This is a genomic window from Georgenia satyanarayanai (assembly GCF_900116375.1).
GTDB lineage: Bacteria > Actinomycetota > Actinomycetes > Actinomycetales > Actinomycetaceae > Oceanitalea > Oceanitalea nanhaiensis.
Genome location: NZ_UETB01000007.1, coordinates 1 through 57,671, shown reverse-complemented (window position 1 = coordinate 57,671; position 57,671 = coordinate 1). Strand labels below are relative to the sequence as shown.

The 57,671-nt window shown below is 71.7% G+C and carries 45 protein-coding genes and 1 other RNA gene (1 of these 46 running past the window's edge); 28 read left to right on the top strand and 18 right to left on the bottom strand.

Annotated elements, in window-relative coordinates; genetic code table 11:
• Together aroA and DSZ44_RS10765 are read right to left on the bottom strand one after the other, a co-directional pair.
• Nucleotides 1-1,080, bottom strand: the 5' portion of a protein-coding gene (gene aroA / locus DSZ44_RS10770) for a 3-phosphoshikimate 1-carboxyvinyltransferase (RefSeq protein WP_110852638.1). Its footprint begins 258 nt before the window's first position; only the first 1,080 of its 1,338 coding nucleotides appear in the window; it begins with the start codon at nucleotides 1,078-1,080; its stop codon lies beyond the left edge, outside the window.
• A gap of 68 nt (nucleotides 1,081-1,148) precedes the next feature.
• The gene (locus tag DSZ44_RS10765) at nucleotides 1,149-1,664 is read right to left on the bottom strand and encodes a DoxX family protein (protein ID WP_110852637.1); all 516 of its coding nucleotides are present in this window, start codon (nucleotides 1,662-1,664) and stop codon (nucleotides 1,149-1,151) included.
• 188 nt (nucleotides 1,665-1,852) lie between these two features.
• Between DSZ44_RS10765 and DSZ44_RS10760 the strand changes: the two genes are divergently transcribed.
• Nucleotides 1,853-2,467: a sigma-70 family RNA polymerase sigma factor gene (locus DSZ44_RS10760; RefSeq protein ID WP_181424608.1), complete on the top strand. Its 615-nt coding sequence runs from the start codon at nucleotides 1,853-1,855 to the stop codon at nucleotides 2,465-2,467.
• Nucleotides 2,464-2,745 (top strand): mycothiol system anti-sigma-R factor, encoded by a 282-nt coding sequence (rsrA, locus tag DSZ44_RS10755; protein ID WP_110852635.1) that lies wholly within the window; start codon nucleotides 2,464-2,466, stop codon nucleotides 2,743-2,745. Before DSZ44_RS10760 ends, rsrA begins: the two co-directional genes overlap by 4 nt.
• A gap of 67 nt (nucleotides 2,746-2,812) precedes the next feature.
• Here rsrA and DSZ44_RS19035 read toward each other — a convergent pair whose 3' ends face one another.
• Entirely contained in the window at nucleotides 2,813-2,887 is a 75-nt protein-coding gene (locus tag DSZ44_RS19035; RefSeq protein ID WP_372435141.1) for a 50S ribosomal protein bL37, read from the bottom strand.
• Nucleotides 2,888-3,002: 115 nt separating this feature from the next.
• On the opposite strand from DSZ44_RS19035, the gene DSZ44_RS10750 reads away from it, so the two are divergent.
• The gene (locus DSZ44_RS10750; protein WP_110852634.1) at nucleotides 3,003-3,974 is read left to right on the top strand and encodes a zinc-binding dehydrogenase; all 972 of its coding nucleotides are present in this window, start codon (nucleotides 3,003-3,005) and stop codon (nucleotides 3,972-3,974) included.
• A gap of 3 nt (nucleotides 3,975-3,977) precedes the next feature.
• On the opposite strand, the gene DSZ44_RS10745 is transcribed toward DSZ44_RS10750, so the two are convergent.
• Together DSZ44_RS10745 and DSZ44_RS10740 are read right to left on the bottom strand one after the other, a co-directional pair.
• Nucleotides 3,978-4,511, bottom strand: coding sequence for a hypothetical protein (locus DSZ44_RS10745; RefSeq protein WP_110852633.1), 534 nt, complete (start codon nucleotides 4,509-4,511; stop codon nucleotides 3,978-3,980).
• A gap of 75 nt (nucleotides 4,512-4,586) precedes the next feature.
• On the bottom strand, nucleotides 4,587-4,964 hold the full coding sequence (locus DSZ44_RS10740) for a hypothetical protein (protein WP_110852632.1): 378 nt from the start codon (nucleotides 4,962-4,964) through the stop codon (nucleotides 4,587-4,589).
• Nucleotides 4,965-5,068: 104 nt separating this feature from the next.
• Between DSZ44_RS10740 and smpB the strand changes: the two genes are divergently transcribed.
• The 4 genes from smpB to ssrA all read left to right on the top strand — a co-directional run bounded on the left by smpB (nucleotide 5,069) and on the right by ssrA (nucleotide 8,397).
• Nucleotides 5,069-5,590, top strand: coding sequence for an SsrA-binding protein SmpB (gene smpB, locus DSZ44_RS10735; protein WP_110852631.1), 522 nt, complete (start codon nucleotides 5,069-5,071; stop codon nucleotides 5,588-5,590).
• Nucleotides 5,587-7,452 carry a DUF2207 domain-containing protein gene (locus DSZ44_RS10730; protein ID WP_110852630.1) on the top strand — a complete coding sequence of 622 codons (1,866 nt, stop codon included), beginning with the start codon at nucleotides 5,587-5,589 and terminating at the stop codon, nucleotides 7,450-7,452. The genes smpB and DSZ44_RS10730 overlap by 4 nt, the downstream gene beginning before the upstream one ends.
• Nucleotides 7,453-7,520: 68 nt before the next feature.
• Nucleotides 7,521-7,940, top strand: coding sequence for a hypothetical protein (locus DSZ44_RS10725; RefSeq protein ID WP_110852629.1), 420 nt, complete (start codon nucleotides 7,521-7,523; stop codon nucleotides 7,938-7,940).
• An 89-nt stretch (nucleotides 7,941-8,029) separates the two neighbouring features.
• Nucleotides 8,030-8,397, top strand: a transfer-messenger RNA (tmRNA) gene (gene ssrA, locus DSZ44_RS10720).
• A 157-nt stretch (nucleotides 8,398-8,554) separates the two neighbouring features.
• On the opposite strand, the gene DSZ44_RS10715 is transcribed toward ssrA, so the two are convergent.
• On the bottom strand, nucleotides 8,555-9,430 hold the full coding sequence (locus DSZ44_RS10715; RefSeq protein ID WP_110852628.1) for an alpha/beta hydrolase: 876 nt from the start codon (nucleotides 9,428-9,430) through the stop codon (nucleotides 8,555-8,557).
• 102 nt (nucleotides 9,431-9,532) lie between these two features.
• Entirely contained in the window at nucleotides 9,533-11,629 is a 2,097-nt protein-coding gene (locus DSZ44_RS10710) for an HNH endonuclease signature motif containing protein (protein WP_146237523.1), read from the bottom strand.
• Nucleotides 11,630-11,903: 274 nt separating this feature from the next.
• Between DSZ44_RS10710 and DSZ44_RS10705 the strand changes: the two genes are divergently transcribed.
• The gene (locus DSZ44_RS10705; RefSeq protein ID WP_110852626.1) at nucleotides 11,904-12,482 is read left to right on the top strand and encodes an HhH-GPD-type base excision DNA repair protein; all 579 of its coding nucleotides are present in this window, start codon (nucleotides 11,904-11,906) and stop codon (nucleotides 12,480-12,482) included.
• Between the two features lie 37 nt (nucleotides 12,483-12,519).
• Complete coding sequence (locus DSZ44_RS10700) at nucleotides 12,520-13,314, top strand: sulfite exporter TauE/SafE family protein (RefSeq protein ID WP_110852625.1); 795 nt, start codon at nucleotides 12,520-12,522, stop codon at nucleotides 13,312-13,314.
• A 154-nt stretch (nucleotides 13,315-13,468) separates the two neighbouring features.
• On the opposite strand, the gene mmsB is transcribed toward DSZ44_RS10700, so the two are convergent.
• From mmsB to DSZ44_RS10655, 9 genes are all read right to left on the bottom strand, one after another.
• The gene (mmsB, locus tag DSZ44_RS10695; RefSeq protein ID WP_110852624.1) at nucleotides 13,469-14,638 is read right to left on the bottom strand and encodes a multiple monosaccharide ABC transporter permease; all 1,170 of its coding nucleotides are present in this window, start codon (nucleotides 14,636-14,638) and stop codon (nucleotides 13,469-13,471) included.
• Nucleotides 14,635-16,185 (bottom strand): multiple monosaccharide ABC transporter ATP-binding protein, encoded by a 1,551-nt coding sequence (gene mmsA, locus DSZ44_RS10690; protein WP_110852623.1) that lies wholly within the window; start codon nucleotides 16,183-16,185, stop codon nucleotides 14,635-14,637. Before mmsA ends, mmsB begins: the two co-directional genes overlap by 4 nt.
• Nucleotides 16,186-16,301: 116 nt before the next feature.
• On the bottom strand, nucleotides 16,302-17,450 hold the full coding sequence (gene chvE, locus DSZ44_RS10685; protein WP_110852622.1) for a multiple monosaccharide ABC transporter substrate-binding protein: 1,149 nt from the start codon (nucleotides 17,448-17,450) through the stop codon (nucleotides 16,302-16,304).
• 286 nt (nucleotides 17,451-17,736) lie between these two features.
• A complete protein-coding gene (locus DSZ44_RS10680; RefSeq protein ID WP_110852621.1) occupies nucleotides 17,737-17,994 on the bottom strand; it encodes a helix-turn-helix domain-containing protein in 258 nt (85 codons plus the stop codon).
• Nucleotides 17,994-18,668 carry a hypothetical protein gene (locus DSZ44_RS10675; protein WP_146237522.1) on the bottom strand — a complete coding sequence of 225 codons (675 nt, stop codon included), beginning with the start codon at nucleotides 18,666-18,668 and terminating at the stop codon, nucleotides 17,994-17,996. Before DSZ44_RS10675 ends, DSZ44_RS10680 begins: the two co-directional genes overlap by 1 nt.
• 35 nt (nucleotides 18,669-18,703) lie before the next feature.
• Nucleotides 18,704-19,357, bottom strand: a complete 654-nt coding sequence (locus DSZ44_RS10670) for a hypothetical protein (RefSeq protein WP_110852619.1) — start codon at nucleotides 19,355-19,357, stop codon at nucleotides 18,704-18,706.
• A 92-nt stretch (nucleotides 19,358-19,449) separates the two neighbouring features.
• The gene (locus DSZ44_RS10665) at nucleotides 19,450-19,746 is read right to left on the bottom strand and encodes an antibiotic biosynthesis monooxygenase family protein (RefSeq protein WP_110852618.1); all 297 of its coding nucleotides are present in this window, start codon (nucleotides 19,744-19,746) and stop codon (nucleotides 19,450-19,452) included.
• A gap of 123 nt (nucleotides 19,747-19,869) precedes the next feature.
• Nucleotides 19,870-20,877 carry a LacI family DNA-binding transcriptional regulator gene (locus DSZ44_RS10660; RefSeq protein ID WP_258369418.1) on the bottom strand — a complete coding sequence of 336 codons (1,008 nt, stop codon included), beginning with the start codon at nucleotides 20,875-20,877 and terminating at the stop codon, nucleotides 19,870-19,872.
• A gap of 109 nt (nucleotides 20,878-20,986) precedes the next feature.
• Nucleotides 20,987-22,012, bottom strand: a complete 1,026-nt coding sequence (locus DSZ44_RS10655) for a LacI family DNA-binding transcriptional regulator (protein WP_110852617.1) — start codon at nucleotides 22,010-22,012, stop codon at nucleotides 20,987-20,989.
• Between the two features lie 148 nt (nucleotides 22,013-22,160).
• Between DSZ44_RS10655 and DSZ44_RS10650 the strand changes: the two genes are divergently transcribed.
• From DSZ44_RS10650 to araA, 6 genes are all read left to right on the top strand, one after another.
• Nucleotides 22,161-23,417 (top strand): sugar ABC transporter substrate-binding protein, encoded by a 1,257-nt coding sequence (locus DSZ44_RS10650; RefSeq protein WP_110852616.1) that lies wholly within the window; start codon nucleotides 22,161-22,163, stop codon nucleotides 23,415-23,417.
• A 52-nt stretch (nucleotides 23,418-23,469) separates the two neighbouring features.
• Nucleotides 23,470-24,405, top strand: a complete 936-nt coding sequence (locus DSZ44_RS10645) for a carbohydrate ABC transporter permease (protein WP_110852615.1) — start codon at nucleotides 23,470-23,472, stop codon at nucleotides 24,403-24,405.
• A complete protein-coding gene (locus DSZ44_RS10640; protein ID WP_110852614.1) occupies nucleotides 24,402-25,217 on the top strand; it encodes a carbohydrate ABC transporter permease in 816 nt (271 codons plus the stop codon). The genes DSZ44_RS10645 and DSZ44_RS10640 overlap by 4 nt, the downstream gene beginning before the upstream one ends.
• A gap of 41 nt (nucleotides 25,218-25,258) precedes the next feature.
• Nucleotides 25,259-27,169 (top strand): glycoside hydrolase family 127 protein, encoded by a 1,911-nt coding sequence (locus DSZ44_RS10635; RefSeq protein ID WP_110852613.1) that lies wholly within the window; start codon nucleotides 25,259-25,261, stop codon nucleotides 27,167-27,169.
• Nucleotides 27,170-27,388: 219 nt separating this feature from the next.
• Complete coding sequence (locus DSZ44_RS10630; RefSeq protein WP_110852612.1) at nucleotides 27,389-28,114, top strand: L-ribulose-5-phosphate 4-epimerase; 726 nt, start codon at nucleotides 27,389-27,391, stop codon at nucleotides 28,112-28,114.
• 2 nt (nucleotides 28,115-28,116) lie between these two features.
• On the top strand, nucleotides 28,117-29,625 hold the full coding sequence (araA, locus tag DSZ44_RS10625) for an L-arabinose isomerase (protein WP_110852611.1): 1,509 nt from the start codon (nucleotides 28,117-28,119) through the stop codon (nucleotides 29,623-29,625).
• A gap of 64 nt (nucleotides 29,626-29,689) precedes the next feature.
• Here the strand turns inward: araA and DSZ44_RS10620 are convergent, their stop codons facing one another.
• Nucleotides 29,690-30,715: a LacI family DNA-binding transcriptional regulator gene (locus DSZ44_RS10620; protein WP_258369417.1), complete on the bottom strand. Its 1,026-nt coding sequence runs from the start codon at nucleotides 30,713-30,715 to the stop codon at nucleotides 29,690-29,692.
• 202 nt (nucleotides 30,716-30,917) lie between these two features.
• Between DSZ44_RS10620 and DSZ44_RS10615 the strand changes: the two genes are divergently transcribed.
• The 6 genes from DSZ44_RS10615 to DSZ44_RS10585 all read left to right on the top strand — a co-directional run bounded on the left by DSZ44_RS10615 (nucleotide 30,918) and on the right by DSZ44_RS10585 (nucleotide 43,445).
• A complete protein-coding gene (locus tag DSZ44_RS10615) occupies nucleotides 30,918-31,913 on the top strand; it encodes an ABC transporter substrate-binding protein (protein WP_110852609.1) in 996 nt (331 codons plus the stop codon).
• Nucleotides 31,914-32,008: 95 nt separating this feature from the next.
• Nucleotides 32,009-33,544, top strand: a complete 1,536-nt coding sequence (locus tag DSZ44_RS10610; protein WP_110852608.1) for a sugar ABC transporter ATP-binding protein — start codon at nucleotides 32,009-32,011, stop codon at nucleotides 33,542-33,544.
• On the top strand, nucleotides 33,541-34,608 hold the full coding sequence (locus DSZ44_RS10605) for an ABC transporter permease (RefSeq protein ID WP_110852607.1): 1,068 nt from the start codon (nucleotides 33,541-33,543) through the stop codon (nucleotides 34,606-34,608). Before DSZ44_RS10610 ends, DSZ44_RS10605 begins: the two co-directional genes overlap by 4 nt.
• Nucleotides 34,605-35,675, top strand: coding sequence for an ABC transporter permease subunit (locus DSZ44_RS10600; protein ID WP_258369416.1), 1,071 nt, complete (start codon nucleotides 34,605-34,607; stop codon nucleotides 35,673-35,675). Before DSZ44_RS10605 ends, DSZ44_RS10600 begins: the two co-directional genes overlap by 4 nt.
• Before the next feature lie 126 nt (nucleotides 35,676-35,801).
• On the top strand, nucleotides 35,802-39,290 hold the full coding sequence (locus tag DSZ44_RS10590) for an alpha-L-arabinofuranosidase family protein (RefSeq protein WP_181424607.1): 3,489 nt from the start codon (nucleotides 35,802-35,804) through the stop codon (nucleotides 39,288-39,290).
• Between the two features lie 93 nt (nucleotides 39,291-39,383).
• Nucleotides 39,384-43,445, top strand: a complete 4,062-nt coding sequence (locus DSZ44_RS10585; protein ID WP_110852606.1) for an immunoglobulin-like domain-containing protein — start codon at nucleotides 39,384-39,386, stop codon at nucleotides 43,443-43,445.
• Nucleotides 43,446-43,498: 53 nt separating this feature from the next.
• Here the strand turns inward: DSZ44_RS10585 and DSZ44_RS10580 are convergent, their stop codons facing one another.
• Complete coding sequence (locus DSZ44_RS10580) at nucleotides 43,499-45,136, bottom strand: xylulokinase (protein WP_258369415.1); 1,638 nt, start codon at nucleotides 45,134-45,136, stop codon at nucleotides 43,499-43,501.
• 202 nt (nucleotides 45,137-45,338) lie between these two features.
• Between DSZ44_RS10580 and DSZ44_RS10575 the strand changes: the two genes are divergently transcribed.
• From DSZ44_RS10575 to DSZ44_RS10545, 7 genes are all read left to right on the top strand, one after another.
• A complete protein-coding gene (locus DSZ44_RS10575; protein WP_110852604.1) occupies nucleotides 45,339-46,358 on the top strand; it encodes a LacI family DNA-binding transcriptional regulator in 1,020 nt (339 codons plus the stop codon).
• Between the two features lie 80 nt (nucleotides 46,359-46,438).
• Nucleotides 46,439-47,698 carry a sugar ABC transporter substrate-binding protein gene (locus tag DSZ44_RS10570; protein WP_110852603.1) on the top strand — a complete coding sequence of 420 codons (1,260 nt, stop codon included), beginning with the start codon at nucleotides 46,439-46,441 and terminating at the stop codon, nucleotides 47,696-47,698.
• A 91-nt stretch (nucleotides 47,699-47,789) separates the two neighbouring features.
• Nucleotides 47,790-48,764, top strand: a complete 975-nt coding sequence (locus DSZ44_RS10565) for a carbohydrate ABC transporter permease (RefSeq protein WP_110852602.1) — start codon at nucleotides 47,790-47,792, stop codon at nucleotides 48,762-48,764.
• Complete coding sequence (locus DSZ44_RS10560) at nucleotides 48,761-49,579, top strand: carbohydrate ABC transporter permease (RefSeq protein WP_110852601.1); 819 nt, start codon at nucleotides 48,761-48,763, stop codon at nucleotides 49,577-49,579. The genes DSZ44_RS10565 and DSZ44_RS10560 overlap by 4 nt, the downstream gene beginning before the upstream one ends.
• Nucleotides 49,579-51,540, top strand: a complete 1,962-nt coding sequence (locus tag DSZ44_RS10555) for a glycoside hydrolase family 127 protein (RefSeq protein ID WP_110852600.1) — start codon at nucleotides 49,579-49,581, stop codon at nucleotides 51,538-51,540. Before DSZ44_RS10560 ends, DSZ44_RS10555 begins: the two co-directional genes overlap by 1 nt.
• A 2-nt stretch (nucleotides 51,541-51,542) precedes the next feature.
• A complete protein-coding gene (locus DSZ44_RS10550) occupies nucleotides 51,543-53,576 on the top strand; it encodes a glycoside hydrolase family 31 protein (protein ID WP_110852599.1) in 2,034 nt (677 codons plus the stop codon).
• 148 nt (nucleotides 53,577-53,724) lie between these two features.
• Nucleotides 53,725-57,671, top strand: a 3,947-nt coding sequence (locus DSZ44_RS10545) for a LamG-like jellyroll fold domain-containing protein (RefSeq protein ID WP_110852598.1), incomplete at its 3' end; no start/stop codon positions are given.

Sequence of the window (57,671 nt, the reverse complement as noted above, 5' to 3'; positions counted from 1 at the left end):
CCGGTCGGTCTCGTGGCCGCGCAGGTGGGCGACCCCGCGCAGGCGGCTGGGGCCGTCGGCGAGCGTGCACAGCGCGGCGATCGTCGGGGTCAGCTCGCCGGCGTCGTGGAGGTCGACGTCGAGGGGGTCGATGGCACCGGTGCCGGCGACGGTGAGGCCGGCGGGGCCGAGCTCGACCGAGGCGCCCATCCGCACGAGCAGCTCGCGCAGCCGGTCACCGGCCTGGGAGGTGCGGGTGGGCCAGCCGGGCACGCGTACCCGGCCGCCGGCGACGAGCGCGGCGGCGAGGAACGGCCCGGCGTTGGACAGGTCCGGCTCCACGGCGACCAGGCCGCCCGCGACGGGGCCGGGGTGGACCTGCCAGCGTGCCGGCTCGCCGTCGTCGCCCACCTCGACGTCGACGACGACGCCGCGCTCGCGCAGCACCTCGACGGTCATCGCGGCGTGCGGCTGGCTCGGCATCGGCCCGACCCGGCGCAGGTCCAGGCCCTGCTCGAGGTGCGGGGCGATGAGGAGGAGACCGGAGACGAACTGGCTCGAGGCGCTCGCGTCGACCTCGACGACCCCACCCGGCAGGCCGCCGGTGCCGTGGACCGTGAAGGGCAGGGCGCCGCGGCCGTCGTCGTCCACCTGCGCACCGAGGTCGCGCAGCGCCTCGATGAGCGAGCCCATCGGGCGCTGGCGGGCGCGCGGGTCGCCGTCGAAGGTGACGGTGCCGTCGGCGAGGGCGGCGAGGGGCGGCACGAAGCGCATGACGGTGCCCGCCAGCCCGCAGTCCACCTCGGCGGGCCCGCGCAGGGGGGCCGGGTCGATGAGGAGGTCGGCGCCGTCGGCGTCGGGACGCCCGTCGGCGTCGACGTGCTCCACCCGCACCCCCAGCGCGCGCAGCGCCTCCACCATGAGCGCGGAGTCACGCGAGTGCAGCGGACGGCGCAGCTGGGTGGGCTCGGCGGCGAGTGCCGCGAGGAGGAGGTAGCGGTTGGTCAGCGACTTCGAGCCGGGGACCGGGACGACGGCGTCGAGCGGGCCGGCGGCCACGGGGGCCGGCCAGGCGAGCTCGGACGTGGTCTGGGTTGACATGCCTTCGAGGGTAGCGGGCACGTCCGACGGCGCGGGCAGCACGCCGGGGGCAGGGGGCTGGCGGGGCGTCAGCCCAGCTTGGCCTTGAGGTCCGCCTTGGACTCCTTGGCCGCGGCGCGGACCTCCCGCATCTTGGCCTTGTGGCCGCGAGTGTTGGTGGCACGCCAGGCGAGGGAGGGCTTGCCGTCACGGTCGAGGCCCGCGATGAGGAGGCCGCCCACGAGGCTGGCGCCGGTGAGCAGGCCGCGACGCATCTCCTTGCGACGCTCGCGGCTGGTGGCCGTCCAGATCGGGTTGTTGACGAGCGACACCGGCACGGTGACCGCGGCCAGGGTGAGGGCGGCGGTGCGGGGCCGACGGTTGGTGGCGAGCATGAGCCCGGCCACCGCCGTGACGCCGCCGGTCACCCGCACGAGCAGCCGGGTGTCGGAGGCGATCGAGGGCGGGATGCCGGCCTTCTCCAGGGCCGGTTCGACCTTGCGGAAGCGCTCGACGTGGGAGTCGGGGTGCATCAGCGCGTCGACACCGGTGGCGACGAAGGACGAGGCGAGCAGCGGGCGGGCGAGGCGGCGGGAGATGCTCATGGACCTATTGCTACCGCAATCTCCGCGTCGCGGCGAGTGGTGCGGCTCACCGCGCGGGACCGCTCGTGGAATGCTCGGCGCCGCTCGCCGGTTGCACCGGCATGACCTGCTCTGCCCCTACCCTCGACCGGCCTCAGGACCCCCTCCTGGACCGCGCCTCCGGGCCCGGCGGACTAGGCTCGTGGGTGATGACCGAGGACCGAGACCTGGACCGCGCACCCGAGAGCGAGAGTGACGCGGAACGAGCCGCGCGCTTCGAGGCGGAGGCGCTGCCCTACCTCGACCAGCTCTACGGCGCGGCCATGCGGATGACGCGCAACCCGGCGGACGCGGAGGACCTCGTCCAGGAGGCCTTCACCAAGGCGTACGCCGCGTTCCACCAGTACCGGCCGGGCACCAACCTCAAGGCCTGGCTGTACCGCATCCTCACGAACACCTTCATCAACACCTACCGCAAGAAGCAGCGCCAGCCGCTGCAGTCCGACGCCGACAGCGTCGAGGACTGGCAGATCGCCCGCGCTGCCTCGCACACCTCCCAGGGCCTGCGCTCGGCGGAGATGGAGGCGATGGACCGGCTCCCGGACTCCGAGATCCGGGACGCGCTCATGGAGCTGCCGGAGGACTTCCGCATCGCCGTCTACCTCGCCGACGTCGAGGGCTTCGCCTACAAGGAGATCGCCGAGATCATGTCGACCCCGATCGGGACCGTCATGTCGCGGCTGCACCGCGGGCGCCGCCAGCTGCGCGAGCGGCTCGCCGACCACGCCCGGGAGCTGGGCATGAGGACCGAGGCGACATCATGACCGACCACACCGACCCGCTCCAGGACATCGAGGCCTGCCGCTGCGAGGAGCTCCTCGAGCACCTCTTCGAGTTCGTCGACTCCGAGATGGACGACCACGACCGCGAGCGGCTGCGCCGGCACCTCGACGAGTGCCCCACCTGCCGCGAGGCCACCGACGCGGAGGCCCGGGTGCGGCTGCTCCTGCGCCGCTCCTGCCAGGAGGTCGCGCCGTCGACCCTGCGGCTGCGCGTCATCACGCAGATCAGCGTGCTGCGCTCGGGCGGCTCGCCCGGCTGAGGGCACCGCGCGGTCCGGGCATGCGAAAGGGCCGGCCGCTCGGGCCGACCCTTTCCCCTACCAGCGTTCAGCTGTTGGGGCGCTTGCCGTGGTTCGCACCGCTCTTGGCGCGTGCCTTGCGCTTGCGTCCGCGCTTGCTCATGTTGACTCCCTGACGTTCGGCCACCCGCTCCGGGTGGGGACAGCGGTCCATCGTCCCACATCCTGCCCGCCCGCGTGAGACGCGGCGGGCGGCGACGCCGTGGCAGGGTAGGGCCATGCTCGCCGCCTACGCCGCCGGCCAGGACGCCGAGGACCCGCTGAGCGGGCTCGTCGTCGGGGAGATCGCCGACCCTGGAGCGCCGCACCCCGACTGGGTGCCCGTCCGGGTCCGTGCTGCCGCCCTCAACCACCACGACCTGTGGTCGCTGCGCGGGGTCGGGCTGCCGGCCGACCGGCTGCCGATGGTGCTGGGCTGCGACGCCGCCGGCACCGACCCCGACGGCCGCGAGGTCATCGTGCACGCCGTCGTCGGCGACCCGCTGTGGCGCGGCGACGAGACGCTGGACCCCGCGCGCACCCTCCTGTCCGAGAAGTACCCCGGGACGCTCGCGCAGACCGTGTGGGTGCCGCCGGGCAACCTCGTGCCCAAGCCGCCCGAGCTGAGCTGGACCGAGGCCGCGAGCCTGCCGACGGCCTACCTCACCGCCTACCGGCTGCTCTTCACCGCTGCGGACCTGCGCCCCGGTCAGCGCGTGCTGGTCCAGGGGGCCGGGGGAGGGGTGGCGACCGCCGCCGTCGTGCTCGGCCGCGCCGCGGGCCTGGAGGTGTGGGTGTGCGCCCGTGACGAGGGGCGCCGCGAGCGGGCCCGTCAGCTGGGCGCGCACGCCGTCTTCGCGAGCGGGGAGCGCCTGCCCGAGCAGGTCGACGCCGTCGTCGAGACGGTGGGGGAGGCGACGTGGGCGCACTCGCTGCGGGCGCTGCGGCCGGGAGGCACGATCGCCGTCGCGGGGGCGACGACGGGCGCGGCGCCGCCGGCCGACCTGGGCCGGGTCTTCTTCCGCAGCCTGCGCGTCGTCGGTTCGACGATGGGGACGGCGCAGGAGCTGCGGCGCCTCGTGGCGCTGCTCGTCGTGACCGGTGCGCGCCCGTACATCGACGCCGTCGTGCCCCTCGCGCAGGCCGGCGACGCCCTCGCCCGGCTCGCTGCCGGTGACGTCTTCGGCAAGATCGTCCTCGAGCTGCCCTGAGGCCTACCCGGCCGCGGCGTACCGCAGCAGACCCAGGCCGAGCGTCGCCACGCCCTGGTAGCAGAAGCTCTGCGCGCCCAGCTGCGCCCTGCTCAGGCAGCGGGTGCCCCAGGTGAGCAGGTGGTCGTGGACCAGCTCGTGCCGTGCGGCCCCGTGCTCGTGCGGGGCCTCGAGGAGGACGGCGTAGGCGTGGAGGGCGGCGGCGAGGTCCGGCGGACCGGCGATCCCGACGCGGCCCAGCAGCCCGGCAAGCGCGTGTCCGGAGGTGGCGGGCGGTGCCGGCGGCGCGACCGGCGGGCGGTGAGCGTCACCGACGAAGAGGCGGTGGTGGTCGACGAGCAGCCGCTCGGGGCGCTCGGCCGAGAGCCGTGACTCCGCCAGCAGGGCGGCGCCGCGCAGGGACTCCGCGTCGTGCACGGGCCAGGACACCGTGTGCAGGTCCGCGAAGGACCGCGGCCCCGGCGTGCCGACGGCGCGGGCGACGGCCGCCACGGCCTCACCGACCGCACGGGACCTGCCGAGCACCTGCTGGGTCATCGCCGCTCTCCCCTCCGGAGACGATCCTCCCGTGCCCGGCTCCGTCCGGGCTGGGCCGAACGGCCCGGAGCCGGGTCACGCCACCGGTGGGCGCTCCACCCAGGTGACCCTGTCCGGGGCGGGCAGCGGGAGACCGTCGTCCCCGTAGGAGAAGATCTCCAGGCTGCTCAGCCGGCCCTCCTCCACGAAGAGGAGCAGGCCGGCCACGGGCGTGCCGTCGTCGTCGTGGACCTCGCCCTCGACCGGGAAGGTGCCGTGGAGGGGTGCGAGCGGGGCGCCGTCGTCGGTGACGACGAGCTCCAGGGTGCCGCACCCGCAGGTGCACCCCGGACGCGTGCGGACGCTGACCGCCTGCGCGCGCAGCGCGGGAGCCGCCGGCAGGTCGTGCGCGAGCAGCGCCTCGAGCAGGGCGCGCGCGACGTCGGGCAGGGGGCCCAGGGGCTCGTTCTCCACGGGTGGAACCTACCGATAAGACGACGACGTCGCCGGGATGCTGGACTACGCTGGAACGCCGCGGCTCGGCCGCGTGCGCCCACTGAACACGAAGGAGCCCGCCGGTGTCCCCGACCCCGACCAAGCCACGCAAGCCCACCGCGGCTGAGAAGGCCAAGGCCGAGGCGGACAAGCGCACCGTGGTGGCCCGCAACAAGAAGGCCCGGCACGACTACCACATCGACGAGACCTTCGAGGCGGGCCTCGTGCTCACCGGCACGGAGGTGAAGTCGCTGCGCATGGGCCGTGCCTCCCTGGTGGACGGCTGGGTGGAGTTCGACCGCGGCGAGGCGTGGCTGCAGGGCGTGCACATCCCCGAGTACAGCCAGGGCACGTGGACCAACCACACCGTGCGGCGCAAGCGCAAGCTGCTCCTCCACCGCGCCGAGCTCGACCGGCTCGTCGGCAAGAGCAAGGACAAGGGCCACACCGTCGTCCCGCTGGAGCTCTACTTCATCCGCGGCCGGGCCAAGGTGCTCGTCGCGCTCGCCCGAGGCAAGAAGGAGTACGACAAGCGCCACGCGCTGCGGGAGAAGCAGGATCAGCGTGAGGCCCAGCGGGCGATGAGCCTGCGCACCAACCGATGACCGCGGCGCGCCGCACCGCCTCGCTGCTCGTCCTCGCGCTGCTGGGCGTCGCCGCTCTCACATTGCTCGTCGCGCCGCCCGCCCGCGCCGACGACTCGGTGGGCCACATCGCCCGCCTCGACGTCGGTGCCGTCGTCGAGGCCGACGGCGGCACGGTGCGCGTCGAGGTGGACCTCACCTACGACTTCGGTGACGACGAGGCGCACGGTCCCTTCCTCGTCCTCGCCGAGCTGCAGGAGATCGCCGACGACCCCGACCGCTACCGCCGGCTCACGGTCGACGACGTCACCGCCGAGTCACCCACCGGCGCCCCCGCCGACCTGCGCGTGGAGCACGACGGCGGTGCCGTCCAGCTCTACATCGGCGACGAGGACGTCGAGGTCACCGGCGTCCACGACTACCGCGTCACCTACACCGTCGACGGCCTGCCCACGCCGCGGGTCGCCGGCGAGGACGGGACCGTGCGTGACGAGCTGTACTGGAACGTCGTCGCGCCGGGCGGCTTCGACGTCCCGATCGAGGACGTCACCGTCACCGTGACCGGTCCGGTCCCGCCGGAGGCGAGCGCCTGCTACGTCGGCCGCACCGGGTCCGACACCGCCTGCGACGGTGCGGGGGAGACACGCGGCGAGCGCGTCGACTTCGCCCAGGAGCGACTCGACGAGGGCGAGGGACTCAGCGTGGCGGTGGGCTGGCCGGCCGGCACGCTCGTCGACGCCGAACCCGTCTACGAGCCGCGCCGCACGTGGACCAACACGATGCAGCTGGGTCCGCTCACCGGGGGCGCGGCGGGGGCCGCCACGGTGCTGGGCGCGGGTGCCGCCGTCGTCGTCGCCTCCCGGCGCGGACGTGACAAGACCTACCTCGCCCTCACGCCGGGACTCGCCCCGGCGGACGGGCAGGCCGGCACGGTGGGGCCGGTGCGCCGGCGTCAGCCCGTTGCCGTCCGTTTCACGCCGCCCGACGACGTCCGGCCCGGTGAGGTCGGCACGCTCCACGACGAGGTCGCCGACCCCGACGACGTCTCCGCCACGCTCGTCGACCTCGCCGTGCGTGGCTACCTCCGCATCGAGGAGGTCGCCCCGGAGAAGGCCGACGACGACGTGAGCGACTGGCGGCTCGTCCCGCTGCGCGACTGGGCGGGTGAGGTGGAGGCCTACGAGCGCGCGCTGCTCGACGCGCTCCTGCCGGACGGCGAGCCGGTCGCGCTCTCGGAGGTGGCCGAGGAGTACGCCGCCGTCGTCGGCGCGACGCAGGAGGCGCTGTACCGCACCGTCACCGAGCACGGCTGGTTCGCCGGTGACCCCAGCGCCGTCCGCAACCGCTGGCTGGTGGGTGGCCTCGGCCTCGTGGGGCTGGGCGTCCTCGTGACGCTCGCGCTCGTGCTGCTGCGCTGGCCCGCGGTGCTGGGCGTCCCGCTGCTCGTGGTCGGGATCGTCGTCGCCGCGGCGTCCTCCGCAGCGCCCGCCCGGACGGCGCGGGGCACCGCGGTCCTCGCCCAGACCCTCGGTTTCCGGCAGTACCTCGCGACGGCGGAGGCGGAGCAGATCCGCTTCGAGGAGGGGCAGGACATCTTCTCCCGCTACCTGCCCTACGCGATCGTCTTCGGGCTCACCGAGCGGTGGGCGCAGATCCTGGCCGACGTCGCGGCCCAGGGGCGGCACGTGGAGAGCCCGGGCTGGTACGTGCCGCTGGCCGTCGGGCATGGCTGGTGGACCCAGCCCGCGGTGTTCGCGACGTCGGTCGGCGCCTTCGCCGCGGCAGCCTCGTCGGCGGTCACCTCGGCGGGGGCGAGCAGCAGCCCCGGGATGTCCGGCTCGGTGGGCGGTGGCGCCGGAGGGATGGGCGGCGGCAGCTGGTAGGGCGCTGCGCGGGCCGGTGGTTGATACTCGAGACCTGACCACACCACTGCCGAGCAAGGGAAGCTGCCATGTCGATCAAGCTCCGTCACGTACCGCCGCGCCTCGCCGCGGGGGCCTTCATCCTCAACTCCGGCCTGAGCAAGCGGGGTCTCGACGAGGAGTCGGCCGCCGGGCTGCAGGCGATGGCGGCGAACGCGGTGCCGCAGCTGGGGGACATGTCCCCGAAGGACTTCGGCAAGCTCATCAGCACCGGTGAGACCGCCCTGGGGGCGGCGCTGCTCCTGCCCTTCGTGCCGAGCGGGCTGGCGGGGCTGGGCCTGACGGCGTTCTCGGCGGGCCTCGTCCGGATGTACCTCAAGACCCCCGGCATGACGCAGGAGGACGGCATCCGTCCCACGAGCGACGGCACGGCGATCGCCAAGGACGTCTGGATGCTCGGCATCGGGCTCGGCCTTGTCATCGACGCGCTCACCTCGCGGAAGAAGTGACCACGGTCCCGCCGGAATAGATCTGACGTGGGGCCGGTTGGGACATATGATGGGTCAGCCGGCTCCGGCCGGTGATTGACAACTCCACAGGGGATGATCGGTTTCGACGACGGTCGTCGTGCCAGAGGAAGCGGGTCGAGGATGCAGAGTTATCTCGATAACGCCCTCTGCAAACCAATAGGTGCCGATTCCAAGCGCACCGACTTCGCCCTCGCCGCCTGAGCGAGCCGCGTAAGTCCGTCAGCCCGGGCTAGCTCTCGACCCGGTTCCTGGCGTCAGCTAGAGAGCCACTGCTCGTAGTCCTTGTCACCGGGGCTACGGGGACTTCCAGGTGACTGAGCCCGTCAGCTGCTTGTCTGCGTGACAGCTGGGGCCGAGAAAATCGCAGCAGACTGCACCCGGAGAAGCTCTGGTTCTGCGCCGTCGGACGCGGGTTCGATTCCCGCCATCTCCACCATCCCTGTGCCCGAAGGCCGCCTCCCACGGAGGCGGCCTTCGGCATGTCCGGGTGCGGGTCGCCGCGCGCGGTGACCTCCCCGCGCGCGCGGTGACCTCCCCGCCTGTCCTCCGACCTCCCCCCTCCGCCCGGATCGGCCCGAGGAGAACCGGGGAGCTCAGCCCGCGAGCACCTCGCGCAGCGTGGCGGCGAACGCCTCGGGCTCGCCGGTCTGGCCGTACTCCCCGCCCATGAAGCCGCCGTGGTTGCTCGGGAAGACCGCGAGGTCGACGCCGAGCTGCGCGGCCAGCGACTCGCTCGTGCGCCACGTCATCGTCCCCTTGCTCTCGATCCCGGCCGCGGGCACGATCCGCGCCGAGGAGCCCTGGAGCGCGGCGATGTCGGGCTGGTAGCGGACGATCGCCGACGCGACGTCGGACAGGAGCGGGTCGTCCCGCGAGCCGTCGTCCTCGGTCGGCATGCCGAACATCGCGGGATCGGGGGACTCGGTGCCGAAGCCCTCGGGGAACTCGCCCTGCCAGGACGTCATGGCGATGAAGGCGGCCATGCCCCAGCCCCAGCCGCGCTCGTTGTATGTCATCTGCACCCGTCCCCAGGCGCCGAAGGCGCGGTCGGCGTCCGGCAGGAGGGGCAGGGCCGGCGGCTCGTGGGCGACGACGGTGCGCACGTCGTCGGGGAAAGTGGCCGCGAGGCGCAGCGCGGTCACGGCGCCGCCGCTGCTGCCGAGGAGGTCGACCGGTCCCGCGCCCAGCTCCGCGACGAGCCGGTGGACGTCGTCGGCCTGCTGCTCGGGGGTCTGCACCAGGCTGGCGTCGCTGCGGGTGCTGCGTCCCAGGCCGCGCGGGTCGTAGGTGACGACGGTCCGGTCGGTGAAGAACGAGGCGAGCGTGGTGAAGCCGGCAGCGTCCATGGGCTGGCCGATGAGGAGGAGCGGGGGAGCGCCGTCGGCGGTCGGAAGGGGGCCGCGGACGTCGTAGGTGAGGGTCGCGCCGGGAACGTCCAACGTGCGGGTCTCGACGGTCGTCGTGGTCATCGTGTGTGCTCCTTGTCGGGGTCGGTGCTGGTGGCCGGTGCGGCCCACTGCCTCCTACCGACCAGTCACCGCTGCGGAACTCATCGCGGGCGGTGGCCGCTCCTAGAACGGCGGCTCCTCCGAGGCCCACGGCGGCTCCGATCCGTTCTCCGGGTCCCGTCCCGACGGAGGATCCGCGTGGGGTGTCACCCAGTGGGCGAGAGGGTCGTCACCGAGGGAGATGGCGGCGAGCATGTTGTCGACGAGGGCAGGGGCGACGGGCCTGCCGTTGCGGGTGGTCTCTTTCACGAGCTTCCGCAGGGCTTGGGTGGTGTGGCGGGGGAGGGTGGTGGTGGTGCCGTCGGGGTGGCGGAGGTAGCCGTGGCCGGTGGGGGTGGTCCAGGCGTAGGTGCGGTCGGTGGTGTAGGCGACGGTGTAGGCGCCGATGGTCTTGGCGCGGTGGTCGCCGGTGCACTGGGGGCCGAGGTTGTCGGCTGAGGTGGTGCCGCCGTCCTTCCACTCGTGGATGTGGTCGAGGTGGGCGGTGCGGGCGGGGTGGGTGCAGCTGGGGCGGATGCAGGTGCGGTCGCGGTGGCGGACGTGGTCGGCGATGGCGGCGGGTGGTTGGTAGCGGGTGCGTCCGACGTCGAGGATCTGTCCGGTGGTGGGGTCGGTGAGGAGTCTGCGCCAGGTGCCGCCGTTGGCCAGGGCGCGGGCGAGGATCGGGGGGATGGGGCCGTAGCCGTCGAGCTCGGCGACGGGTTCGGGGTCGCGGTCCAGGGCGGTGGTGCTGGGATCGCGGGGCTCGGGCTGCAGGACGTTGATGGGGACGAGGACGTTGATGTCGGCTCGTCCGCCGCCGACCATGCCGACCCGGATGGTGGGCAGGGTGCACCCGGGGAGCCGGTGGCCGGGCAGGGGTGGCCCGTCCGCGATGCGGGGCGGTGGGGCGAGAGGCAGTGGGGCCGGCTCATCGGTGAGCGGCGGGGCCGTTCCGGGCGGTGACTCGACCGGTGGCGAGGCGTCGGTGACGTCTGGCGGATCGGCACTCGGCGGCAGTGTGTCGGCGGTGCCCGGCGACTCGGCGCCCAGCGGCGCCTGGTCCGCGGTGCTCGGTCCTTCGGGACCCGGCGGCGCGTCCGCGTCACGAGCCTGCTCGACGCCGGGTCGCCGACCGGCGTCCTGCTGGGGCTCGGCGGCCGGGTCCAGCGGCGGGCCCGCGTCCTGTGCACGGTCCTGGCAGCCGCAGGGGCAGGGGAGGTGGGCGCCTGGGCCGATGTGGCCGAGGGTGAGGGCGGTGTGGCCGATGAGGGCGAGGCTGTCGGCTCGTAGCTGGTCCAGGGTGCGGGAGTCGCCGGCGTTCTTGGCTGCGCGGGCAGCGCTGTCCAGGGCGAGGTCCATGGCGATGGCGTCGGCGGCAGGCAGCCGCGCGGAGAGCATCGCCATGCCGTCGGGCAGGGGGCGGGGGTGGTAGACGCAGCGCTTCTGGCGGGCGGCGATGTGGCGGTGGTCGGCGGAGTCGGGGTCCACGGCGATGACGGCCTTGGCGAGGTCCTCGCGGACCTGGCGCAGCGTGCGGCCTGGTGCCTTGTCGAGGACGTCCCACTGGGCGGCCAAGGCGACCTCGGCGGGCAGGTCGAGCAGGGTGGTGACGATCGCCTGCGCACGTGGCCAGTCGATGAGCCCCTGCTCGAGCAGCTCCCCGGTGGGCTCGAACATCCCACCGAAGGCCCGTCCGCACGCGACCATCCGCACGGCCGTCTGCTTCGCGACCCGCAGCCGCATCGACAGCTCCTGCCCCACCACGCACTCCCCGCGCGTGCGCCCGGGGATGTCTCCGGGCCAGGTGGGGTTGACGGCGTCGCGCTCGGCTAGGACCGCGGCGGCGCGGGCGGCCTGGCCGGCGGACCAGGCCTCCATGCGCTTGTGGGCGGCGACGACCTCCACGAGCGAGAAGTCGTCCACGTCCGCCGGGTCGATCGCGCTGAGGACCTTCGCCAGCCGAACGCCCGGGGGCAGGTGCTCGAGGAAGTCGCCCAGTGCGCCGGGCTCCGGGATCAGCTCGGCAAGCACGCTCCCCGGCCACCCCTGCGGCTCACCCTCCTGGTAGGTGGGCAGGCGGAACGCCACCCACTCGAGGGACGGTGCCTGCTGAGGGTCACCGGAAGGACGGGAGATGTCGATCCGGACCGGACGATCATCGGACGGGTACCTGAGCATCAGGCTTTCCAGGTGGGAGGCCGGCGGACCGGGGACCGGAACCTCGGGCCCAGCCGCGGCAGCATCCGGCTGCGCGGCGGGCGCCGGGATCGTTCGCCCCGACTCGACGGGGGCGGCCTGCGCGCCGTCGGCCGCGGTCTCGGGTTCGCTCCCGTCGCGGTCCATGTGCGCCACCTCCTCGTGCCATCATTCTATCGAACGTATGTTCGAGTGACAAGAGGTGTGGACGGACGCACGTCGGCGGACCGGCGCCCACCGGTGAGAGGATCGGGGCATGGACCACCACCTGCACCTCACCGGTGACGACGCTGCCGACCAGCTGCTGTCCACCGACCCGCTGGCCCTGCTCATCGGCATGCTCCTCGACCAGCAGGTCGCGATGGAGACCGCCTTCGCCGGCCCGCACAAGCTGCACGAGCGTCTCGGCGGCTTCGACGCCGCCCGCCTCGCGGCCATGGACGCGGACGAGCTCACCGAGGTCATGCGCCAGACCCCCGCCGTGCACCGCTACCCCGGGTCGATGGCCAAGCGGATCGTCGCGCTGAGCGCCGCCGTCGTCGAGGACTACGACGGCGACGTCTCGCGGCTGTGGACCGACGGCGAGCCCGACGGCGCCGAGATCCTGCGCCGCCTCAAGAAGCTGCCCGGCTACGGGGAGCAGAAGGCGAAGATCTTCCTCGCCCTCCTCGGCAAGCAGTGCGGCCTCGATGCCCTCGGGTGGCGCGAGGCCGCGGGGAGCTACGGCGAGGAGGGCGCGCGCCGCTCCATCGCCGACGTCGTCGACGAGGACACCCTCCTCGAGGTCCGCGAGACCAAGCGTGCGATGAAGGCGGCCGCCAAGAACAAGGTCTAGAGGTGCGGGCCGCCGTGACCGGACCGAGGATGCCACGATGAGCGCAGCGATCGCCGCGGCCGTCGGCCTGCTCGTCGGCGTCGTCGTCGGCACCCTCGGCGCGGGCGGTGGCATCCTCAGCCTGCCGATCCTCGTCTACGTCCTCGGCCAGGACCCGCACGCGGCCGCGACGGCATCGCTCGTCATCGTCGGGGCCACGTCCGTCGTGTCTCTCCTGCCGCACGCGCGGCGCGGCAACGTCCTGTGGCGCGGGGGTCTCGTCTTCGGACTCCTCGGCGTGGTCGGTGCGCTCGGGGGAGCGCGGCTCGCGGCGCTGGTCGACGCCGACCTCCTCATGGTGCTCCTCGCCGGGCTGCTCCTCGTCGTCTCCGCCGTCATGCTGCGCCGCTCCCTCGCGGAGCGCCGACGCCCCGACGACGGCGGCCCGGTCGCCCGATCATCGGGTCGGGTCGCGACGGCGGTCCTCACCGTCCTCGTCGCCTCGGTCGTCGGTCTGCTCACCGGCTTCTTCGGGGTGGGCGGAGGCTTCATCGTCGTCCCGGCGCTGCTGCTCGTCATGCGGGTGGACATGCGCCTCGCCGTGGGGACCTCGCTGCTCGTCATCGTCGTCAACTCGGTGTTCGGGCTCGTCGGCCGCGTGGGGCAGGACCTGGCGATCGAATGGCCCGTCGTCGTCGCCTTCGCCGTGACGTCGATGGTCGGCGGCCTCCTCGCCGGGCGCTTCTCCGCCCGCGCCCGCCCGCGGACGCTCAGCCTGCTCTTCGCGCTGCTGCTGCTCGCCGTCGCCGTCGTCACCGGGGTCCAGGCCGTTCCGGCCCTCCTTGGGGGCTGAGGCGCCTCACCCGCCAGATCTTCGGAGCGGTGCCAGGAACAACTCAGCGCTCGGCGCGGAGGGGGGGCGCGGCGAAACGGGGTGGCGCGGCGGGAGACGACGAGAACGCCCCCCGCGCCGCACGGCACGGGGGGCGTTCGCGTGTGCAGCGGGGTCAGCGACCCGTGCGGCGCTTGCTGAGGAGGTCGAACGCGACGGCGAGCAGGAGGACGAGGCCCTTGATGGTCTGCTGCCAGGCCGGGTCGACGGCCATGATGGACAGGCCCATGTTGAGCACACCCATGATGAGCGCACCGATGATGGCGCCGGAGACCTTGCCGATACCGCCGGAGACGGCGGTGCCGCCGATGAAGGCCGCGGCGATCGCGTCGAGCTCGAACATCTCACCCGCCGACGCGACGCCGGCGCCCGCGCGCGAGGTGGTGACGACGCCCGCCAGCGCTGCGAGGACGCCCATGTTGACGAAGACCATGAAGTCCACGCGCTTGGTGTTGATGCCGGTGAGGCGGGCGGCGTGGAGGTTGCCGCCGACGGCGTAGACGTGGCGCCCGAACACGGTGCGGTTCATGAGGAAGGTGTAGCCGATGATGAGCACGCCGATGATGATGAGGACGATCGGGGTGCCGCCCGCGCTGCGGGAGAGGATCCAGGTGCCGTAGCCGATGGCGGCGGTGAAGAGCACGAGCTTGCCGATGAAGGCGGAGCGGGGCTCGGACACGAGGTCGTGCTTGCCGGCCGCGACCCGGTTGCGGATCTGGGACAGGACGAGGCCGACGATCGCGAGGGCGCCGATGAGGAGGGTGACGACGTCGAGGTTGGCGACGAAGCCGAGCACGTTGGGCACCGAGCCGTTGGAGATGGCGTTGAACGGGCGGGGGAGGCCCGCGACCGTGGTGCCGACGAGCACGATGGCCAGTCCGCGGAAGATGAGCATGCCGCCGAGGGTGACGATGAACGCCGGGATCCCGACGTAGGCGACCCAGAAGCCCTGCCAGGCCCCGATGACGGCGCCCAGGAGGAGGGCGACGACCACGGCCAGCAGCCAGTGCACCTCCCAGCTGTTCATCATGATCGCCGTGACGCCACCGACGAACGCGACGACCGAGCCGACCGAGAGGTCGATGTGACGGGCGACGATGACCATGACCATGCCGATGGCCAGGATCATGACGTAGGCGTTCTGCTGGACGAGGCTCGCGACGTTGTTGGGTCGCAGGAGCAGCCCGTCGGTGAGGATCTGGAAGAGGATGATGATCGCGAGGAGTGCGAGCCAGATGCCGTACTGCCGGACGTTGCGGCTCATGTATTGCGTCAGCGTGCTCATCGCGACACGCCCTCCTTGTCCATAGTCATGTAGTGCATGAGAGATTCCTGGTTGGCCTCGCCACGGGGCAGCTCCCCGGTGATACGGCCGGCGCTCATGGCGTAGATGCGGTCGCAGATGCCGAGCAGCTCGGGCAGCTCGGAGGAGATGACGAGGACACCCTTGCCGGCGTCGGCCAGGGCGTTGATGATCTGGTAGATCTCGAACTTCGCGCCGACGTCGATACCGCGGGTCGGCTCGTCGAGGATGAGGACGTCAGGATCGGTGTAGATCCACTTCGACAGGACGACCTTCTGCTGGTTGCCCCCGGAGAGCTGACCGACGATCGCCTCGACCGACGGCGTCTTGATCCGCATGTCCTTGCGGTATGACTCGGCGACGTTCGCCTCACCGTGACGGTCCACGACCCCGCCCTTGGCCAGCTTGCCCAGCCCGGCGGAGGTCACGTTGGTCTTGATGTCCTGGATGAGGTTGAGGCCCAGGCTCTTGCGGTCCTCCGTCGCGTACGCCAGGCCGTGCGCGATGGCCTGGCCCACGCTGTGCGCGGTGATCTCCTTGCCGTCCTTGTAGAGCGTGCCGGAGATGTGCGTGCCGTAGGAGTGGCCGAAGACGGACATGCCCAGCTCGGTGCGCCCGGCGCCCATGAGGCCGGCCAGCCCGACGATCTCCCCGCGGCGGATCGCGAGGTTCGCGCCGTCGACCACCTTGCGGTGCGTGTCGTTCGGGTGGTGGACCGTCCAGTTCTCGACCCGCAGGACCTCCTCCCCGGGGGTGGAGACGTGCTCGGGGTAGCGGTCCTCGAGGTCGCGCCCCACCATGTGGCGGATGATCTCGCCCTCGGTGGCGGGGGAGGGGCCGTGCATGTCCATCGTCGTGATGGTCCGGCCGTCGCGCAGGATCGTCGTGGAGTCGGCGATCGCGGCGATCTCGTTGAGCTTGTGGGAGATGATGATCATCGAGATGCCCTGGTCGCGCAGGTGGCGCATGAGGTCGAGCAGGTGCTCGCTGTCCTCCTCGTTGAGCGCCGCCGTCGGCTCGTCCAGGATGAGCAGCTTGACGCGCTTGGACAGGGCCTTGGCGATCTCGACGAGCTGCTGGCGGCCCACGCCGAGGTCGATGATCTTGTCGTCCGGGTCGGCCCGCAGACCGACGCGGGCGATGAGCTTGGCCGCCTCGGCGTTCGTGGCGTTCCAGTCGATGACCCCGCCCTTGGCCTGCTCGTTGCCGAGGAAGATGTTCTCCGCGACCGACAGGTACGGGCTCAGGGCCAGCTCCTGGTGGATGATGACGATGCCGCGCGACTCGCTGTCGCGGATGGAGCGGAAGTCGCAGACCTGTCCGTCGAAGACGATCTCGCCGTCGTAGGACCCGTGGGGGTAGACCCCGGACAGGATGTTCATCAGGGTCGACTTGCCGGCCCCGTTCTCCCCGCAGATCGCGTGGACCTCCCCGCGGCGGACGGTGAGGTTGACGTTCTCCAGCGCCTTGACGCCCGGGAAGGTCTTGGTGATGTCCTTCATCTGAAGGATCGTGTGCTCAGCTGACATGGCGTAGTTCCTTCGCAGACGCGGGGCCGGTCAGGCGACCGTTCCGCGACCCGCGCCCCAGGCCGGCGGCCTGGGGCGCGGGAGCGGGCGGTCGGTGGACTGTGGAGCGGGTCGACCTAGAGGTCGAGCTCGCTCGCGTCGTAGAACTCGGAACCGACGAGCTTGTCCTCGACCGTCTCGGGGGTGACGACCTCGGGCGGCAGGAGGTAGGACGGGACGACCTTCACGCCGTTGTCGTAGGTCTCGGTGTCGTTGACCTCGACCTCCTCGCCCTTGACGATCTGGTCGACCATCGTGGCGACCTGCGAGCCCAGGGTGCGGGTGTCCTTCCAGACCGTCATCGACTGCATGCCTGCGAGCATGTTGTTGACGTTGGCGAGGTCGGCGTCCTGGCCGGTGATGATCGGCCAGTCCTCACCGGGCGTGTAGCCGGCCGCGTCCAGGGCCTGCTCGATGCCCAGGGCGAGGGAGTCGTTGGGGGAGAGCACGACGTCGACCTTCTCGCCACCGGCGTAGAAGGAGTTGAGACGGTTCTCCATCTCGGACTGCGCGGTGTCGGACTCCCAGCCCTGGATACCGATCGTCGTCCACTCCTCGACGCTCGCGGGAGCCTTGCCCGAGGGCACGACGAGCTGGCCGCTCTCGACATAGGGCAGGAGCACGTCCCAGGCGCCGGCGAAGAAGAAGCGCGCGTTGTTGTCGTCCGGGGAGCCGGCGAAGGGCTCGAGGGTGAAGGGGCCCTCCTCGCCGTCCTCCAGGCCGAGCTGCTCGACGATGAACTCGCCCTGCATCTGGCCCACGCCGTAGTTGTCGAAGGTCGCGTAGTAGTCCACGGCCCCGGAGTCGTTGATGAGGCGGTCGTAGGCGATGACGTCGACGTCCTGGTTCTCCGCGGCCTCCAGGACCGGGGTGAGCGCCGTGCCGTCGATCGCGGCGATGACGAGGACCTCGGGGTCCTGGTTGAGCATCGTCTGGATCTGGTTGATCTGCTGGTCGACCTCATTGTCCGCGTACTGCAGGGAGGTCTCGTAGCCCATCTCCTGCAGCGCCGCCTCGAGGTTCGCGCCGTCGTTGTTCCACCGCTCGAGGGAGCGCGTGGGCATCGCGATGCCGATGAGGCCACCGGCCTCGCCGCCGCCGTCCGTGGCAGCCGTGTCGCCGCCGTCACCGGAGTCCGTCGTCCGCTCGCTGCTGCATGCTGCAGCACCGAGCATGAGGGCGGACGTGGCGACGAGCGCCATGGCCTTCCGAGTGCGCAATGACATGTGAGTCCTCCTGTGCGCGTGCGTCGTCGGCACGCCTGGATGTAACCGTGCCCGTGCCGTCGGCCCGGGAGGTCCGCCGAGCTCCGATGAGCCCGCCTGTGCGCCCGCGCCGACCCCCGTGTCGGTTTGTTGTCTCACGAAACTTACGCCACCCCATCGCGGGTGTGCAAGGGTCCTGGCGGCAGTCAAAAAGGGGTTGCCTAGCCATGACCTAAGTTTTGCGAGGGCCGAGAAGATCCGGGTGACATAGCACGACAAAGCGGGCGTCACCAGTGGTACCGGTCCGTCAGCCCCGCGCCGAGGGGGTGCTGCGCACGAGGAGCTCGCCGATCTCACAGTCCAACGCCTGGCAGATCGCGGTGAGGGTGGAGAAACGGATCGCGCGGGCGCGGTCGTTCTTCAGCACCGACAGGTTGACGATGCTCATCCCCACGAGCTCGCTCAGACGGGTGAGCGTCATGCCGCGCTCGGCGAGCAGCTCGTCGAGGCGGCAGTGGACGCCGGTGGGCGCGGAGTCCTCCTCGGAGGGCTTGGCCCGCGCCATCAGACCAGGCCCTCGGTGTCGCGCTGCAGGCGCGCGCCGATCTGGAAGGCGAGGGCGACCACGGCCAGGGCGAGCCCTACCCCGACGGGCGCGAGGCTGAGGTCGAGGGCAAAGGTCATCAGGCCCTCGTACCCCTCGGGCCGGGCCGTGTCGGCGCCTCCGGTGATGTCCGTGCCGAGATGGTCGACGACGGCGGCGTTCCCCGCGGCGCCGAGCAGCTGGCTCACCGTCCCGCCGACGATGATGAGGACGGCGCTCGCCACCAGCGCCGCCGTCATCGAACGTCCGAAGGGGCGGTTCCGCAGCACCCGCAGCGCGAGCCACAGCAGTGCCAGGCTCACCCCCACCACCGCCAGCGCCGTCACGGCGGACTGTGCGGCGAAGGGCCACCGCGCGGCGGTGGGCAGGCCGGTGACGGTGAGCGCCGCGGACTCGTACCAGGCCTCGCTCACCTGTCCGAAGGGCTCGGTGAACTCGGGCGTACGGGCGTTGACGAGCGGGAACCCGTGGAGGGTCAGCGGATCGTCCCGCAGCGCCTGGACCACGGACATCACACCACCGACGGCGGCACCCACGGCCACCAGCGCGGCCACGGCGGCCGTCGCCCCCAGGGCGACGCGGTCCCCGCGCGACATGACGGGCCGCTCGCCCACGGGCGGTGTCGCAGCATTCATCGAGTGCTCCTCACGTGATGTCATCGGTGCCGCCGTCAGACCAGTCCCGCGGTGTCGCGCTGCATGCGCTCGCCGAGCGCGAATGCGACGGCGACGACGCACAGCGCCAGTCCGACACCGATGGAGGCCAGGCTGAGCTCGGAGGAGACGGTGAGGCGTACCCCCGTCTCGGCGGCCATGGTGGCCACCCCGAGGTGCTCGACGACCTGCGTCCTGCCCGCCAGGGCGAGCAGCTGGGGCAGCACGCCGCCGGCCGTGACGAGGACCGCGGTGGCGACCAGCGCGACGGTCAGCGAGCGGCCGAACGGCCGCTGGCGTGCGATGCGGACGCAGAGCTGCACCAGGACCAGGCAGATCCCGACGACCGCCAGCGAGCCCACCGCGTCCCCCGCCCAGAGCAGCCACCTCGTCCCCGCCGGCACGCCCTCGACGACGGCGGTCAGGGCGCCGTACCGCGCCTCGCTGATCGCGGGGAGGTGCTCGGTGAAGGCGGGCGCCGACGCGTCGCTCACGGGGATGCCCTCCACCTCCAGCGGGTCGTCCCCGAGGGTGTGCCGGGCGCCGAGGACCGTGCCCACGACGTGTGTCAGCGCGACCAGTGCCGCTCCCACGCCCACGATCCACAGGCCTGCGCGGCCGGACGCGTCCGCGGGGCCGCGGACGCCGGGGGGTGTGGTGATCGTGTCCAAGGAGGGCCACCTTTACGATTCTCGATAATAGCGACAATCGATAAGGTAGGAGTCGTTGCCCGGTCCTGTCAACGGGTACGGCGCCGTCGTCGTCAGGTCAGGTCGACGACCTCGAACTCGAGGAGCTCGGCGCCGCTGGCCACCGGGCGGCCGCTCCCGCCGTGGCCGTGGGAGAACTCCTGGGAGTCGCGCCACGCCTCGAAGTCGGCCTGGCTCGCCCACGTCGTCACGACGAAGTAGCGCTCCTCGCCGGCCACCGGGCGCAGCAGCTGGAAGCCCTCGAAGCCGGGGGCGGAGTCGACGGCGTGCTTGCGGGCGGAGAACCGGGCCTCGAGCTCGGGGCCGGCGCCCTCGGGCACGGAGATGGCGTTGATCTTGACGACGGACATGCGGGCTCCCTCGGTAGCGTTCGTGCCCCGATCGTAGGAGCGGTCGGTCGAGGAGCCAGTGGTGACGCAGGCGCAGCGCCCGCTCGAGGCCCGGTGGGGGCGTCCACCTGTCGGCGGCCCGGGTCAGCCGACCGGTGCTCCGCGCTGGGCACCGCAGGACTCGCGCACCACGAGCTCGGGCCGGTTGGGCTCGGGGTCCCCGCGGCGTCCGTCGAGGGCCGCGAAGAGGGTGTCGATGGCGTGCCGGCCGAGCGCCTCGAAGGGCTGGCGCACCGTGGTCAGCGGCGGCTCGTAGAACTCGCAGCCCGCGACGTCGTCGTAGCCGACGACGGCGATGTCCTCGGGGATCCGCAGCCCCGCCTGGTGGAAGGCGCGCATCGCACCGAGGGCCATGTAGTCGTTGGCCGCGAAGACGGCGGTCGGCAGCTCACGCTGGGCGAGCAGCTGCTGGGCACCGGCGTAGCCGTCGGCGCCCTCCCAGCCGCCGCGCACCGGCTCGGGCACGGCGAGGCCCGCCTCGGCGAGCTCGGCCTGCCAGCCCACCACGCGCGCCCGCGCGTCGAACCACTCGTCCGGGCCGGCGATGTGCGCGATGCGCTCGTGCCCCAGGCCGACGAGGTGCGCCGTCGCGTCCCGCGCGCCCTGCTCGTTGTCGATGGCCACGACGTGCAGCGGCCCGGGCTCGGGCATGTCGGTGGCGATGGCGACCACGGGCAGCGTCCCGGCGAGCCGCTGCGCCTCGACCGCCGTCTGCATCGTCGGCGCGACGACGATGATGCCGTCCACGCCGAGGGTGAGGAAGAAGTCGAGCACGTCGGTGGGGCTGGTCCGCGCCGTCTCCGTGGCCGCGCTGATCGTCGCGTAGCCGAAGTCGAGCGCCGCCTCCTGGATGGCGAGGCTCGTGTGGCTGGGGCCGAAGAGGGTCACCGCCGGGGTGACGACGCCGATGAGGTGGGAGCGGCTGGTGGCCAGCGCGCGCGCCGACATGTTGCGGCGGTAGCCGAGCGCCTCGATCGCCTCCTCCACCCGCTGGCGGGTGGTGGGCCGCACGAGGTCGGGAGCGTTGAGCACCCGCGAGACGGTCTGGTGTGAGACGCCCGCACGCGCGGCGACGTCCGCCATCACCGGCATGCGTCTGGCCTTCCCTGGCACGACGTTGTCCACTGGGCTTCTCCTATCGGTTCTCGGCACATTGTGCCGTCTGCGGCCACCGCGTCGGTGCGATGGTGTGTCAGGGGTGTCAGGCTCCCTCGAGGGAGGAGCCGCGGACGACGAGCCGGCACGGCTCGGTGTGGACGCCGGACGCCGTCTTGCCGTCCATCGCGTCGAAGATCGCCTGCGCCGCGCGACGGCCGAGCCGCTCGAAGCTCATGTCGACGCTGGTGAGCTGGGGGCGCGCGCCGGTCGCGAGGATCTCCCAGTTGTCGAAGCTCACGACGGAGACGTCGCGCGGCACGTCCCGGCCGAGGTCGCGCAGCGTGTCGAGCACGCCGCGGGCGATCTGGTCGCTGCCGCAGACGATCGCGTCGACGTCGGGGGAGCGGTCCAGCACCGTGCGGGTGGCGGCCCGTCCCCACGACTCCGACCAGGTCCCGTGGGCCGCGTGCCCGTCGACGAGCTCGAGGCCCGCGGCGGCCATCGCCTCGTCGACGCCCTGGACACGGTCCCGCGCCGCGGCGTAGGTGGGGTCACCGGCGATGTGGGCGATGCGCCGGCGCCCCAGCGTGATGAGGTGCTCGGCCGCCTGCCGCCCGGCGCCGACGTTGTCCGGGACGAAGGAGAGGTCCGCGGGGTTCTCCGAGGGGGCGTAGACGTAGACGACGGGGACCGGCACGTCCGGCACGGGCGGCCGTGGGTCGGTCCGGCTGCCGACGATGATGAGTCCGTCCACCCGGCGCCCGAGGAGGGCCTGGAGGTGGTAGGACTCCCGGATCGGGTCCTCGCGGGCGTCGCACAGGAAGATCGAGGTCTTCCCGGCACCGAAGGCGTCCTCGGCCCCCATGAGGATGGGGATGGAGAAGCGGCCCTCGAGGTCGTTCGTCACCAGGCCCACGGTGCCGCTCTGCCCGCTGAGCAGGTTCTGCGCCAGCGTGTTCGGCGTGAACGCGAGCCGCTCGGCCGTCTCGACCACCCGCCGTCGGGTGTCGGGATGGACGTTCGCCCGGCCGTTGAGCGCCTTGGACGCGGTCGCCACCGAGACCCCGGCCAGCTGGGCGACGTCCTTGAGCGTCACCTTGCGGGAGCGGGTCCCGTCCCCGTCGTCCATATCGCCTCCTCACGGATGAAACCGTCGTCATCCTAGCCTTGAAATCTGACCCAGGTGCCGTGCTACGGTGCATCCGAAAACCATTTCGGTACGTTTCCGTACCGACCCCACATGGGATCCGGGTCCGCCCGGAGGAGGAGAGGGTGCAATGACGACCCAGTTCACGAGGCGCGCGATGGTGGGGGCCACCGCGGTCCTGGCACTGACCCTGGCCGCGTGCGGCGGAGGGGGCGACGCCGACGACGCCGCCACCGGTGGTGACTCCAACGAGCTCACCGTGTGGCACTACTTCAGCGAGGACAACCAGGTCGCGCTGATGGACGCGTACGCGGAGAAGTTCTCCGCGGAGCACGAGGGCGTCACCGTCAACAACGTGTTCCAGCCCTACGACCAGATGAACTCCAAGGTGGTCTCCGCCGCCGGCGCCGGGCAGGGCCCCGACGTCATCGTCTTCAACGGCGCGGAGTGGAGCACCCTGGCGATGGCCGGCGCGCTCGCCCCGCTCGACGACCACTGGGCCGACTTCGAGGACGCCGACCAGTTCCCCGACGCCGTCCTCCACGGCATGGACGGGTCCACCTATGCCGTCCAGGGCTACGTCAACCTCCTCGGCCTCTGGTACAACGCCGACATCCTCGAGGAGATCGGCGTCGAGCCGCCCACGACGATGGAGGAGCTCGAGTCCGCCATGGCCGCCGCCGTCGAGGCCGGCCACCGCGGCATCACCCTGTCCGCCCTGCCCCAGTCCCAGGGCGAGTGGCAGGCCTACCCCTGGCTGAGCAGCGCCGGGTTCGACTACGAGAACCTCGACGAGGCCGCCCTCGCCGAGGGCTTCGGCCGCGTGCGCGGCTGGATCGACGAGGGCTACCTCTCCCAGGAGGCCGTCACCTGGGACCAGACCGTCCCCTTCCAGCAGTTCACCGCCGGTGGCGTCGCCTTCGCGGAGAACGGCAACTGGCAGATGGGCGCCGCCGCGGCGGACGCCGACTTCGAGTACGGCGTCGTCCCGCTGCCCCTGGACGAGAGCGGCCAGGTGTACCTCGGCGGTGAGGGCCAGGCCATCGGCGCCAACGCCCAGAACCCCGACCTCGCCTGGGAGTACCTCCGGTCGACCTACCTCGACTACGACGGCCAGCTCCTCGCCCAGGAGAACGTCGGGTCCATCCCCTCGCGCGCCGACGCCTCCCAGGAGGAGAGCGTGACCGCCGACGAGCTGCTCCAGCCCTTCGCCCAGACCCTCAACGAGCGCGGCACAAACTACCCGGCGTCGGTCATCCCGCCGGAGGCCGTCGCCGACGTCCAGGCCGCCGTGGGCCAGGCGTGGAGCGCGGCGCTCGCCGGGCAGACCGACCCCGAGGCGGCTGCGGCGCAGGTCGTCGGCCAGCTCCAGGGCCTCATCAACTGACCGAGGGGGAGGCGCTGATGTCGACAACAACACGTGAGAGGCATGGACTGACATGACGATCACCCCGGTACCGGCGCCTCCCCGCCGTCGTGGCCGTACCTCCGCGCGGCCCGCGCGGGTGCGGAACACGCGGTACGCCTTCCTCGTCCCAGCGGCGGTCTTCTTCGCCCTGTTCTCGATCTACCCGCTGTACACGCTCGTGTCGATGAGCCTGAGCGACGTCACGTCGGCGACGCTCAACACCGACTGGGTGTTCAGCGGCCTGGAGAACTTCCGCGCCGGCTTCGAGTCCGGCGAGACGACAGGCGCCCTGCTGCGCACGCTCGTCTTCGTCCTCTTCGTCACGGTCGTCGGCATGGTCGGCGGGCTCGCGGCGGCCATCGCGCTGCGGACCACCGGCTGGTGGTCCGCAGCGGTCCTCGCCGTCATGGTGTTCGTCTGGGCGCTGCCGCCCGTCGTCAACGGCAGCGTGTGGAAGTTCCTCCTCGCCGACGCGGGCCTCCTCAACATGGCCGCCCGCGCACTCGGGCTCACGGAGACGGCGCTGCCCTTCCTCTACGACCCGCAGTGGGCGCTGTGGGCGGTCGCCTTCGTCAACGCCTGGGCCGTCATCCCGTTCAACGCCCTCGTCTTCCGGGCCGCGCTCATGAACATCTCCCCGGAGGTCTTCGAGGCCGCCTCGCTCGACGGCGCGAACAGGTGGCAGGAGATCCGCCACATCATGATCCCCGCCGCCCGTCCCACCGCCATGGTGCTGCTCGTCCTCACCATCGTCTTCGGCTTCCGCAGCTTCGACTACATCTACGTCATGACCTACGGCGGGCCGGGCTCGGCGACGACCACCCTGCCCTTCCTGGGCTACCTCCAGGCCTTCGGTCGCTACGACTTCGGCCTGGGATCGGCGACGTCGGTCATCACCGTGCTCCTCGTCGTCGTCCTGGCCCTCGTCTACGTCCGCAGCATCCGCCGGGAGGAGAGCGAGTCATGAGCATGAAGGCAGGGCCGGTCACCACCGGCATCAAGATCGTCCTGGCACTCCTGTACGGCGTCCCGCTCCTGTGGATCGTCCTCACGTCCTTCAAGTCCAGCGGGGACGTCTTCAGCAGCGACGCCACCCTCCTGTTCCGCCCCGTCACCGAGGCGTACGTGGGGGTGCTGGGCCCCGACCTGTTCGTCGCGCTGCGCCAGTCGGTCGTCATCGCGGTCGGGACGACGGCGCTCGTCCTCCTCATCGGCATCCCCGCCGCGTACGCACTGGCCCGCACCAGCGGTCTCATCACCTCCGTCGGCCTCGCGCTGCTCATCGTCCTGCAGATGCTCCCGCAGACGGCCAACGTCATCCCGCTGTTCCAGGTGTTCGGGAGCTGGGGCCTGCTCGACAGCACGCTCGGCGTCATCGTCGCCGACACCGCGCTCCTCACGCCCTTCGCGGTCATGCTCATGCGGCCGTTCTTCCGGGCCGTGCCGATGTCGCTGGAGGAGGCAGCCTCGCTGGACGGGGCGAACCTCCTCCGCACCTTCGGGCGGATCGTGCTGCCCGTCGCCCGCAACGGTGTCGCCACCACCGGGACGCTCGTCTTCATGCTCGCGTGGGGTGAGTTCCTCTACGCGGTCAACCTCTTCCTCTCCCCGGGCACCTACCCGCTGAGCGCGCTCGTCGCCCAGCAGGTCGGCGCCTTCGGGATCGACTGGCCCGGCCTCATGGCCCTGGCCGTCCTCACGTCCCTGCCGATCCTCGTCGTCTACGCCCTCAGCTACCGACTTCTCCGCGACGGCCTGACCGTCGGCGCCGTCAAGTAGCCCACCCCTCGCACGCCCTCTCACAAGGAGTTGGTACCGCCATGCCCACAGGCCACGACACGCAGGCCCGCGCGCTGCCCGTCTCGCCCTCGACCGGCGCCCTGCGACCGCTCGACCTCCACGAGGTCCGCGTCACCGGCGGGTTCTGGAGCGACTTCCAGCAGCGGAACGCCACCGTGATGATCCGCCACGCCGAGGACTGGATGGAGCGCGTCGGGTGGATCGGGAACTTCGACGCGGCCGTCGAGGGCCGCCTGCCCGCCGACCGCCAGGGCCGGGAGTTCGCCGACTCCGACGTGTACAAGCTCATGGAGGCGATGGCCTGGGAGATCGGGCGTACCGGCGACGCCGAGCTCGAGGCCCGCTTCGAGGCTCTCGTCGACCGCATCGAGCCGGTCCAGGAGGAGGACGGCTACCTCAACACCCACTTCGGCCGCCCCGGCCAGCAGCCGCGCTACAGCGACATGGAGTGGGGCCACGAGCTCTACTGCTTCGGACACCTCATCCAGGCCGGTGTCGCCCGCGGCCGCACGCACGGACGCGACCGATTCGTCGAGATCGCGATCCGCGCCGCCGACCACGTGTGCGAGACCTTCGGCCCCGACGGGCTCGACACGATCTGCGGACACCCCGAGATCGAGCCGGCCCTGGCCGAGCTCGCCCGCTACACGGGGGAGCGCAGGTACCTCGACCAGGCGCGCCTGTTCGTCGAGCGCCGCGGCCACGGGCGCCTCGGGGAGATCTGGTTCGGCCCGGAGTACTTCCAGGAGGACGTCCCCGTCCGCGAGGCCGAGGTGCTCCGCGGGCACGCCGTGCGAGCGCTGTACCTCGCCGCCGGCGCGATCGACGTCGCCGTGGAGACCGGTGACGAGGAGCTGCTCGGGGCCGTCACGCGCCAGATGAGCCGCACCGTCGCCCGCCGCACCTACCTCACCGGCGGCATGGGGGCCCACCACGAGGGCGAGGCCTTCGGTGACGACTTCGAGCTCCCCTCGGACCGCGCCTACTCCGAGACCTGCGCCGGCGTCGGCGCCGCGATGGTGGGCGAGCGGCTGCTCCTCGCCACCGGTGACCCCGCCCACGCCGACCTCGTCGAGCGGGTGCTGCTCAACGTCGTCGCCACCTCGCCGTCGGAGGACGGGCACGGCTTCTTCTACACGAACACGCTCCACCAGCGGGAGCCGGGCACCACGGCGGCCGCCGACGAGGTGGCCCCGCGTGCCGCCTCGAGCCTGCGGGCGCCCTGGTTCGCCGTCTCGTGCTGCCCCACGAACGTGGCCCGGACCGTCGCCTCCTTCGGCACGTACGTGGCGACGGCCGACGACGAGGGCGTCCAGCTCCAGCAGCTCGCCACCAGCGAGGTCCGCACCACGCTGCCCGACGGCTGCCCGGTGGCCCTGGACGTCGCGACGGACTACCCGCACGACGGCCGGGTGCGCGTCACCGTCCGCGAGGACGCCACCCGCCCCTGGACGCTGCGCGTGCGTGTCCCCGGCTGGGCCACCGACGGCGCGGTGCTCCGCGTCGACGGGGCCGAGACGACGGTCATGCCCGGCTACGCCGAGGTGCGCCGCGCCTTCCGGGCCGGCGACGTCGTCGAGCTCGACCTGCCCGTGCGGGCCCGGTGGACGTGGGCCGACCCGCGCGTGGACGCCGTGCGCGGCCAGGTGGCCGTCGAGCGGGGCCCGCTCGTCATGGCCCTGGAGTCCACCGACCTGGGCGAGGACGTCAACCTCGCCGCCGTCGAGGTCGGGTCGGCCCCGGTGGAGCGCGACGGCCAGGTGCTCGTGCGGGTCCGCACCGCGGCCGCAGCCGAGCGCGACTGGCCGTTCGTGACCGAGCCGACGCACCCGGACACGGTCAGGGACGCTGGACTGGTCCCGCTCGTGCCCTACCACCGCTGGGGCAACCGCGGCCCCTCGACCATGCGCGTCTGGATCCCCGAAGCCTGACCCCCCCCACCCCCCCACCCACCCACCCCACGCCGAGTACGCACATCCGGTCGTAGGGACGCGCATTCCCGGGCGTCCGCAGTGACCGGATGTGCGTACTCGGCAAATCGTGATGTGAGCGGTAACATCGTCGGCGATGGGTCGATGACGACGAAACGTGAGGACACGCATGACTCCCAGCACAACCACCTCCGTCACCGGCACGAGGGAGGGCGCGCGATGAGAGCGCTGACCGACCTCACGGCCGAGCAGCAGGAGGCGGTGGCCAACACGCGCGGCATCGTCGCCTCCCTCCATGCCGAGCTGCCGCGCAACGGGCTGGTCGTGTGGACCGCCGGCAACGTCTCCCAGCGCGTGCCGGGCACCGACCTGTTCGTCATCAAGCCGTCCGGCGTCTCCTACGACGAGCTCGCCCCGGACGTCATGGTCGTGTGCGAGCTGGACGGCACGAAGATCAACGACGGCACCGCGGCCCACCTGCAGCCCTCGTCCGACACCGCCGCGCACGCCTACGTCTACCGGCACATGCCCGAGGTGGGCGGCGTCGTCCACACCCACTCGCCCTACGCCACGGCGTGGGCGGCGGTGGGCGAGCCGGTGCCGTGCACGCTGACGATGATGGCCGACGAGTTCGGCGGCCCGGTCCCGATCGGCCCCTTCGCGCTCATCGGTGACGACTCCATCGGCCGCGGCATCGTCGAGACGCTGCGCGACTCGCGCTCCCCGGCGGTGCTCATGCAGAACCACGGGCCCTTCACCATCGGCAAGGACGCCCGCGCCGCCGTCAAGGCTGCCGTCATGGTCGAGGAGGTGGCCCGGACGACGTTCCTGGCCCGCCAGCTCGGCACCCCGATCCCGATGGACCAGGCCGACATCGACCGCCTCTACGACCGTTACCAGAACGTCTACGGCCAGCACGCCGACGACGACGAGCAGGAGAGCTGAACATGGACAACCCCTTCGAGGGCAAGGAGATCTGGTTCCTCACCGGGAGCCAGGACCTCTACGGCGAGGACACGCTGGCCCAGGTGGCCGAGCAGTCGGCGCAGATCGTCGCCACGCTCGACGAGGCCGCGCAGATCCCCGTGCGGATCGTGCTCAAGGGCACGATGAAGGACCGGGACGCCATCCGGGAGACCGCGCGCGCGGCGAACGCGGACCCCAGCTGCCTCGGCGTCATCGTGTGGATGCACACCTTCTCCCCGGCGAAGATGTGGATCCTCGGCCTCGACGCGCTGGACAAGCCGATCCTCCACCTCCACACCCAGGCCAACCTCGCGCTGCCGTGGTCCACGATCGACATGGACTTCATGAACCTCAACCAGGCGGCGCACGGCGACCGGGAGTTCGCCTACCTCGCCACCCGGATGGGTGTGGCGCGCAAGACCGTCGTCGGGCACGCCAGCCACGAGCCGGTGCGCGACAAGATCGCCACCTGGGCCCGTGCGGCCGCCGGCTGGGACGCGCTGCAGCACATGCGCGTGGCCCGCTTCGGCGACAACATGCGCGACGTCGCCGTCACCGAGGGGGACAAGACCGAGGCGGAGATCGCGCTCGGCGTCTCGATCAACACCTGGGGCGTCAACGACCTCGTCGAGCGGGTCGAGGCCGTGGAGGAGTCCGCGATCGACGCGCTCGTCGCCGAGTACGACGAGCTGTACGACGTCGTGCCCGAGCTCAGGGCCGGCGGGGAGCGCCGCGAGTCGCTGCGCTACGGCGCGCGCCAGGAGCTCGCGCTGCGCGCCTTTCTCGAGGGTGGCGGCTTCACCGCCTTCACCACCAACTTCCAGGACCTCGGCGGGCTGCGCCAGCTGCCCGGCCTGGCCGTCCAGCGCCTCATGGCCGACGGCTACGGCTTCGGCGCCGAGGGCGACTGGAAGACGGCGATCCTCGTGCGCGTGGCCAAGGTCATGGGCTACGGACTGCCCGGCGGCGCCTCGCTCATGGAGGACTACACCTACGAGCTGACCCCGGGGCGGGAGAAGATCCTCGGCGCCCACATGCTCGAGATCTGCCCGACCCTCACCGAGGAGCGGGCGTCCCTGGAGATCCACCCGCTCGGCATCGGTGACCGCGAGGACCCGGTCCGCCTCAAGTTCACCGCGGACCCCGGCCCGGCCGTCCTCGTCTCCCTCGCCGACCTGCGCGAGCGCTTCCGCCTCACCGCGAACGTCGTCGACGTCGTCGAGCCGGACGAGGAGCTGCCCCACCTGCCCGTCGCCTGCGCCGTGTGGGAGCCGCGCCCCGACTTCGCCACCTCCGCGGAGTGCTGGCTCACCGCCGGGGGAGCCCACCACACCGTGATGTCGACGGCGCTGGGCATCGAGGCCTTCGACGACCTCGCCACCATCGCCGGCATCGAGCTCGCCGTCATCGACGAGGACACCTCGGCGCGGGCCTTCCGTGACGAGCTGCGCCTCAACCTCGCCTACTACCGCCTGGCCCAGGGCCTGTAGCGAGACCGCACGAGAGAGGGGCCGGCCCGCCCGGGCCGGCCCCTCTCGCGCGGGAACCGGGCGCTCACCGCGGGACGTGGGGCCCCGAGGACGCCCGGACCACCAGCTCCGGCCTGCTCGACGACGGGGCCGGGGTCGCGCCCGCGAGGACCGCCACGAGCGTGTCGATCGCCTGGGTCCCGACCTCGTCGAAGGGCTGGCGCACCGTCGTCAGGGGCGGTCCGTAGAAGGCCGAGCCGGGGACGTCGTCGTACCCGACGACGGCGACGTCGTCGGGCACGCGCAGGCCGGCGTCGTCGAAGGCGCGCAGGAGGCCGAGGGCCAGGTGGTCGTTCGCGGCGAAGACCGCCGTCGGGACATCGGCCTGCGCGAGGAGCCGCTGCCCGGCGGCGTACCCCTGGCCCGCGTCCCAGCCTCCCTCGACGACGTCGGGGACGCGCAGACCGGCGTCGCGGAGCTGGGAGCGCCACCCCTCCACGCGCGCCCGGGCCTCGAACCAGTCGGCCGGCCCGGCGACGTGCGCGACGTGCCGGTGCCCGAGCCCCACGAGGTGGGCGGTCGCGTCGCGCGCTCCCTGTCGGTGGTCGATCGTCACCAGGTGCAGGGGCCCGGGAGCGGGCTGGTCGGCGGAGATGACGACGACGGGCAGCGAGACGGCCAGCCCGTGGGCCGCCTCGGCGGTCGCCACGGTGGGCGCCACGACGACGATCCCGTCGACGCGCAGGTCGAGGAAGAACTCGAGGACCTCGTGCGGGCTCGCCGTCGCGTCCTCGATCGCGGCGGTCACGCTCGCGTACCCGGCGGCGCGGGCGGCGTGCTGGATCGCCGTCGTCGCGTGGCTCGGGCCGAAGAGCGTCACCCCCGGCGTGACCACGCCGATGAGCTGGCTCCGGTTCGTCGCCAGGGCACGCGCGGACAGGTTGCGCCGGTAGCCGAGGTCGGCGATCGCGCGGCGCACCCGGTCGCGGGTGGCCGGCCGCACCAGCGCGGGGGAGTTGAGCACCCGGGAGACCGTCTGGTGGGACACCCCGGCGCGCGCGGCGACGTCCGCCATCACGGGGGAACGTCGTGGCGTCAGTGGTGCGTTCATTGTTACCCCTGCAGGTCAGAGCGGTGTCGGCAGCGACTGCTCACGTCCGGGTGGGGTGCCGGCAGGCCGGTCCGCCTCGACCGTCGACCTTCACCGAACCCCTTGACCGACCACATGTTAGCGCCCACAATGAGAGCGCTAACACACTGACACGCACACGGAGTGCGACAGGCATCGAAGTCGATGCTCTCGAGGAGGAGACATGTTCAGTAGCAGAGGCGCACGCCTGCGGGCGACGGCGGCACTGGCAACGGCCGCGATGCTGGCCCTGGCCGGCTGTGGTGGAGGGAACGGCGACGGCGGCGACGACGGTGCGACCGCGGGCGGGGGCGGGGGTGACGAGCTCATCCGCGTCGGCTTCTCCCAGCTGGGAGCCGAGAGCGGGTGGCGCACGGCCAACACCGAGTCGGTCCAGGAGAGCCTGAGCGAGGAGAACGGCATCGACCTCACCTTCGTCGATGCGCAGCAGCGTCAGGAGAACCAGATCCGGGCCCTGCGCGACTTCGTCTCGCAGGACATGGACGTCATCGCCTTCTCGCCGGTCATCGAGACCGGCTGGGACCAGGTGCTCCAGGAGATCAAGGACGCGGGCATCCCCGTCGTCCTCGTGGACCGCACCGTGGAGACCACGGTCGAGGACCCGTTCGTCACGTGGATCGGCTCGGACTTCCGCGCCGAGGGCGTCACCGCGGGGGAGTGGGTGGCCGAGAACCACCCGGACGCCCAGATCTTCGAGCTCCAGGGCACGATGGGCTCCGGCGCGCAGGTCGACCGCCAGGAGGGCTTCCGCGAGGTCGTCGGTGACCAGGTCATCGGCGAGGCGAGCGGCAACTTCACCCGGGCCGAGGGGCGCACGGCCGTCGAGGCCGCGCTGCAGGCCTACCCGGACATGGACCTCATCTTCTCCCACAACGACGACATGGGGCTGGGCGCCATCGAGGCCATCGAGGCGGCGGGGATGACGCCCGGCGAGGACATCACGATCGTCACCGTGGACGCCGTCAAGGACGGCCTCCAGGCCCTCGTCGACGGGAAGTTCAACTACGTCGTCGAGTGCAACCCGGTGTTCGGTGACCAGCTCGCCGAGCTCATCAACCAGGTGCACGCCGGCGAGACGGTGCCCGAGCAGACCTTCGTCGAGGAGAGCGCCTTCGACCAGACCATCACGCAGGAGTTCGTGGACGCGCGGCCGTACTGACGCAGGACCGGCGCCGGGGTGACCCGGCGCCGGTGGCCGGCCCGCCACGGTGGCGGGCCGGCGTCAGTCACCCGTCCCCACACGGAAGGTCGGCGATGTCCGCTGCACCCACCCCGGTCGTCGAGATGACCGGGATCACGATCACGTTCCCGGGGGTCAAGGCGCTCGACGCCGTCGACTTCCGGCTCTTCCCCGGTGAGGTCCACGCCCTCATGGGTGAGAACGGCGCCGGGAAGTCCACCCTCATCAAGGCGCTGACCGGCGTCTACGGCATCGACTCCGGCCGCGTCGTCGTCGCCGGCCGGGAGCAGCGCTTCAACGACCCCGGTGCGGCCAAGGCCGCCGGGATCAGCACGGTCTACCAGGAGGTCAACCTCTGCGCGAACCTCACCGTCGGCGAGAACGTCATGCTCGGCCACGAGGTCCGCACCGGCCCCTTCATCAACTGGCGCGCCACCCACCGGGAGGCGGCACGCCACCTGGCCGAGCTCAACCTCGCCATCGACCCGCGCTCGCCGCTCGCGTCCCACACCATCGCCGTGCAGCAGCTGTGTGCCATCGCCCGCGCGATCGTCGTCGACGCCAAGGTGCTCATCCTCGACGAGCCGACCTCGAGCCTGGACAAGGCCGAGGTCGCCGAGCTCTTCCGGGTGATCCGCCAGCTGCGGGACAACGGGGTCGCGGTCCTGTTCGTCTCGCACTTCCTCGAGCAGGTCTACGAGATCTCCGACCGGATGACCGTGCTGCGCAACGGCCGGCTCGTCGGGGAGCACCGCACCGCGGAGCTGCCGCGCCTGGAGCTCATCTCCCAGATGATCGGCCGGGCGAGCGACGCCTTCGAGGACATCGAGCAGGAGGCCCGCGCGGTCGCCTCCCGCCACGCCAGTGGCAGCACACCGCTCCTGCGGGTGGCCGGCCTCGGCAAGGACGGCTCGATCGAGCCCTTCGACCTCGAGCTGCACGCGGGGGAGATCGTCGGCATGGCCGGGCTCCTCGGCTCCGGACGCACGGAGGCGGGGCGGCTGCTCGCCGGCGTCGACCGTGCCGACCACGGCACCGTCGAGATCGACGGCACGGCGGTGCGGCTCAGCTCACCGCGCGTCGCGCTGAGCCACGACATCGCCTTCTCCACCGAGGACCGGAAGAAGGAGGGGATCGTCGGCGACCTCACCGTCCGGGAGAACATCGCGCTGGCGATCCAGGCCGGCCGCGGCACCTGGCGGCCCATCCCGCGCAAGGAGCTCGACGCGGTCGTCGCCACGTACATCGAGGCGCTCGACATCAACCCGCCCAACCCGAACGCCCTCATCAAGAACCTCTCCGGAGGCAACCAGCAGAAGGTGCTGCTCGCGCGCTGGCTCGCCACCTCCCCGCGGCTGCTCGTCCTGGACGAGCCCACCCGCGGCATCGACATCGGTGCCAAGGCCGAGATCCAGAAGCTCGTCGCCGACCTCTCCCGGGACGGAATGGCGGTCGTCTTCATCTCCTCCGAGCTCGAGGAGGTGGTGCGCCTGAGCGAGCGGATCCTCGTGCTCCGCGACCGCCAGGTCATCGCGGAGGTCGACAACGACGACGACGTCACCCCCGGGGCCATCCTCGAGACCATCGCGAGCGGAGCACAGGAGTCATGACCGCGTCCACCGACCGACGGACAGGGCGCAACCTGCTGCGCGACATCTCCAGCCACGGCATGTTCTGGCCGGTCGTCGCCCTCGTCCTCCTCGTCCTCGCCTGCGGGCTGCGCAGCCCCGGCTTCCTCGACATCACCGTCCGGGACGGGCACCTGTTCGGCCAGCTGGTCGACATCGCGCGCAACAGCGCGACACCGCTCCTGCTCGCCCTGGGCATGTGCCTCGTCATCGCCACCGGCGGCATCGACCTCTCGGTCGGCGCGGTCATGGCGATCTCCCTCGCCGTCTCCCTCGAGTACATCGACGGCGCGGCGGACCCCGGTGCCGCCACGGCGATCACCGCCGTCGGGCTCGGACTGCTCGTCGCCACGCTCGTCGGCGTCTTCAACGGGTTCCTCGTCACCGTCCTGGGGATCCAACCCTTCATCGCCACGCTCATCCTCATGGTCGCCGGGCGGGGCATCGCGATGCTCATCACCCAGGGCCAGATCACCACCGTCACCAGCCCGCCCTTCAAGTCGATCGGCTCGGGCTTCATCCTCGGGATCCCCACCCCGGTGGTCATCGCCCTGGCGGTGTTCGTGCTGCTCACCCTGGTGGTCCGGCGGACCGCGCTCGGCATGTTCCTCGAGTCGATCGGGATCAACGGGGAGGCTTCCCGCCTGTCCGGGATCAAGGCGCGCAGCACGACGTGGATCGTCTACGTCATCGCCGGGCTTCTCGCCGGGCTCGCGGGCATCGTCTACGGGGCCCCCACGATGGCGGCCGACGCGAACAACATCGGCCTCATGCGCGAGCTCGACGCGATCATGGTCGTCGTCCTCGGGGGCACCAAGCTCTCCGGCGGACGCTTCTACCTCGGTGGCGTCGTCGTGGGTGCGCTCATCCTCAGCACCATCGAGCGGGCCGTCATCATCTTCCAGCTGCCCTCGGAGACGACGCCGCTGTTCAAGGCGCTCGTCCTCATCGCCGTGACGGTCGCGGCGTCGCCGATCCTGCGCGAGCGCGTGCAGCTGCGGCGGGCCCGGGCAGACGTCAACCCCGAGAAGGTGGCAGCAGCGTGAGATCACAGACGCAGACCCGTGGGACGGCGAGCCCCCAGGCCACGCCCCCCGCAGCCGGCGGTGCCACCGCCCTCCGGGCACGCCTCGGCCGGCTGGACCGGCGCTTCCTGCCGGTCCTCGGCACCGTGGCCACGCTCGTGGTCATGCTCGGGGTCGGCCAGGCCCGCTACAGCACCGACAACGCGAGCTTCGTCAACATGCGGTTGTTCTCCAACCTGCTGGTGGACAACTCCTACCTGCTCGTCCTCGCCGTCGGGATGACCTTCGTCATCCTCACCGGGGGCATCGACCTCTCGGTGGGGGCCGTCGTCGCGCTCGTCGGCCTCACGGTGGCCCAGCTGTTCATCGCCGGGGTGCCGCTGCCCGTCGTGCTCGCGGTCGGTGTCCTCATCGGCACGCTGTGCGGACTGCTCATCGGCGTCATGGTCCAGGTGTTCGACATCCAACCCTTCATCGCCTCGCTCGCCGTGATGTTCCTCGCGCGCGGCCTGGCCAACGTCGTCAGCGTGCAGTCCCTCGCCATCGACGACCCCGGCTTCGCAGACCTGGCCTCCTGGGGCGTGCAGTTCGGGGAGGGCAGCAGCATCTGGCGGATCAACTCGAGCATGATCGTGGCCGCCGTCGTCCTCCTCCTCGCGTTCTACCTGCTGCACTACACGCGCTTCGGCCGCACCGTCTACGGGCTGGGCAGCGGGGACGACGGCTCGGCCGTCCGGCTGATGGGGCTGGGCGGCGAGCGGACGCGGATCCTCGTGTACGTCATCAGCGGCACCTGCGCCGGCATCGCCGGCATCCTCTTCGCCTTCTACACCCGGTCCGGGTTCAACCTCACCGGGATCGGGATGGAGCTCGACGCGATCGCGGCCGTCGTCATCGGCGGCACGCTCCTCGCCGGCGGCGTGGGCTTCGTCCTGGGCACCGGCGTGGGGGTGCTCGTCTACGGCCTCATCCAGGTGCTCATCGCCCGCGAGGGTCTCGACTCGTGGTGGACCCGCGTGTTCATCGGGATCGTGCTGCTCGCCTTCGTCATCCTGCAGCGCGCCATCTCGGTGCGGCGCAGGAGCTGACCCCCCGACGCCGGGGTGGCAGGCGGCCACCTGCCACCCCGGCGCACCGCACGACGTCCGGACCAAAGGAGGGCCTCACACACGACGACACGGCATGACCCCACTCGCGCACACGAATGGAGCACCATGATTGTCTCGCGGCGGCGCACCGTAGCGCCACCAGCTCTTGCCTCACTCACCGCCCTCACGCTCACGGCCGCCCTGCTCGCCGGTGCCCCGGCGTCCGCAGCGGCACCACCCGACGTCCTGCCCGAGGACGCCTGGCTCGAGGAGTTCGACGCCGAGGCGCTCGACGAGCGCTGGACCGTCCACGGCGAGTCCGCCGACGACTGGAGCCTCGGGGACGGGGCCCTCACCATCGCCTCGCTGCCCGGCGACACCTACCAGTCGGACAACAACGCCCAGAACGTCTTCACCGTCGACGTCCCCGTCGGCGACTTCACGGCCGTCACCTCCTTCGACGCCCCCGCCGTCCAGGACTTCCAGGGCGCGGGACTCATCGCGCTCGCCGACATGGACAACTACGTGCGGGCCGGCCTGGCGCACGTCGGCTTCGCCGAGGGGGGCCCCGTCGTCGTCGAGACCGACGTCGAGGTGGCGGGGGCGTTCTCCGCCTCCTTCGCGCCCCGTCCCGGGTCCACCGGGGAGACGCTGCGGATGCAGCGCTCCGGTGACGTCGTGACGACGAGCTACTGGCAGGACGGGGCATGGGTCGAGGCGGGGGAGGTGACGGTCCCCTTCGACATCACCCAGGTGGGGCTCTACGCCCTCGCCCCGGGGGGAGCACCCTCGCACGACGCCGTCTTCGACTACTTCGCGATCTCTCCCGCAACCGTGCCTGAGCCGGAGGAACCGACCGATCCCGAGGAGCCGGCCGAGCCGGAGGAGCCCACCGAGCCCGAGGAGCGCGCCAGCCTCCACATCGACGGCGACGGCACCGACATCGAGATGAGCCCGGACCTGTACGGGCTCTTCTACGAGGACATCAACTACGCCGCCGACGGCGGCCTGTACGCCGAGCTCGTCCGCAACCGCTCCTTCGAGTTCAACGCGGTCGACAACGCCTCCTACACGGGCCTCACCGGCTGGCAGGTGGTCCAGCCGGCCGGTGGCTCGGCGGCCGCCGAGGTGGTCTCCGACGAGGAGCGCCTCAACGACGCGAACCGCTTCTACCTGAGACTGGACGCGACGGCGGCTGGCGCCGCGATCCGCAACGAGGGCTTCAGCGCCCCGGGCCTGGCCCTGGAGGAGGGCACCGAGTACGAGTTCTCCGTCTGGGCGCGCACCGCCACCGCCCAGGACCTGTCGGTCCGCCTCGAGGACGCCGCCGGTGCCGAGGTCCACGGGACGGCCACCGTGGCCGTCGACGGCTCGGACGAGTGGACGAGGTACGAGGTCACGCTCACGTCCGACACGACCACGGACGCCGGCCGGCTGACCGTGGAGACGGGCGCCGCCGGGGTGCTGCACCTGGACATGGTCTCCCTCATGCCGGGCGACACGTGGGAGGGGCCGGTCAACGGGCAGTACGGCCTGCGCGCCGACCTCACCCAGAAGCTGGCCGACCTCGACCCGTCCTTCCTGCGCTTCCCCGGCGGCTGCCTCATCGCGGGCAGCTACGACACCTACGAGGGCAGCGGCTACGAGGACCGCGCCCGCATCTACCACTGGAAGGAGACCATCGGTCCGCTCGAGGAGCGGGCGACGAACAAGAACTGGTGGGGCTACAACCAGACCTACGGCATCGGCTACCTCGAGTACCTCATGCTCGCCGAGGACCTCGGGGCGCTGCCGCTGCCGGTCGTGTCGGTCGGCACCAACGCCTGTGGCGGCCCGGCGGCCACCCAGGACCCGGAGGTCCTCGACACGCTCATCGACGACACCCTCGACCTCATCGAGTTCGCCACCGGTGACGTCGACACCGAGTGGGGCGCGGTCCGCGCCGGGCTCGGCCACCCCGAGCCCTTCGACCTGCAGTACATCGGGCTGGGCAACGAGGACTCCCAGCGGGAGTACTTCGAGAACTACCCGCTGTTCCACGACGCGATCCGCGAGGCGTACCCGGAGATCTCGATCGTCTCCAACTCCAGCTTCGCCTCGGGCGGGGACCTGTTCGACGAGCTGTGGGACTTCGCCGCCGAGCAGGGGGCGGACATGGTCGACGAGCACTACTACAACGACGCCGACTGGTTCCTCGCCAACACCGACCGGTACGACAGCTACGACCGGGAGGGACCGGACGTCTTCATCGGTGAGTACGCCTCGCGCGGCAACCGTTTCGCCAACGCCCTGGCGGAGGCGGCCTACCTCACCGGCATCGAGCGCAACTCCGACATCGTCAAGATGGCCTCCTACGCCCCGCTGTTCGCCAACGACCAGCACGTGCAGTGGGCCGACGCGAACCTCATCTACTTCGACAACGACGAGTCGTGGGGGACGGCGAACTACTGGGTCCAGCACCTCTTCTCGAACAACCGCGGCCACGAGGTCGTGCCGAGCGCCCTCGAGGGCGGCGAGGTCGAGGTGCCCGACGCCTCCGGCGGCGTCTTCCTCTCCACCTGGGCGACGAGCGCCGCGTACGACGACCTCGTCGTCACGGGCGAGGACGGCGAGGTGCTGCTGGCGGAGGACTTCTCCGCGGGCGCCGAGGACTGGGCACCGGTCGCCGGCACCTGGGAGGTCGTCGACGGGCAGTACCGCCAGACGTCCACCTCGGTGGAGGACGCCCGCACGGTCCCGGCCGGTGCCTACGACGAGGACTGGACGAACTACACCGTGGAGCTCACCGCGACGAAGCTCGACGGCAACGAGGGCTTCCTCGTCGGCTTCGCCGCCGGCGGCCCGGAGGACTTCTACTGGTGGAACATCGGTGGCTGGAACAACACCCGGTCCGTCCTCGAGCGCGCCAACGGCGCCCGTCAGGGTGAGGTCGCGGCGCGGGAGAACGTCTCGCTGACCACCGGTGAGGAGTACGACGTGCGGATCGAGGTGGAGGGCACCACCATCCGTCTCTACCTCGACGACGAGCTCCACCTGGAGTACACCGAGCCCGCGCCGAGCAGCACCCTGCACCACGTCGTCACCCGCGACACCGACCGCGGGGACCTCGTCGTCAAGGTGGTCAACTCCGCCGACACCGCCGCGGTCACGGACATCACGGTGAGCGACGCGGAGGTCGACCCGACCGCACGGGTGACGGAGATCGTCGCGGACCCCGCCGCGGTCAACACCAAGGCGGACCCCGGCGCCGTCGTGCCTGTCGACCGGGAGATCACGACGGCGGGTGAGGAGTTCACCTACGAGTTCCCCGCCCACTCGGTGACCTTCCTCCGGCTCGCCGTCGACGGCGCCGACCCGGACCCCGAGCCGACGGACCCCGAGCCGACGGACCCCGGCCCGACCGACCCGGAGCCGACGGACCCCGGGCCGACCGAGGAGCCGACGACGCCGACCGACCCGCCCGCCGGCGGGCCGGACGACTCGTCCGGTCCGGGCAGCGGACGCCTCCCCGCCACCGGGGCGGGCCTCGCGGGACCGCTGGCCCTGGTCGCCCTCGCGCTGCTCGGCGCGGGGCTGGCCCTGCGCGCCAGGCGCGGCGCCGGACTGGAGGGCTGAGGCGCCGGGGCCGGCGACCGTCGCCGGCCCCGGCACACCCCACCACCACCTCGGCGTGCGACGACGCACGCCGACCCCTTGAAAGGACGACGGATGAGACAGAGACGGACCGTGGCAACGGTCGCGGCTGCAGCACTCGGCGCCGGCATGGTCGTGGGACTTCCCGCGCTGGCCGCCGCCCAGGAGGACGGGCTCGTCCTCCACTACCCCCTCTCCGGGGACGGTGGTACCACCGCCCAGGACATCTCGGGCCACGAGCGCCACGGCGAGATCCTCGGCGGCGCCGAGCTCGGTCCCGCAGGGCTCGTGCTCGACGGCGTGGACGACTACGTCGACCTGCCGGACGACCTCATGCGTGACCTCGACGCGATCACCGTGGCCTTCGACGTGCGCGTGGACCCGGACCTCGGCGGGGCGCACTTCATCTACGGTCTCGGCAACACCACCGACTCCAGCGGCGACGGTTACCTCTTCGCCGAGGGCAACCCGCTGCGCACCGCCATCGCGACGGGGAACTGGTCGACCGAGGAGAACACCGACGCCGGTCGCAACCTGCCGCGCGACGTGTGGACGCACGTGACCTACACGCTGGCCGACGGCGTGGGCACCCTGTACGAGAACGGTGTCGAGGTCGCCCGGAACGCCGACATCACCGCCACGCCCGGCGACATCGGCGACGGGACGACGACCGCCAACTACATCGGCCGCTCGCTCTACTCCGGCGACCCGTACTTCGCGGGCGCCGTCCACGACTTCCGCGTCTACGACCACGCGCTCGGCGCGGACGAGGTCGAGCAGATCAGTGCGCAGAACGCGGCGGCGGCGCTCGCCGTCGACGTCGCCGCCTTCGACATCGGTGACACGAGTGCGGTCACCGAGGACCTCGAGCTGCCCAGCAGCACCGCGGGCGGCTCCGCCGTCAGCTGGTCCACGTCGGACGCCGACGTCGTCACCGAGGCGGGCGTCGTCACGCGGCCTCCCTTCGGGCAGGAGGCGGCGACCGCCACGCTCACGGCCACCCTGAGCCAGCGCGGTGCGAGCGCGGAGAAGGACTTCACGGTCACCGTCGTCCCGCTGGGTGACGACCAGGCACGGGCGGAGGCGGCCGCCGCCGCGCTCGTCGTCCACAACCTCGACGACGTCCGCGGGAACCTGCACCTGCCCACCGACGGGCCGGACGGCGCGAGCGTCACCTGGGAGTCCGCGGACCCCGCGACCGTCACGCCCACCGGGGAGGTCACCCGGCCGGCGCACGGGCAGCCCGACGTCGAGGTCGCCCTCACCGCGACCGTCACCATCGGCTCGGGTGTCGCCACGCGGACGCTGGACGCCCGGGTGCCGGCGCTGCCCGCACCGGCCGACTACGAGGGCTACCTGTTCTCCCACTTCCTCGGTGAGGGGCTCCAGCACGGCGAGCAGGTCTACTTCGCGCTGAGCGAGGGCAACGACCCGCTGGCCTACACCACCCTCAACGACGGCGAGCCCGTCATGGTCTCGACGAGCGGGGAGATGGGCCTGCGGGACCCCTTCATCATCCGCTCGCCCGAGGGCGACACGTTCTATCAGATCGCCACCGACCTGCGGATGTGGAACCAGTCGAGCGGCAGCTGGGACGAGGTGCAGCGGCACGGCAGCCGGAACATCGTCGTGTGGGAGTCCACCGACCTCGTCACCTGGTCGGAGAGCTGGGTGGCCGAGGTGGCGCCGGAGAACGCCGGCAACGCCTGGGCGCCGGAGATCTTCTACGACGACGACCTGGGGGAGTACGTCGTCTTCTGGGCCTCCAAGCTCTACGACGAGGAGGACGCCGACCACTCCGGTGACACCTACAACCGGATGATGTACGCGACCACCCGCGACTTCCGCACCTTCAGCGAGCCCGAGGTCCTCATCGACGCCGGCTACTCGGTCATCGACACGACGATGATCGAGCACGACGGCCAGGTCCACCGCTTCTCCAAGAATGAGGCGAACCGCTCGGCGGAGAACCCCGGGGGCAAGTACGTCTTCCAGGAGGTCGGGTCCGGCCCGCTCGCCGACGACTTCACGGTCGTGCGCGACGCCGTCGGCGCCGGTGACATCAACCAGGGCGAGGGCCCGCTCGTGTTCAAGTCGAACACCGAGGAGCGCTGGTACCTGTTCATCGACGAGTACGGCGGCCGCGGCTACGTCCCGTTCACCACGACCGACCTCGACAGCGGCGAGTGGACGATGCTCGAGGCGGGGGAGTACTCCTTCCCGAGCCGCTTCCGCCACGGCACCGTCCTGCCCGTCACGGGCGCGGAGTGGCAGGCGCTGCAGAACGCCTACGGGGAGGCCGACGACGCGACCGCCGTCGAGCGCGACCTCGACGCCGTCGCCATCCCCAACCTCACCGACGTGCGCGGCAACATCACCCTGCCCACCGAGGGGGAGAACGGGACCGCGCTGAGCTGGGTCTCCGGCGACGAGGACGTCATCAGCCCCACGGGTGAGGTCACCCGTCCCGCGGCCGGCGAGGAGCCGGTGCACGTCGCGCTCACCGTCACCGGGACCAAGGGCGAGGTGAGCGACGTGCGGATCTTCGTCGCGACCGTCCAGCCGCTGCCCGAGGCGGAGGAGCCCGAGGCGTACTTCTTCCCGCACTTCAAGGGGGAGAGCACGCCCGACGGCGAGCAGATCTACTTCGCGGCGAGCGACGGCAACGACGCGCTCGACTGGATCTCCCTCAACGACGACGAGGTGGTCCTCGAGTCGACGATGGGGGAGGAGGGGTTGCGCGACCCCTTCATCATCCGCTCGCCCGAGGGCGACCGGTTCTACCTGCTCGCCACCGACCTCAAGACCTACCGCCCGGGCCAGGGACCGGACTTCGCCCGCGCCCAGCAGTCCGGCTCGCTCAGCCTCATGATCTGGGAGTCCACCGACCTGGTGACGTGGAGCGAGCAGCGGATGGTCGAGGTCAACACCCCCTACGCGGGGAACACGTGGGCGCCCGAGGCGCACTACGTCGAGGACCTCGGCATGTACGCCGTGTACTGGGCCTCGAACCTCTACGAGACGACCGAGACCGAGGGCCGCAGCACCTTGGACAGCTACAACCGCATGATGGTGTCCTTCACCCGGGACTTCGTCACCTTCACCGACCCCGAGGTGTGGATCGACATCTACCGGGAGCCGGGCCGCGGCATGATCGACTCCACGGTCGTCGAGCACGAGGACACGTACTACCGCTTCACCAAGGACGAGCGGAACGACATCATGGAGGTGCTCCTCGAGAAGTCGCCCGACCTCCTGCGCTACCAGGAGGGTGCGGTCGGCACGTCCTGGGAGCTCATCACCGAGCGCATCGGCTCCGGTGACCCGCTGCGGCACGCGGAGGGGCCGACGGCGTTCCAGGCCAACCCGGGCGACGTCAACATCGAGCCGGGCCAGGACACGTGGTTCCTCTTCCAGGACTGGCCGCCGTACGGCGGCGGGGACGGGTACGTCGCCTTCTCCTGCACCGACCTCGACGACGCCGACTGCTGGACCCACGAGCCCGGGCTCAACCTCAGCGCCCGCCACGGCACGGTCCTGCCCATCACCGCCACCGAGCACGAGCGGCTGCTGCGCGAGTACCAGCCCGACGCGCTGGTGGACGCGGTCGCCCCCGTCGAGGTGACGACCACGGTCGGGCAGGCACCCGTGCTCCCGGGGACCGTCACGGTCACCTACGCCGACGGCTCGACCGCCGAGGTGCCGGTGACCTGGGCGGACATCGAGCCGGGCGCCTACGCGGAGCCCGGGCAGTTCACCGTCCAGGGCGCCGTGGAGGGGACCGACCTGCCGGCGGTGGCCACCGTCGTCGTCGAGGACGTCACGCCGACGGACCCGCCGACCGACCCGACGGACCCGCCGACGGACCCGACCGACCCGCCGACGGACCCGACGGACCCGCCGACGGACCCGACGGACCCGCCGACGGACCCGACGGACCCGACCGATCCGCCGACCGGTCCCACCGACCCCTCGGTGGACCCCTCCGCCGATCCGGGCGCCTCACCCACGCCGCCCGCGGGTGGCGGTTCTGGTGGGCTGCCCGTGACGGGTGTCGGGGGAGCACTCGCGGTGCTCGCCCTCGGGCTCCTCCTCGGGGGCACGGCACTGGTCCTGCGACGCCGCGTCGCAGGCTGACCCACCGCAGAAGGGGCCGGCCCACCTGGGCCGGCCCCTTCCGCGTGCGTGGGTCAGAGCGCCTCGACCGCGGCCCCGACGGCCGCGAGCCCGGCGCGGTAGCGCTCGAGGAAGGCCGCGTAGCCGGCGACGTCCTGCGGGTCGGGCTGGGCCGTGTCGAAGGACGCCCCGGCGAAGACCTGCTCGTCGAGGTAGCCGGACAGGTCGGTGCCGTCCGCCGCGGAGAGGTAGGCGGCGAGGACCGCGATGCCCCACGCGCCGCCCTCGGACGCCGTCTCCCCGACGGCCACCGGCGCGTCGAGCGCGCCCGCGAGGAAGCGCTGGGCGACGCCGGCGGTGCGGAACATGCCGCCGTGGGCGAGCATCCGGTCGATCGCCACGCCCTGCCCGGCGAGGACCTGCATGCCCATGCTCAGCGTGCCGAAGACGCCGTAGACCTGGGCACGGACGAAGTTCGCCAGGGTGAGGCGGCTGTCCGGTGTGCGCAGGACGAGCGGGCGGCCCTCGCCCAGGCCCGAGATCGGTTCTCCGGCGAGGTAGTTGTAGGCGAGCAGGCCGCCCGCGTCCGCCTCGCCGTCGAGCGCCTCGGACAGCAGCGTGGCGAAGACGGCGTCCCCGCTCAGCGGCGTGCCGGCCGCCTCGGCGAAGCGGCCGAACAGGCCGGCCCAGGCGCCGAGCTCACTGGCGCCGTTGTTGCAGTGGACCATCGCGACCGGGTCCCCGGCGGGCGTGGTGACGAGGTCGATCTCGTGGTGCATGCCCTCCAGCGGCTGCTCGAGGACGACCATGGCGAAGATGCTCGTGCCCGCACTGACGTTGCCCGTGCGGGGGGCGACGGCGTTGGTCGCGACCATCCCCGTGCCGGCGTCGCCCTCGGGCGGGCACAGCGGCACCCCGACCTGCAGGGTGCCGCTCGGGTCGAGGAGCGCGGCGCCCTCGGCGGTGAGCTCACCGGCCTGCGCGCCGGCGCTGAGTACCTCGGGGAGGAGGTCGACGGCGTGGGCGACGGGCAGCCGCCCGGCGAGCAGCGTGTCGAGCTTCGCGAGCATGCCGGCGTCGTAGGTGCCGGTGGCCGGGTCGATGGGGAACATGCCCGAGGCGTCGCCGACGCCGAGCACCCGGCGCCCGGTGAGGCGCCAGTGGACGTACCCGGCCAGCGTGGTGAGGAAGCGGATCCGCGGGACGTGCTCCTCGCCGTCGAGCACGGCCTGGTGGAGGTGCGCGACGGACCAGCGCAGCGGGATGTTGACGCCGAGGAGCTCGGAGAGCTCGGCGGCGGCGGGGCCGGTGGTCGTGTTGCGCCACGTGCGGAAGGGGACGAGGAGCTCGTCGTCGCCGTCGAAGGCGAGGTAGCCGTGCATCATCGCCGAGACGCCCATCGCGCCGACGGTCGTCAGCGGCACGCCGTAGCGGCGCTCGACGTCGGCGGCGAGGTCCGCGTAGGCGGCCTGCAGGCCCGACCACACGGACTCCAGGGAGTAGGTCCACGTGCGGCCCGAGAACTCGTTCTCCCACTCGTGGGAGCCCACGGCCAGGACCTGCGTCGGGTCCGGGCCTACGAGGCAGGCCTTGATCCGGGTCGAGCCGAGCTCGATGCCCAGTGAGGTGCGGCCGGAGAGGACCGCCTCCCGGTGTGCGTCGCCGGCGGTCGTCGTGTCACGGGGTGTCGATACCGCACCAGAGCTGGTCACGGGGGTCCTCCATCGCAGGCGTCGTCGTCGATCCGGTTCTATCGATGTTAGCGCGCACCACAGCAAGCTCCAGCCGTTCCGGCGTCCGTGGTTCGCATCGCATCCTCGAGAAAATCGGCCGGGTTCCGCACTTGACAGGGCGGCGATCCGGCCGGATATGGTGTGAACCGGTTCGATAGCGAACCGGTTCGAAGGAGGCAATGTGGCAACCATCGCGGACGTAGCGCGTCTCGCGGGCGTCTCTCGCAGCACGGCGTCCTACGCGCTGTCGGGCAAGCGATCGATCTCCGACGAGGTCCGTGACCGTGTGCGGGCAGCCGTCTCGGAGCTCGGGTACACGCCGAACGCCGGTGCCCGAGCACTGGCGACGTCCCAGACCCGCGTCATCGGGCTCTTCGCCCAGTTCCTCCCGGACGAGTTCGCACCGGCCATGCTCCAGTACATGCTCGGTGTCTCCGACACCGCCCGGGAGCTCGGCTACGACATCCTCATGGTGACCGACTCCGACGGGCCCGCGGCACTGCGGCGGATCACCGACTCGCGGATGGTCGACGGGGTCGTGCTGCTCAACATCGCCGAGGAGGACGACCGGCTACCCGTCCTCCGCGCGGCCAAGCAGCCCGGGGCGCTCGTCGGACTGCCGGCGGACTGCACGGGTCTGGACGTCTTCGACCTCGACTTCCCCGAGGCCGGCCGGCTCATGGTCAGCCACCTGGCCGAGCTCGGCCACCGCGAGCTCGTCCTCGTGTCCCAGCCCCGACACGTCGTCGAGCGAGGAGGCGCCTACGTGTGGCGCCTGCGCAACGCGGCACAGGAGGAGGCCGAGCGCCGCGGGGTCACCCTGCACGCGGTCCACGGCTCCTCGAGCCAGCCGGCGATCGGGCAGGAGCTGTCGGACCTGCTCGACGCCCACCCCGGTGCCACCGGTCTGCTCCTCAACAACGAGGCGGCAGCGGCTGCACTGCCCTCGGTCCTCCACGCGCGAGGACTCAACAGCCCGGAGCACTACTCCGTCATCGGGCGCTACTCCGACGAGTTCGGCCGCACCTTCTCGCTGCCGTTCTCGTTCATCGAGAGCGCCCCCGACCGACTCGGCAGCATGGCGGTGCGACAGCTCGTGCGCCGCATCGAGTCACCCGCCGGCGCCGAGGAGCCGCACGTCACGCGGCTCATCACGCCAGAGCTCGGAGACCGGGGCAGCACCCGCCCGCCCCGGCCCTGACGGGTACCACCCCCAGGTCCCCGTCAGCGTGCCGCCTGCCCGGGCGGTACCTCATCACCACTTCAAGGAGGAATCCCGTGATGTCACGCACGACCACGTCCAGGGCGGTCACCATCGGCGCGACCGCCGCGCTCATCTCCGTCTCGCTCGCCGCGTGCGGCTCCGACGATGCAGACACCGGCGGCGGCGACGCCGCGGGCGGCACCTACACCTGGTGGGACCCCTACCCCCAGCACGAGGAGGGGTCCGACTGGTCCAACCGGGTGGCCGCGTGCGGCGAGGACGCCGGGGTGACGATCGAGCGCACCGCGTTCGACACCACCCAGCTCACCAACCAGGCCCTGCTGTCGGCGCAGGAGGGCAACGCGCCCGACGTCATCCTGCTCGACAACCCCGCGGTCTCCACCCTTGCCGGGACCGGCATGCTCACGACGATGAGCGAGCTCGGCTTCGACACGGCGGAGATCGACGAGAACCTGCTCGCCGCGGGCGTCCTCGACGGCGAGGAGTACGGCATCCCGATCGGGGCCAACACCCTGGCGCTGTACTACAACGAGGAGATCCTCGAGGCCGCCGGTGTGGACCCCGCATCGATCACCGACTGGGAGTCGCTCACCGCGGCGCTCGCGGACATCGACGCCGCCGGGTCGCGCGGCATCACCTTCGCGGGGATCGGGACCGAGGAGGGCTCCTTCCAGTTCCTCCCGTGGTTCTGGGGCGCCGGCGCCGACCTGCGCGAGCTCGACTCCCCGGAGGCGGTCGCCGCCCTCGAGCTGTGGGTCGACTGGCTGGAGCAGGGCTACGCCCCCAACACGGTGATCAACAACTCCCAGAACACCACCTGGGAGGAGTTCCTCACCGGCGACTTCGGCTTCGTCGAGAACGGCACCTGGCAGGTCAACAGTGCGGCCGAGGCCGACTTCCCGGTCGGCGTCATCCCGATCCCGGCGCGCGACGGCGGGGTCGCCCCCGCACCGACCGGTGGTGAGTTCATCACTGCTCCCGTGCAGAACGACGAGGCCCGCTACGACGTCACCACCGAGATCGTCGAGTGCATGACGACGCCGGAGGGACTGACGGAGACGGCCACGACCTTCGCCTACTACATCCCGCCGACGGCGGAGGGCCAGGAGGCGCTGCTCGAGCAGGAGCCCGAGCTCGAGACCTGGGTCGAGGCCGTGCAGTCGGCCAAGGGTCGCACCAGCGACGACCTCGGCACCGACTACCCGCTGATCTCCGAGGCGCTGTGGACCGCCGTGCAGAACGCGACCAGCGGCGCCATGAGCGCCCAGGACGCGCTGACCCAGGCGCAGCAGGAGGCCCAGGCGGCCACCAGCTAGCCCCTCGAGCGTCATGAGCCGGCGGGCCGCCGCCCCCCGACGGTCCGCCGGCTCCACCCTCCCACGGTCCCCGCCTGACGAAGAAGGTGTCATGTCCACGACCCCGTCCGACGTCGTCCCGGCCCGAGCCCCCGGGTCGCCGGCAGCCCCTGCCCGCGACCCGGAACGGCCCCGGCGCCGCCGTCCCACAGCCACCACGTGGGCAGGCCTGGCGTTCCTCGCGCCGCTGCTGGCCTACCTCGTGGTGTTCTACGCCTACCCGCTGTGGCGCAACATCGACCTGAGCACCCACTGGTACGACGCCCGCGCCTTCGTGCAGGGGGACGCCGAGTTCGTCGGCCTGGACAACCACGAGGCCGCGATCTCCTCGAGCTCCTTCGGTCTGGCCCTGCGGAACACGGCGGTCTTCACGCTCGGCTCCATCGCCGCGCAGTACGTCATCGGGCTGGCGCTCGCGGTCTTCTTCCACCGCAGCTTCCCGCTGTCGGCCCTGCTCCGCGGAGCCTTCCTCATCCCGTGGCTGCTCCCGCTCATCGTCTCCGGGTCCGTGTGGTCGTGGATGCTCAACAGCGAGTACGGGATCATCAACTCCGTCCTCGGGGCGTTCGGCATCGGTCAGGTCAACTGGCTCACCGACCCGGGCACGGCTCTGCTCTCGGTCCTCATCGCCAACATCTGGCTGGGGATCCCGTTCAACCTCGTCATCCTGTACTCCGGGCTGCAGAACATCCCGACCGACATGTACGAGGCCGCGTCCCTCGACGGCGCCAGCGGCTGGCAGCAGTTCCGTTCGATCACCTTCCCGCTGCTGCGGCCGGTCACGGCGATCACGCTCCTGCTCGGCTTCGTCTACACGCTCAAGGTGGTCGACCTCATCTGGGTCATGACGACGGGTGGGCCGGGCAGTGCGTCGGCCAACCTCGCGGTGCTGTCCTACCGCTTCGCCTTCGGCACCGCCCAGCCCAACTTCTCGATGGCGGCCGCGATCGGCAACATCCTCATCCTGCTGGCTCTCGCCGTCGGCCTGCTCTACCTCTACCTGCAGCGACGTCAGGAGAAGTCATGAAGACTCGCCGCCCGCTCGGACGGACCCTCATCGGTCTCGTCCTCACCGCGATCATGCTCTTCCCGGTCTACTGGATGTTCAACGTCTCCCTCACGCGGACGAGCAACATGCGTGCCAACCCGCCGCACTGGTACCCCAAGGAGCCCACGCTCGACGGGTACACCAGCGTGCTGCGCGACCAGCTGCCCAACCTCGGCACCAGCCTCCTCATCGGTCTGGGCACGGTGGCGCTGACCCTCGTGGTGGCCGCCCCCGCCGGTTACGCGCTGTCCAAGCTCCACGTGCGGGGCAGGGGCGGGCTCAACTTCCTGCTCCTCGTCGCCCAGATGATCCCCAGCGTCGTCATGGCCATGGGCTTCTACGCGATCTACGTGCGGCTCGGGATGCTCAACACGGTCTCGGGTCTGATCATCGCCGACTCCACCATCGCGGTGCCCTTCGGCGTGCTGCTCTTCACGGCCTTCATGGCCGGCATCCCCAGGGAGATGCTCCAGGCGGCGACCATCGACGGGGCAGGGAGCTGGCGCACCTTCCGCTCGATCATCCTGCCGATGAGCCGCAACTCCATCGTCACCGTCTCGCTCTTCGCGTTCCTGTGGGCCTGGTCGGACTTCATCTTCGCCTCGACCCTCAACCGGAACGGCGACCTCATCCCGATCACCCTGGGCATCTACCAGTACATCGGAAACAACACGACGACCTGGAACTCCATCATGGCCACCGCAGTGGTGGCCTCCATCCCCGCGGCGATCCTCATCGTCGTCGCGCAACGCTACGTCGCCGCCGGAGTCACCGCCGGCGCGATCAAGGACTGATGCCCGTGACCGCCGACACGCTGCCCACTGACGCGGCAACGCCCACGCTCGCCCGTCCCGTCGTCCCCGGCCGGGGCCAGCTCCGCGGAGCAGGGCTCGGCGAGGTGACCCTCACCGGCGGCTTCTGGGCGACGCTCCAGGCGACGAACGCCGGCGCCACCCTCCAGCACTGCCTGGACTGGATGGAGAGGCTCGGCTGGCTGGCCAACTTCGACCGGGTCGCGCAGGGGCGGACCCAGGCCGAGCGACCCGGCTGGCAGTTCTCCGACTCCGAGGTCTACAAGCTCATGGAGGCGCTCGCCTGGGAGCACGGTCGGACCGGGGACCCGGCGGTCGAGGAGCTGTTCATCACGCTCACCGACCGGGTGGCCGCCGCGCAGGACGAGGACGGCTACCTCAACACGTGCTTCGGGCACGCGCACCAGGCACCGCGCTACAGCGACATGGAGATGGGACACGAGCTCTACTGCTTCGGCCACCTGCTCCAGGCCGCCGTCGCACGTCTGCGGACCGCGGGGGAGGACCGCTTCGTCGCGGTCGCGCGGCGGGTCGCCGACCACGTCCACCGCGAGTTCGGACCGGAGGGAAGGGTCGCCGTGTGCGGCCACCCCGAGATCGAGGTGGCCCTGGCCGAGTTCGGCCGCGCCACCGGGGAGCCGCGGTACGTCGAGCTGGCCCAGCTCTTCGTCGACCGCCGGGGCCGGGGGCTGCTCACCCCCGTCCCGCTGCTCAGCCCCGCCTACTTCCAGGACGACGTCCCGGTGCGGGAGGCGACCGCCTGGAGCGGTCATGCGGTCCGCGCCCTGTACCTCGCCGCCGGTGCGGTCGACACCGCCGTCGAGAACGCCGACGCCGAGCTCCTCGCGGCGGTCGTGCAGCAGTGGACGCGCTCCGTGGAACGGCGCACCTACCTCACCGGTGGGATGGGCTCGCGCCACCAGGACGAGGGGTTCGGCGACGACTGGGAGCTGCCGGCAGACCGCGCCTACTGCGAGACGTGCGCGGGCATCGCCTCCGTCATGGTCTCCTGGCGGCTGCTGCTCGCCACCGACGACGTCCGGTACGCGGACCTCATCGAACGAACGATCTTCAACGTCGTCGCGACGTCCCCGCGCCAGGACGGTCGCGCCTTCTTCTACGCCAACCCGCTGCACCAGCGCGAGGCCGGCTCGGACGTCAGGCAGGACGCAGAGAACTCCCGCGCCGAGGGCGGCGTCCGCGCGCCGTGGTTCGACGTCTCCTGCTGCCCCACGAACGTGGCACGCACGCTCGCCTCGCTCAACACCTACTTCGCCGCGGCGGACGAGGACACCGTCACCGTCCTCCAGTACGCCCCCGGCGAGCTCGCCGTCGCCCTCGACGGCGGCGGGCAGGTGCGCCTGCGGGTCGACACCGCGTACCCGGCGGACGGCGTCGTCGACGTCACGGTCCTCTCCGTCCCCGACCGCCCGGTGGACCTGCGGCTGCGTGTGCCCGCCTGGGCCTCCGGAGCGACGCTCACCCGCGGTGAGGAGCCGGACGTTCCGGTGCCGGCGGGGTGGCTGGAGGTCGCCGACGTCCACGAGGGGGAGCGACTCGTCCTCGCCCTGCCGACCACCCCGCGCTACACCTGGCCCGACCCGCGCATCGACGCCCTGCGTGGGACCGTCGCCGTCGAGCGTGGCCCCCTCGTCATGTGCCTGGAGTCGACCGACCTGGCGGCGGCGCACGACCTCGAGGACATCCGCATCGACCCGACCGTGCCGCTGCAGGACGGCGACGACGGTGCTGTCCTCGCCCGCGGGGCGATCCAGTCCACGGTCGGCGCCACCGGTTCCCTGCCCTACCACGCGTCGCCGGCGGCGACACGGGGTGCCACCCGACCGGTGGACCTCACCCTCGTGCCGTACCACCAGTGGGCCGAGCGAGGCCCTGCCCAGATGCGGGTGTTCATCCCCGCGACCACCGCCGTAGGAGGCTGACGATGTTCCGCGAGCACGACGGCGCCCTGGTGTGGCGCGGCGGCGGCGAGACCCTCCGGGTCGAGCCCTGGGGCGAGCACAGCGTGCGGGTGCGGGCAGCACTCCAGCGGGACGTCCTCGACGCCGACCACGCCCTGCTCCCGCCACCGCGGGTGGCGGCCGAGGTCCGTGTCGAGGGCCCCACGGCCACCGTGACCAACGGCCGGATCAGGGTTGTCGCCACGGCGAGCACCGGCGACGAGCACGTCGTGGGCTACCCCGTGCACCGGTGCCACCTGGCGTTCTACAACGACCGCGGTGAGCTCCTCCTCGAGGAGCTCGACGCCGGCGGCTCGTTGCGGCTGAGAGCCCGGGACCTGCGTCCGCACCTCGGCGGGGACCTCGCCGTCACGGCGGCCTTCGCCGCGGACCCCGACGAGAAGCTCTACGGCATGGGGCAGTACCAGCAGGACGACCTGGACCTCAAGGGCTGCACCTTCGAGCTCGCGCACCGCAACTCCCAGGCCAGCGTCCCCTTCGTGCTCTCCGACCGGGGCTACGGCTTCCTCTGGCACAACCCGGCCGTCGGCACGGCGACCTTCGGCCGCAACCGCACCGAGTGGCGTGCCGGTGTCACCGACCAGCTCGACTACTGGATCACGGCGGGGGACACCCCGGCGCAGATCAGCGCCACGTACACGGCGGCCACCGGCAGGGTCCCGATGATGCCCGAGTACGGGTTGGGCTTCTGGCAGTCCAAGCTGCGCTACTGGAACCAGGACCAGCTGCTCGGCGTCGTCCGAGAGCACGTCGCCCGTGGCCTCCCGCTCGACGTCGTCGTCGCCGACTTCTTCCACTGGCCCCACATGGGCGACTTCCGCTTCGAGGAGGAGTTCTGGCCCGACCCTGCGGCGATGGTCGCAGAGCTGCAGGAGCACGGGGTGGAGCTCATGGTGTCGGTGTGGCCGCAGGTCGGCCTGGGCTCGGAGAACTTCGCGCACCTGGTGGCGAACAACCTGCTCGTCGGCACCGAGCGGGGGATCGGGGTGCAGATGGCCTTCGAGGAACCGAGCATGTTCCTCGACGTCACCAACCCCGAGGCCCGCGACTTCCTCTGGGACACGTGCCGCCGCAACTACGGGGACCTCGGGGTGCGGCTGTTCTGGCTCGACGAGGCGGAGCCGGAGTACGGCGTCTACGACTTCGACAACTACCGCTACCACCTCGGCCCCAACGTCAAGGTCGGCAACCTCTACCCGCAGCTCTTCTCGCGGGCGTTCTACGAGGGCCAGCGCGCGGCGGGGCAGGAGCAGGTCGTCAACCTCGTGCGGTGCGCCTGGGCGGGCAGCCAGCGCTACGGCGCCCTCGCGTGGTCCGGGGACATCAGCTCGACCTTCGCCGACCTGCGCCGGCAGATCACCGCGGGCATCCACATGGGCGTCGCCGGGATCGCCTGGTTCACGACCGACATCGGGGGCTTCCACCTCGGTGACGTCGACGACGAGGCGTTCCGCGAGCTGTTCGTGCGCTGGTTCCAGTTCGGCACGTTCTGCCCCGTCATGCGGGTGCACGGTGACCGGCTGCCCTACGAGGACGTCACGGCGGGCGACGGGTCACGGCGCCTGCGCAGCGGCGGACCGAACGAGCTGTGGTCCTACGGTGACGAGGTCTACCCCGTCCTCGAGCGGTACGTGCACCTGCGCGAGGCGCTGCGGCCGTACACGCGACAGGTCATGGAGACCGCACACCGCGAGGGGCAGCCGGTGATGCGCGGCCTGTTCCACGACTTCCCCGACGACGCCCGGGCCTGGGACGTGGGCGACCAGTTCCTCCTCGGGCCCGACGTCCTCGTGGCCCCCGTCGTCGTCGAGGGCGCACGCTCGCGCGACGTGTACCTGCCGGCGGGATCGCGGTGGACCGACGCCGCGACCGGCACGGAGCACGACGGCGGCCGCTGGGTGTCGGTGGACGCACCGCTCGACGTCGTCCCCGTCTTCCTGCGCGACGGAGCCCTGCCCCACCTCGTCGGCCGCACGGCCGGCGCCCGCACCAGCTGACGGTGGGCCCTGCCCCGATGGCAGGGTCCACCGTTGAGTCGAACCGGTTCGATCCGGAGAGGAGGTTGCGCACCACGACGACGGACAAGTCGCGTACCAGCCGACGGCCTGCCGTGAGGCAGGCCGACGACAGAGAGGTATCTCGATGATGAGAACGACCAGCCGAGGGCACAACGCCCTCGCCGTCACGACGACGGCGGCACTGGCCGCCGGCATGCTCGGTGGCACGGCGCTGCCGGCAGGGGCCGCGGTCCCCGAGCCGCACCTGCACTACACGATGGACGAGATCGCCGGGAACGTCGTCGCCGACGTCTCCGGCAACGGGGTCGACGGGACGATCGAGGGAAGCACGTCGGTCGTCGAGACCGGTGACGGCGGCTTCGCCCTCGACCTCCCCGGCGGCAGCGACGGGGGCTACGTCGCCCTCCCGCGCGAGGCGGTCGAGGGGAGCGAGGACCTCACCGTGTCCACCCGCCTGCGGTGGGCCGGCTCCGGGGGGAGCTGGCAGTGGATCTACGCGCTCGGCACCGACAACCAGCGCTACCTGTTCAGCACGCCCTCGAACGCCGACGGCGACCTGCGCACCGCCGTCACGACCGCCGGCGGGGGCGGGGAGGACGTCACCACCGGCCCCGCTGCGCTTCCCGCCGACGAGTGGGTCACCCTCACGGTGACGCTCGACGCTGCCGCCGACGAGCTCACCACCTACCTCAACGGTGTCGAGGTGGCGGCGACGAGCACCAGCATCGGCGCCGGTGACCTGCTCACCTCCGGCGCGTCCGGAGCCGGCTACATCGGCCGCTCCTTCTACCCCGACCCGCGGCTGCGTGGTGCGGTCGACGACTTCCGGATCTACCACTCCGCCCTCAGCGCGGACCAGGTGTCCGAGCTCGTCGGCGACGAGGCCGCCTCGATGACCGGACTGGCGTCCGACACGGTGGAGCTGCGCACCGCGGTGGGCAACGCCCCGGAGCTGCCCGCGACGGTCCGCGCCTCCTTCACCGACGGGTACGACCGTGACGTCCCCGTCCAGTGGGACGACGTGGACCCCGCCTCCTACGCCGGGAGCGGGACCTTCGAGGTCGCGGGTGAGGCGGCCGGGCTGCCCGTGACGGCGCTGGTCACGGTGTTCCGTGGCGAGCTGCGCATCGACCTCGCCACCGACACCGGTCCCGTCCACGGTGGTGCGGCCGGCCTGCTGTACGGCCTGTACGCCGACGGCATGCCGAGCGACAACCTCATCGAGGGGATGAACGTGCGCACCGTGGCGACCAAGGGCCAGGACGGCGCGCAGCACCCGGGCTCCGACGCACTGGAGGTCGTGCAGCAGCTGGCCGACACCACCGGCGGTGACGTCTACGTGCGCACCACCGACTGGTACCGCGGCTTCCCCTACCAGTGGCCCGGGGACACCCCCGAGGAGAAGCTCTCCGGCTACTGGGAGGTGCTGGCCGACCAGCTCGACATGATCGGGCAGCTCGAGCCGCAGTACCTCGAGCACATCGTCGTCGAGCCCTTCAACGAGCCCGAGGGCAACATGTTCGGGACCGGGGAGTGGAGCTATGACCGGACGAGCTGGCTCGACGACCCGACCGACTACTTCGCCGCCTGGGACCACGCCTACGCGATGATCCGCGAGGAGCTGCCCGGCACGCGCATCAGCGGGCCGAACACGAGCATCCTCTACGACCAGGTCTACGGGTGGCTCGAGCACGCCGTCGAGGCGGGCACGGTGCCCGACATCATCACCTGGCACGAGCTCAGCCACCCGCAGAACATCCGCGACTCCGTGGCGACGTACCGCGAGTGGGAGCGGGAGATCTTCGCCGGCACCGAGTACGAGGGCACCGAGCTGCCGATCAACATCAACGAGTACGCCTTCAACTACCACACCTCGGTGCCCGGCCAGATGATCCAGTGGATCTCGGCGATCGAGGAGTCGAAGGTCGACGCGATGATCGCCTTCTGGAACCTCAACGGCAACCTCTCCGACTCCGCCGTCGAGGCGAACCGGGGCAACGGCCAGTGGTGGCTCTACAACGCCTACGCCGCACTCAGCGGGCACACCGTCGAGGTCACGCCGCCGTCGCCGGGGGAGAACTACACCCTGCAGGGCGTCGCGGCGCTGGACGAGGAGCACGCGGTGCTCCGCTCGGTCTTCGGTGGCGCCGACGGCGCAGCCCCCGTCGACGTCGTCAACATTCCCTCCGAGCTCTTCGGCGACGAGGTGCGCGCGTGGGTCCGGGAGATCCCGTGGACGGGACAGCTGGGTGACTCTTCCCAGCCGCGGCACGTGGCCGAGACCGTCCTGCCCGTGGTGGACGGCGGCATCACCCTCGAGTTCGGTGGTGACGTCCTGCCTGCGCTGGAGGCCGGCTCCGCGTACGAGCTCGTCGTCATGCCCGCCGGTGCGGGGACGTCGACGACGGCCACGCCCGACCTGTGGCAGGGCAGCTACGAGGCCGAGGACGCCGCGCACAGCGGCAGCGGCTACAGCGTCAACGGTCCGGAGGGGGCACCGGCGGACGTGGGCAAGTTCTACACCTCCGGCGGCTACAACGTCGGTGGTCTGCGGACCGGCTCGGACGTCGAGCTCGACTTCGAGGTGACCGTCCCGCAGGACGGCACCTACGACCTCAGCGTCTTCGCCAACAGCCTCAACACCTACGACCTCATCGAGGAGCAGGGACCGACCAACGTGTTCCTCACCGTCGACGGGGAGCAGGAGCAGGAGATCTTCCTCCCACTGGCCTACAAGTGGGTGGTGTGGGACCACGCCGAGACCACGGTCGAGCTCACCGAGGGCACGCACACGATCACCCTGGCAGCGCAGAGCCTCGACGGCTCGCGGTCCACGGCCGGTGACGTGCTCATCGACCGCCTCACCCTGGCCCTGCCGAACCCGGACGCGGCGAGCTCGGTGTACGAGGCCGAGCTCGCGGACCTCGACGGCGGGACGACCGTCCTCGAGGCGCCGGAGGGTGTCGAGGCCGACGGCGTCTCGGGAGCCGGTGCGGTCGCGCTGGACGACGGCGAGACCGCCACCTTCTGGGTCTACTCGGCACAGGAGGGGGAGTCGACGCTCACCGCCGACCTGCTCACCGACGGCGCGGGCACGCTGACCGTCAACGAGCGCGACGTGCTCGACCTCACCGAGGCGCAGACCTCCGCGGTGTACCTCTCCGGTGGCGTCAACAAGGTCACCGTCACCGGTGGGGCCGGCGGCGTGCTGCTCGACCGACTGGTCGTGGCTCCCGGCGAGGACGTCCTGCCGGTCAGCGAGTACCAGGCCGAGGACGCGACGCTCGCTGGCGAGGCCCGGGTGGCGGAGTACCTGCTCGCCGAGGGCGGGCACGCCGTCACCGACGTCGGCGGTGAGCCCGGCAACGAGAACACCCTGACCTTCTCGGTGGAGGCGCAGGAGGACGGTCCGCACGCGGTCACCTTCCGCTACTCCAACCCGGAGCAGGTGCCGGCCACGCACTACAACCCCAACCCGATGGGGCGGCACGCCGACCTCTCCGTCAACGGCGCCGCTCCCGAGCGGGTGATGTTCCCGCCGACGTTCCACGAGAACAACTTCTGGGAGCGGACGGTCGTCCTCGACCTCACCGCCGGGGCGAACAGCATCGTCATCTCCGCCGAGGAGCTGCCGAACTTCGACGGCGAGACGTATGCCGAGGACAACTGGCCGGGGCTGCCGCTCCGGGCGGAGAACGCGCCGATCGTCGACCGGATCAGCATCGCCCCGCTGTCGGCACCGCACCCGGTGCAGCCGGATCCCGTGGAGGTGACGCCGCTGGCGGTGACCTTCACCGACGTGGACGGCACCGAGGGCGACACGTTCACGGTCCCCGGGGTCGAGGGTGTGGAGTACCTGGTGGACGGTGAGGTCGTGGAGGCCGGGACCCACCCGGGTTCCGGGACCGTCACGGTCACGGCGCGTGCGCTGGAGGGCTTCGTGCTCGCCGAGGGCGCGGTGGCCGAGTGGTCCTTCACCTTCTCCACCGCTGGTGGGCAGCAGCCGCAGCCCGACCGTCGGGGGGCGGAGTTCCACCTGTCCAACAGCTGGGCCGGGTCCACGGACGTGCACTT

Bases quoted from the DNA above. Each gene is read 5' to 3' on its own strand.
- DSZ44_RS10645 (WP_110852615.1), top strand. From the start codon at position 23,470: ATGACGATCACCCCGGTACCGGCGCCTCCCCGCCGTCGTGGCCGTACC.
- DSZ44_RS10675 (WP_146237522.1), bottom strand. From the start codon at position 18,668: ATGAATGCTGCGACACCGCCCGTGGGCGAGCGGCCCGTCATGTCGCGC.
- DSZ44_RS10745 (WP_110852633.1), bottom strand. From the start codon at position 4,511: ATGACCCAGCAGGTGCTCGGCAGGTCCCGTGCGGTCGGTGAGGCCGTG.
- DSZ44_RS10555 (WP_110852600.1), top strand. From the start codon at position 49,579: ATGCCCGTGACCGCCGACACGCTGCCCACTGACGCGGCAACGCCCACG.
- DSZ44_RS10605 (WP_110852607.1), top strand. From the start codon at position 33,541: ATGACCGCGTCCACCGACCGACGGACAGGGCGCAACCTGCTGCGCGAC.
- DSZ44_RS10630 (WP_110852612.1), top strand. From the start codon at position 27,389: ATGAGAGCGCTGACCGACCTCACGGCCGAGCAGCAGGAGGCGGTGGCC.
- DSZ44_RS10725 (WP_110852629.1), top strand. From the start codon at position 7,521: ATGTCGATCAAGCTCCGTCACGTACCGCCGCGCCTCGCCGCGGGGGCC.
- DSZ44_RS10590 (WP_181424607.1), top strand. From the start codon at position 35,802: ATGATTGTCTCGCGGCGGCGCACCGTAGCGCCACCAGCTCTTGCCTCA.
- DSZ44_RS10710 (WP_146237523.1), bottom strand. From the start codon at position 11,629: ATGCTCAGGTACCCGTCCGATGATCGTCCGGTCCGGATCGACATCTCC.
- araA (WP_110852611.1), top strand. From the start codon at position 28,117: ATGGACAACCCCTTCGAGGGCAAGGAGATCTGGTTCCTCACCGGGAGC.
- DSZ44_RS10760 (WP_181424608.1), top strand. From the start codon at position 1,853: ATGACCGAGGACCGAGACCTGGACCGCGCACCCGAGAGCGAGAGTGAC.
- DSZ44_RS10585 (WP_110852606.1), top strand. From the start codon at position 39,384: ATGAGACAGAGACGGACCGTGGCAACGGTCGCGGCTGCAGCACTCGGC.
- DSZ44_RS10635 (WP_110852613.1), top strand. From the start codon at position 25,259: ATGCCCACAGGCCACGACACGCAGGCCCGCGCGCTGCCCGTCTCGCCC.
- DSZ44_RS10765 (WP_110852637.1), bottom strand. From the start codon at position 1,664: ATGAGCATCTCCCGCCGCCTCGCCCGCCCGCTGCTCGCCTCGTCCTTC.
- rsrA (WP_110852635.1), top strand. From the start codon at position 2,464: ATGACCGACCACACCGACCCGCTCCAGGACATCGAGGCCTGCCGCTGC.
- mmsB (WP_110852624.1), bottom strand. From the start codon at position 14,638: ATGAGCACGCTGACGCAATACATGAGCCGCAACGTCCGGCAGTACGGC.
- DSZ44_RS10705 (WP_110852626.1), top strand. From the start codon at position 11,904: ATGGACCACCACCTGCACCTCACCGGTGACGACGCTGCCGACCAGCTG.
- DSZ44_RS10750 (WP_110852634.1), top strand. From the start codon at position 3,003: ATGCTCGCCGCCTACGCCGCCGGCCAGGACGCCGAGGACCCGCTGAGC.
- DSZ44_RS10665 (WP_110852618.1), bottom strand. From the start codon at position 19,746: ATGTCCGTCGTCAAGATCAACGCCATCTCCGTGCCCGAGGGCGCCGGC.
- DSZ44_RS10560 (WP_110852601.1), top strand. From the start codon at position 48,761: ATGAAGACTCGCCGCCCGCTCGGACGGACCCTCATCGGTCTCGTCCTC.
- DSZ44_RS10700 (WP_110852625.1), top strand. From the start codon at position 12,520: ATGAGCGCAGCGATCGCCGCGGCCGTCGGCCTGCTCGTCGGCGTCGTC.
- mmsA (WP_110852623.1), bottom strand. From the start codon at position 16,185: ATGTCAGCTGAGCACACGATCCTTCAGATGAAGGACATCACCAAGACC.
- DSZ44_RS10550 (WP_110852599.1), top strand. From the start codon at position 51,543: ATGTTCCGCGAGCACGACGGCGCCCTGGTGTGGCGCGGCGGCGGCGAG.
- DSZ44_RS10570 (WP_110852603.1), top strand. From the start codon at position 46,439: ATGTCACGCACGACCACGTCCAGGGCGGTCACCATCGGCGCGACCGCC.
- DSZ44_RS10650 (WP_110852616.1), top strand. From the start codon at position 22,161: ATGACGACCCAGTTCACGAGGCGCGCGATGGTGGGGGCCACCGCGGTC.
- DSZ44_RS10620 (WP_258369417.1), bottom strand. From the start codon at position 30,715: ATGAACGCACCACTGACGCCACGACGTTCCCCCGTGATGGCGGACGTC.
- DSZ44_RS10655 (WP_110852617.1), bottom strand. From the start codon at position 22,012: ATGGACGACGGGGACGGGACCCGCTCCCGCAAGGTGACGCTCAAGGAC.
- DSZ44_RS10660 (WP_258369418.1), bottom strand. From the start codon at position 20,877: ATGCCGGTGATGGCGGACGTCGCCGCGCGTGCGGGCGTCTCACACCAG.
- DSZ44_RS10615 (WP_110852609.1), top strand. From the start codon at position 30,918: ATGTTCAGTAGCAGAGGCGCACGCCTGCGGGCGACGGCGGCACTGGCA.
- DSZ44_RS10640 (WP_110852614.1), top strand. From the start codon at position 24,402: ATGAGCATGAAGGCAGGGCCGGTCACCACCGGCATCAAGATCGTCCTG.
- DSZ44_RS10715 (WP_110852628.1), bottom strand. From the start codon at position 9,430: ATGACCACGACGACCGTCGAGACCCGCACGTTGGACGTTCCCGGCGCG.
- DSZ44_RS10730 (WP_110852630.1), top strand. From the start codon at position 5,587: ATGACCGCGGCGCGCCGCACCGCCTCGCTGCTCGTCCTCGCGCTGCTG.
- chvE (WP_110852622.1), bottom strand. From the start codon at position 17,450: ATGTCATTGCGCACTCGGAAGGCCATGGCGCTCGTCGCCACGTCCGCC.
- DSZ44_RS10610 (WP_110852608.1), top strand. From the start codon at position 32,009: ATGTCCGCTGCACCCACCCCGGTCGTCGAGATGACCGGGATCACGATC.
- DSZ44_RS10680 (WP_110852621.1), bottom strand. From the start codon at position 17,994: ATGGCGCGGGCCAAGCCCTCCGAGGAGGACTCCGCGCCCACCGGCGTC.
- DSZ44_RS10565 (WP_110852602.1), top strand. From the start codon at position 47,790: ATGTCCACGACCCCGTCCGACGTCGTCCCGGCCCGAGCCCCCGGGTCG.